40 protein-coding genes, 2 tRNA genes and 3 rRNA genes (1 of these 45 running past the window's edge) are annotated in these 57,671 nt (G+C 70.2%); 25 read left to right on the top strand and 20 right to left on the bottom strand.

Going from position 1 to position 57,671, the window contains the following annotated elements; translation table 11 throughout:
* The 3 genes from clcA to MRB58_RS24620 all read left to right on the top strand — a co-directional run.
* Window positions 1-397 carry the 3' portion of a H(+)/Cl(-) exchange transporter ClcA gene (clcA, locus tag MRB58_RS24630; RefSeq protein WP_244782359.1) on the top strand. 1,097 nt of this gene lie to the left of the window's left edge, so the window shows 397 of its 1,494 coding nt (coding positions 1,098-1,494); the start codon falls outside the window, past its left edge; it ends in the stop codon at window positions 395-397.
* Window positions 398-691: 294 nt separating this feature from the next.
* Window positions 692-1,342 carry a hypothetical protein gene (locus MRB58_RS24625; protein WP_244782358.1) on the top strand — a complete coding sequence of 217 codons (651 nt, stop codon included), beginning with the start codon at window positions 692-694 and terminating at the stop codon, window positions 1,340-1,342.
* On the top strand, window positions 1,339-3,945 hold the full coding sequence (locus tag MRB58_RS24620) for an HWE histidine kinase domain-containing protein (protein WP_244782357.1): 2,607 nt from the start codon (window positions 1,339-1,341) through the stop codon (window positions 3,943-3,945). The genes MRB58_RS24625 and MRB58_RS24620 overlap by 4 nt, the downstream gene beginning before the upstream one ends.
* A 90-nt stretch (window positions 3,946-4,035) precedes the next feature.
* Here MRB58_RS24620 and MRB58_RS24615 read toward each other — a convergent pair whose 3' ends face one another.
* Window positions 4,036-5,022 (bottom strand): GDP-L-fucose synthase, encoded by a 987-nt coding sequence (locus tag MRB58_RS24615; protein WP_305853233.1) that lies wholly within the window; start codon window positions 5,020-5,022, stop codon window positions 4,036-4,038.
* A 150-nt stretch (window positions 5,023-5,172) separates the two neighbouring features.
* A complete protein-coding gene (locus MRB58_RS24610) occupies window positions 5,173-5,904 on the bottom strand; it encodes a ZIP family metal transporter (RefSeq protein WP_244782356.1) in 732 nt (243 codons plus the stop codon).
* Between the two features lie 331 nt (window positions 5,905-6,235).
* Here MRB58_RS24610 and MRB58_RS24605 point away from each other — a divergent pair, with 331 nt between their 5' ends.
* Both MRB58_RS24605 and MRB58_RS24600 read left to right on the top strand, forming a co-directional pair.
* Window positions 6,236-7,939 carry a glycosyltransferase family 2 protein gene (locus MRB58_RS24605; RefSeq protein ID WP_244782355.1) on the top strand — a complete coding sequence of 568 codons (1,704 nt, stop codon included), beginning with the start codon at window positions 6,236-6,238 and terminating at the stop codon, window positions 7,937-7,939.
* Window positions 7,936-8,967 (top strand): hypothetical protein, encoded by a 1,032-nt coding sequence (locus MRB58_RS24600; RefSeq protein WP_244782427.1) that lies wholly within the window; start codon window positions 7,936-7,938, stop codon window positions 8,965-8,967. Before MRB58_RS24605 ends, MRB58_RS24600 begins: the two co-directional genes overlap by 4 nt.
* 48 nt (window positions 8,968-9,015) lie before the next feature.
* On the opposite strand, the gene repB is transcribed toward MRB58_RS24600, so the two are convergent.
* The 10 genes from repB to MRB58_RS24550 all read right to left on the bottom strand — a co-directional run bounded on the left by repB (window position 9,016) and on the right by MRB58_RS24550 (window position 18,144).
* A complete protein-coding gene (repB, locus tag MRB58_RS24595; RefSeq protein WP_244782426.1) occupies window positions 9,016-10,101 on the bottom strand; it encodes a plasmid partitioning protein RepB in 1,086 nt (361 codons plus the stop codon).
* A gap of 103 nt (window positions 10,102-10,204) precedes the next feature.
* Complete coding sequence (repA, locus tag MRB58_RS24590) at window positions 10,205-11,443, bottom strand: plasmid partitioning protein RepA (protein ID WP_371747328.1); 1,239 nt, start codon at window positions 11,441-11,443, stop codon at window positions 10,205-10,207.
* A 78-nt stretch (window positions 11,444-11,521) separates the two neighbouring features.
* Window positions 11,522-12,169, bottom strand: a complete 648-nt coding sequence (locus MRB58_RS24585; RefSeq protein WP_244782424.1) for a DNA polymerase III subunit epsilon — start codon at window positions 12,167-12,169, stop codon at window positions 11,522-11,524.
* Between the two features lie 11 nt (window positions 12,170-12,180).
* Entirely contained in the window at window positions 12,181-12,504 is a 324-nt protein-coding gene (locus MRB58_RS24580) for a Dabb family protein (RefSeq protein ID WP_244782423.1), read from the bottom strand.
* Between the two features lie 29 nt (window positions 12,505-12,533).
* A complete protein-coding gene (locus tag MRB58_RS24575) occupies window positions 12,534-13,508 on the bottom strand; it encodes an NAD(P)-dependent oxidoreductase (RefSeq protein ID WP_244782422.1) in 975 nt (324 codons plus the stop codon).
* 316 nt (window positions 13,509-13,824) lie between these two features.
* A complete protein-coding gene (locus tag MRB58_RS24570; RefSeq protein WP_244782421.1) occupies window positions 13,825-14,517 on the bottom strand; it encodes an HAD family hydrolase in 693 nt (230 codons plus the stop codon).
* Window positions 14,518-14,558: 41 nt separating this feature from the next.
* Window positions 14,559-15,497, bottom strand: coding sequence for a phosphoglycerate dehydrogenase (locus MRB58_RS24565; protein WP_244782420.1), 939 nt, complete (start codon window positions 15,495-15,497; stop codon window positions 14,559-14,561).
* Window positions 15,497-16,195: a cytidylyltransferase domain-containing protein gene (locus MRB58_RS24560; protein ID WP_244782419.1), complete on the bottom strand. Its 699-nt coding sequence runs from the start codon at window positions 16,193-16,195 to the stop codon at window positions 15,497-15,499. Before MRB58_RS24560 ends, MRB58_RS24565 begins: the two co-directional genes overlap by 1 nt.
* Window positions 16,195-16,986 (bottom strand): HpcH/HpaI aldolase/citrate lyase family protein, encoded by a 792-nt coding sequence (locus tag MRB58_RS24555; protein WP_244782418.1) that lies wholly within the window; start codon window positions 16,984-16,986, stop codon window positions 16,195-16,197. The genes MRB58_RS24560 and MRB58_RS24555 overlap by 1 nt, the downstream gene beginning before the upstream one ends.
* Window positions 16,987-17,403: 417 nt before the next feature.
* On the bottom strand, window positions 17,404-18,144 hold the full coding sequence (locus tag MRB58_RS24550; protein ID WP_244782417.1) for an aspartate/glutamate racemase family protein: 741 nt from the start codon (window positions 18,142-18,144) through the stop codon (window positions 17,404-17,406).
* Window positions 18,145-18,369: 225 nt separating this feature from the next.
* Between MRB58_RS24550 and MRB58_RS24545 the strand changes: the two genes are divergently transcribed.
* Both MRB58_RS24545 and MRB58_RS24540 read left to right on the top strand, forming a co-directional pair.
* The gene (locus MRB58_RS24545; RefSeq protein ID WP_244782416.1) at window positions 18,370-20,511 is read left to right on the top strand and encodes a malate synthase G; all 2,142 of its coding nucleotides are present in this window, start codon (window positions 18,370-18,372) and stop codon (window positions 20,509-20,511) included.
* Window positions 20,512-20,535: 24 nt separating this feature from the next.
* A complete protein-coding gene (locus MRB58_RS24540) occupies window positions 20,536-20,742 on the top strand; it encodes a hypothetical protein (protein WP_244782415.1) in 207 nt (68 codons plus the stop codon).
* A 57-nt stretch (window positions 20,743-20,799) separates the two neighbouring features.
* Here the strand turns inward: MRB58_RS24540 and MRB58_RS24535 are convergent, their stop codons facing one another.
* Window positions 20,800-21,846 carry an NAD-dependent epimerase gene (locus MRB58_RS24535; RefSeq protein WP_244782414.1) on the bottom strand — a complete coding sequence of 349 codons (1,047 nt, stop codon included), beginning with the start codon at window positions 21,844-21,846 and terminating at the stop codon, window positions 20,800-20,802.
* A 72-nt stretch (window positions 21,847-21,918) separates the two neighbouring features.
* Window positions 21,919-23,298: a UDP-glucose/GDP-mannose dehydrogenase family protein gene (locus MRB58_RS24530; RefSeq protein ID WP_244782413.1), complete on the bottom strand. Its 1,380-nt coding sequence runs from the start codon at window positions 23,296-23,298 to the stop codon at window positions 21,919-21,921.
* Window positions 23,299-23,571: 273 nt separating this feature from the next.
* Here MRB58_RS24530 and MRB58_RS24525 point away from each other — a divergent pair, with 273 nt between their 5' ends.
* The 16 genes from MRB58_RS24525 to rrf all read left to right on the top strand — a co-directional run bounded on the left by MRB58_RS24525 (window position 23,572) and on the right by rrf (window position 46,455).
* Window positions 23,572-24,591, top strand: a complete 1,020-nt coding sequence (locus MRB58_RS24525; protein WP_244782412.1) for a D-cysteine desulfhydrase — start codon at window positions 23,572-23,574, stop codon at window positions 24,589-24,591.
* A 192-nt stretch (window positions 24,592-24,783) separates the two neighbouring features.
* Complete coding sequence (locus MRB58_RS24520; protein ID WP_244782411.1) at window positions 24,784-26,067, top strand: nucleotide sugar dehydrogenase; 1,284 nt, start codon at window positions 24,784-24,786, stop codon at window positions 26,065-26,067.
* A gap of 659 nt (window positions 26,068-26,726) precedes the next feature.
* A complete protein-coding gene (locus MRB58_RS24515) occupies window positions 26,727-27,785 on the top strand; it encodes a replication initiator protein A (RefSeq protein WP_244782410.1) in 1,059 nt (352 codons plus the stop codon).
* A 31-nt stretch (window positions 27,786-27,816) separates the two neighbouring features.
* Window positions 27,817-28,842 carry a glycosyltransferase family 2 protein gene (locus tag MRB58_RS24510; protein WP_244782409.1) on the top strand — a complete coding sequence of 342 codons (1,026 nt, stop codon included), beginning with the start codon at window positions 27,817-27,819 and terminating at the stop codon, window positions 28,840-28,842.
* 232 nt (window positions 28,843-29,074) lie between these two features.
* Complete coding sequence (locus MRB58_RS24505; protein ID WP_244782408.1) at window positions 29,075-31,438, top strand: 6-hydroxymethylpterin diphosphokinase MptE-like protein; 2,364 nt, start codon at window positions 29,075-29,077, stop codon at window positions 31,436-31,438.
* Window positions 31,439-31,466: 28 nt separating this feature from the next.
* Window positions 31,467-33,575: a hypothetical protein gene (locus MRB58_RS24500; protein WP_244782407.1), complete on the top strand. Its 2,109-nt coding sequence runs from the start codon at window positions 31,467-31,469 to the stop codon at window positions 33,573-33,575.
* A gap of 78 nt (window positions 33,576-33,653) precedes the next feature.
* Entirely contained in the window at window positions 33,654-34,709 is a 1,056-nt protein-coding gene (rfbB, locus tag MRB58_RS24495; protein WP_244782406.1) for a dTDP-glucose 4,6-dehydratase, read from the top strand.
* 8 nt (window positions 34,710-34,717) lie between these two features.
* Window positions 34,718-37,381 (top strand): rhamnan synthesis F family protein, encoded by a 2,664-nt coding sequence (locus tag MRB58_RS24490; RefSeq protein ID WP_244782405.1) that lies wholly within the window; start codon window positions 34,718-34,720, stop codon window positions 37,379-37,381.
* On the top strand, window positions 37,381-38,478 hold the full coding sequence (locus MRB58_RS24485; protein ID WP_244782404.1) for a hypothetical protein: 1,098 nt from the start codon (window positions 37,381-37,383) through the stop codon (window positions 38,476-38,478). Before MRB58_RS24490 ends, MRB58_RS24485 begins: the two co-directional genes overlap by 1 nt.
* Window positions 38,465-39,436, top strand: a complete 972-nt coding sequence (locus MRB58_RS24480; RefSeq protein WP_244782403.1) for an NAD-dependent epimerase/dehydratase family protein — start codon at window positions 38,465-38,467, stop codon at window positions 39,434-39,436. The genes MRB58_RS24485 and MRB58_RS24480 overlap by 14 nt, the downstream gene beginning before the upstream one ends.
* Window positions 39,437-39,578: 142 nt before the next feature.
* Window positions 39,579-40,493 (top strand): PfkB family carbohydrate kinase, encoded by a 915-nt coding sequence (locus MRB58_RS24475; RefSeq protein WP_371747327.1) that lies wholly within the window; start codon window positions 39,579-39,581, stop codon window positions 40,491-40,493.
* A gap of 494 nt (window positions 40,494-40,987) precedes the next feature.
* Window positions 40,988-42,449: ribosomal RNA gene (locus MRB58_RS24470) — 16S ribosomal RNA — on the top strand.
* A gap of 271 nt (window positions 42,450-42,720) precedes the next feature.
* Window positions 42,721-42,797, top strand: a tRNA-Ile gene (locus tag MRB58_RS24465).
* Between the two features lie 189 nt (window positions 42,798-42,986).
* A tRNA-Ala gene (locus MRB58_RS24460) sits at window positions 42,987-43,062 on the top strand.
* Window positions 43,063-43,520: 458 nt separating this feature from the next.
* A 23S ribosomal RNA gene (locus tag MRB58_RS24455) occupies window positions 43,521-46,226 on the top strand.
* 114 nt (window positions 46,227-46,340) lie between these two features.
* Window positions 46,341-46,455 (top strand): 5S ribosomal RNA (rrf, locus tag MRB58_RS24450).
* Together the 16S, 23S and 5S rRNA genes with 2 tRNA genes alongside form the textbook arrangement of a ribosomal RNA operon.
* Window positions 46,456-46,728: 273 nt before the next feature.
* Here rrf and hspQ read toward each other — a convergent pair.
* The gene (hspQ, locus tag MRB58_RS24445) at window positions 46,729-47,043 is read right to left on the bottom strand and encodes a heat shock protein HspQ (RefSeq protein WP_244782402.1); all 315 of its coding nucleotides are present in this window, start codon (window positions 47,041-47,043) and stop codon (window positions 46,729-46,731) included.
* Window positions 47,044-47,439: 396 nt separating this feature from the next.
* Between hspQ and MRB58_RS24440 the strand changes: the two genes are divergently transcribed.
* Complete coding sequence (locus MRB58_RS24440) at window positions 47,440-48,585, top strand: glycosyl hydrolase family 8 (RefSeq protein WP_244782401.1); 1,146 nt, start codon at window positions 47,440-47,442, stop codon at window positions 48,583-48,585.
* A 12-nt stretch (window positions 48,586-48,597) separates the two neighbouring features.
* On the opposite strand, the gene MRB58_RS24435 is transcribed toward MRB58_RS24440, so the two are convergent.
* From MRB58_RS24435 to MRB58_RS24420, 4 genes are all read right to left on the bottom strand, one after another.
* Complete coding sequence (locus MRB58_RS24435; RefSeq protein ID WP_244782400.1) at window positions 48,598-49,347, bottom strand: glycosyltransferase family 2 protein; 750 nt, start codon at window positions 49,345-49,347, stop codon at window positions 48,598-48,600.
* 144 nt (window positions 49,348-49,491) lie between these two features.
* Window positions 49,492-50,727 (bottom strand): EAL domain-containing protein, encoded by a 1,236-nt coding sequence (locus MRB58_RS24430; protein ID WP_244782399.1) that lies wholly within the window; start codon window positions 50,725-50,727, stop codon window positions 49,492-49,494.
* Between the two features lie 214 nt (window positions 50,728-50,941).
* A complete protein-coding gene (locus MRB58_RS24425) occupies window positions 50,942-51,769 on the bottom strand; it encodes a response regulator transcription factor (RefSeq protein WP_256461752.1) in 828 nt (275 codons plus the stop codon).
* Window positions 51,770-51,858: 89 nt separating this feature from the next.
* On the bottom strand, window positions 51,859-53,115 hold the full coding sequence (locus tag MRB58_RS24420) for a glycosyl hydrolase family 8 (RefSeq protein ID WP_244782397.1): 1,257 nt from the start codon (window positions 53,113-53,115) through the stop codon (window positions 51,859-51,861).
* Between the two features lie 547 nt (window positions 53,116-53,662).
* Between MRB58_RS24420 and MRB58_RS24415 the strand changes: the two genes are divergently transcribed.
* A complete protein-coding gene (locus MRB58_RS24415; protein WP_244782396.1) occupies window positions 53,663-54,721 on the top strand; it encodes a GGDEF domain-containing protein in 1,059 nt (352 codons plus the stop codon).
* A gap of 13 nt (window positions 54,722-54,734) precedes the next feature.
* Here MRB58_RS24415 and MRB58_RS24410 read toward each other — a convergent pair whose 3' ends face one another.
* On the bottom strand, window positions 54,735-57,176 hold the full coding sequence (locus tag MRB58_RS24410) for a PAS domain S-box protein (RefSeq protein ID WP_244782395.1): 2,442 nt from the start codon (window positions 57,174-57,176) through the stop codon (window positions 54,735-54,737).
* Window positions 57,177-57,671: the final 495 nt, after the last annotated feature.

The following is a 57,671-nucleotide window of genomic DNA, read 5'->3' as shown; positions in this document are numbered from 1 at the left end:
TTACGCGACCGGGGCACCGGGGGGCATCTTCGCCCCCATCCTGGCGCTGGCGACGGCGATCGGGCTGCTCTACGGGCTGGTGCTCGACCTCGGCGTGACGCTGCCGCCGGGGGCGCTGCCGGCGTTCGCGGTGGCGGCGATGGGGGGGCTGTTCTCGGCGACGGTGCGCGCGCCGCTGGTCGGGGTGGTGCTGATCGCCGAGCTGACGGGCGACTATGGCGCCTTCGTGCCGGCGATCGTGACGTGCCTGTTCGCCAACCTCGTCGCCGACCGGCTCGGCGGGCGGCCGATCTACGAGGTGCTGCTGGAGCGCACCCTGCGCCTCGCCGGCGACGCGCCGGCGGCCGCGGCGGACGCCAGGAAGACGCGCCAGCTCGGCGGCTGGGACCAGCGCTGACCCGCCCGCAAGGGCGGTCCGCCGGGTCCCGGACGATCCGCGGCCGGGAAGCCATGCGGCGAGCGCGTGGTGGACCTGCGCCCGATCCGCGTGGCAGACCCGCAGGCGGACATGCGAGCGGGCACGCGGGCGGCCCCCGATGTGGACATGTGAAGGGAACGTGCGACGGGGACATGTGACGGGGGGACATGCGACGAGGACGCGCGAACCGCACCCCTTGATGACGCGAAGAGGTATCGTCTTCTATTCTCATGGTTCCCGCCGCACGAGTTCGGGCGGGTCGATAGGTCAGGCATGTTCCATCCCACCCTTCTCGCCCCCTGCTCCGCGCCCCGCCCCGCACCGGTCGACCCCGGAGCGTTGCGGCGCCGGCTGCGCGGCGCGACGGCCGAGGCGCACGGCACGCTCGACCAGCGCTTCGCCGCGCTCACCGACCCGGCCGAGCGGCAGGCCTACCGGGCCTTCCTGCGCATGAACGAGGCGTGCCACGCCGTCCTGGAGGGCTGGCTGGCCGGCGCCGGCGCGGGGGACGCCTCGCTCGTGCCGGCGGAGGTGGCGGCCCTGCGCCGACCGCTGGCGGCGGAGCTGGCGAGCGACGTGGCGGCGGCGGGGCTCGCGCGGCTGGCCCGCGAGCCGCTGGAGGCGTGCCTCGCGGGCCTCGGGCGAGGGCTTCCAGAGGCGACCGGGGTTGTCTATGTCCTAGACGGTTCGAGGCTCGGCGCCCGCATGATCCTGAAAGGATGGAGCCGGCGGCAGGATGGGAGCGAACCGGCCATCGCCTACTTGACGGCAGCTGCCGCGGCCTCCGGGCCTGTCTTTGCCGCGTTCGACGCCTTGAGCGCACGCCTCGACCCCTGCGACGTCGAGCGGACGGCGGCCGCGGCACACGCTGCCTTCAAGCTATTCGAAAGGGCAAGCGCACTGACCGACGGCCCCGCGCCATGACGAGCGACGCTCCGGACGGCGCCCCGAAGAACGACGCCCCGAAGAACGACGCAGAGGCCTTCTCCGTCGATCTGTCGAACTGCGACCGGGAGCCGATCCACCTGCTGGGGCGGATCCAGCCGTTCGGCTACCTCTTCGCCGTCTCCATGGACTGGCTGGTCCAGCACGTCTCGGCCAACATCGGCGAGATCGCCGGGCGCTCGGCGGACGACTGCCTCGGCCTGCCGCTCACCGAGCTGCTGCCCCCCTCCAGCGTGCACGACATCCGCGACCGCCTGCAGGGCCTCAGCCCCGGCGAGGGTTCGGAGCGCATCTTCGGCATCGACCTCTTCAACGACGGCCGCCGCTTCGACCTCGCGATCCACATCGTGCGCCACTCCATCGTGGTGGAGGCCGAGCCGTGCACGATGTCGGCGGCGAGCTCCGGCACGCTGGTCAAGACGATGATCGGGCGCATCGAGCGCTGCATCTCGCTGGAGGCGCTCACCACCGAGGCGGTGCGCCAGCTGCGCGCCGTCACCGGGTTCGACCGGGTAATGCTCTACCGCTTCGCCCCCGACGGCTCGGGCGCGGTCGTCGCCGAGGCGGCGCGGCGCGGCATCGAGCCCTTCCTCGGCCTCAACTATCCGGCGAGCGACATCCCCACCCAGGCGCGCCGGCTCTACGTCAAGAACCGCACCCGCATCATCGCCGACGTCGGCGGCGAGACGGTGCCGGTCGTGCCGGGGATCGACCCGGACGGGACGGTGCTGGACCTCTCGCTGTCGGTGACGCGGGCGGTGTCGCCGATCCACATCGAGTATCTCACCAACATGGGCGTCGGCGCCTCGTTCTCGATCTCGATCGTGATCGGCGGCGAATTGTGGGGCCTCTTCGCGCTGCACCACTACGCGCCGCGGCGGCTCTCGATGGAGCTGCGCTCGGTGCTGGAGCTCTTCGGGCAGATCGTCGCCCTCGTCATCGAGGGGCGCCTCGCCAAGGAGATGCGCCAGACCGAGGAGGCGGCGCGGGACCTGCACGACCGCGTGGTGGGGCGGCTGGTCTCGACCTCGCCCTCGCCCGACCAGCTCATCAACTTCGCCTCCGACTTTCGCGAGATGATCCCCTCGGACGGGTTCGCGGTGTGGTCGGAGGGGCGGGTGCGCACCGTCGGCACCTGCCCCTTCCCCGACGACATGCCGGGCCTGGCGCGCTTCCTCAACCGCGCGGCGGCGAGCCGGGTCTACGTCACGGACGAGCTGTCGGCGGTCTATCCCAAGGCGGCGGAGTTCGTCGACCGGGCGGCCGGGCTGATCGCGGTGCCGATCTCGCGCACGCCGCGGGACTACCTGATCTTCTTCCGCCGCGAGATCGCCCGCACCGTCACCTGGGCGGGCGACCCGTCGCACAAGGAGACCACGTTCGGGCCCAACGGGCCGCGCCTCTCGCCGCGCAAGAGCTTCGAGGCGTGGCAGGAGACGGTGCGCGGCAAGTCCGCGGCGTGGAGCGTGTCGGAGCAGAAGTCGGCCGAGGCGCTGCGCGTGGCGATCATGGAAGTGCTCTTGCGCTTCAACGAGGAGAACGAGCGGCTCAGGGAGGTCGCCTCGCAGCGCCAGGAGCTCCTGATCGCCGAGCTCAATCACCGGGTGCGCAACATCCTGGCGGTGATCCGCGCCGTGGTGCTGCAGAGCCGCGGCAGCGCCACCTCGGTGAACGACTTCGCGCAGATCATCGGCGGACGCATCCAGGCGCTGGCGCGCGCGCACGACCAGATCACCGACGCCTCGTTCGCGGCGCAGAGCCTGGAGGGCCTCGTGCGCACCGAGGCGGAGGCCTATGTCGGCGAGAAGGCCGGGCGGGTGGAGCTGTCGGGACCGCCGGTCCTCGTCAACGCCGAGGCCTTCTCCACGCTCGCCTTGGTGATGCACGAGATGGTCACGAACTCGGCCAAGTACGGTGCGCTGTCCGATTCCACCGGCGTCGTCCATGTCGACTGGGCGATCGACGAGCGCTCCTGCTGCGTCATCGACTGGCGCGAGAGCGGCGGGCCGCCGGTCCAGGCGCCGACGCGGCGCGGCTTCGGCTCGACCATCATCGAACGCTCGATCCCGCACGAGCTGGGCGGCGAGGCCAGCCTCAACTGGCGGCTGAAGGGGCTGGAGGCGCGCTTCGTGCTGCCGGGGAAGGTGATCTCGATGGGCACCTCGAACGCCGCGCCGGCGCCCGCGCCGCTGCCGGCGACGCCCGCGCCGGAGGGCCTCGCCGGGATGACCGCCCTCCTGGTGGAGGACAACATGATCATGGCGCTCGACGCCGAGCAGCTGCTCCTGGAGAGGGGGCTGGGCAACGTCTTCACCGCGATGAGCCTCGCCGACGCGATGCGCATCGTCGCCGAGGAGACGATCGACGTCGCGATGCTGGACGTGAACCTGGGCGGCGAGACGAGCTTCGCGCTGATCGACCCGCTCAACGCCAAGGGCGTGCCGTACGTGTTCGTGACGGGCTACGGCGAGACGCTGGACCTGCCGGCCGAGGCGCGGCCGGGCACGCTCTCGGTCAAGAAGCCCTACTCGGCCGAGGACGTGATCGAGGCGCTGTCGAAGGTGGCCGGGCGCCGCGGCTGACGCTGCGAGTTGTCAGCTGACAACTTCCCCGGCCCCATATCGACCGCCACGTCTCGACCGCCACTCGACCGCCGGCGGGCGCTTCGGGTCTCAGCGCGCCATTTCGGTGGTGCGCTGCGGCAGGGCGTCGGCGTTCTCCAGGAACCATCGATAGGTCGAGGCGAGGCCCTCGGCGAGGGAGATCTGCGGGGCCCAGCCGAGCGCGGCGATCCGGTCGCCCGACATCAGCTTGCGCGGGGTGCCGTCGGGCTTGGAGCGGTCGAAGGTGAGATCCTCGCCGCAGCCGACGACGCGGGCGATCTCCAGCGCCAGGTCCCTGATCGGCAGGTCCGTGCCGGAGCCGATGTTGACGTGCTCGAAGCCCTCGTAGTGCTCCAGCAGGAAGACGCAGCCGCGGGCGAGATCGTCGACGTGCAGGAACTCGCGCCGGGGGGTGCCCGAGCCCCACACCTCGAAGCCGGGCGCCCCGTCGACCTTGGCCTGGTGGGCCTTCCTCATCAGCGCCGGGATGACGTGGCTGGAGGAGAGGTCGAAGTTGTCGCCCGGTCCGTAAAGGTTGGTCGGCATCGCCGAGATGTACCGGCAGCCATACTGCTTCTGGTAGGCCTGGGCGAGCTTGATGCCGGCGATCTTGGCGATCGCGTACCACTCGTTGGTCGGCTCCAGCGGGCCGGTCAGCAGGCTGTCCTCGGTGATCGGCTGGTCGGCGAACTTGGGGTAGATGCAGGACGAGCCGAGGAACAGGAGCTTCTCGACCTTGGTGTCGAAGGCGGACTTGATGATGTTGGTCTGGATCAGCAGGTTGTCCTGCAGGAAATCGACCGGGTAGGTGTCGTTGGCGAGGATCCCGCCCACCTTGGCGGCGGCGATCACCACGGCGTCGGGCCGGTTGGCCTCCATCCAACGGGCGACGGCGGCGGCGTCGCGCAGGTCGCACTCGGTGCGCGAGGCGGTCAGCACGGCGACGTCGCGCTCCTGCAGCTGGCGCACGATCGCCCCGCCGACCATGCCGCGATGCCCGGCCACCCAGACGCGCTTTCCGGCCAGCGAATACTCGGGGCTTGTCGGTTGTGACACGCGGGGCTCCTCCACGAAAACGATGTGCACCAGCCCTAACATACTAGGCCGGCGGTGGTCAGATGGAATTCGGCCGCCCTCCGCGCGAGGGGTCGGGGCCAGGGCCGGGTCGGGGCCAGGGCCGGGTCGGGGGCAGGGTCAGGGCCGGGGTCAGGGGACGAGCGCGAAATCGACCGCCAGGCCCATGCCCGTCGCCGCGAGGCAGACCGGGGCGGCACGCCATCCGGACAGGCGAACCGCGTCGACCAGGAGGTCGGCGAGGGCCATCGCCACCATCGCCCCGGCGGCGAAGCCGAGGCCGAAGGGGAGCGCCTGGGCGAACGCCTCGACCGCCAGGAAGGCCGGCACCGCGAACAGCGGCTGCGGCAGGCTCGACACCACGGCCCACCCCGCCGCGCGCCCCACCGAGACCCCCGAGGGCACCAGGACGAGGGCGATGGCCAGCCCCTCCGGCACGTTCTGCAGCGCGATCGCGGCGGTGACGAAGAGACCCAGCGCCTCGCCGCCGCCATAGGCGACGCCGACGCCGATGCCCTCGGCGAAGGAGTGCGCCGTCATCACCCCGACGATGAGGACGGCGCGGCGCGCGTCGGCGCCGTGCAGCGCGCCGACCTCGAGATGATCGTGGCGGGCCAGAAGGCGCCGGGTGAGGAGGACGGCGAGGACGCCCGTGGCTGCGCCCGCCGCGGTGAAGCCGGCCCCGTGCGGGAAGCCCTCCAGGAGAAGGACCACGCTGGCGGCCAGCATCAGCCCCGCGGCGAGAGCGTCGGCCAGCCCCAGCCGGTGCCGGGCGATCCCGGTCACGAGCGCGAACGGCAGGGCGCCGAGCCCGGTCGCGAGGGCGGTCAGGAGCGCCAGGGCGAAGACGGTGGCGCCACTCATGCGAGCCGACCTCGAATATTTTAATTAGACCAATTCTTATATATGAGGCCGCGCGTCCCGGCCAAGAGCCGAGCGGCCGCACCGGTTGGTGCCCGGCGTGTCCCGATGCCCGGCGTGTCTCGATGTCCGTGGCGGATCCGAAGGACGCCCCGCGACGGCCCCCTCTGCGCGCCGGTCCGGAGGGACGCAGCACGAAAAGGGATGGGCGCGAGGAGGGATGGGGCGCTGGCCTTGGCGGATGCGACGGCCTACGACGTAGGCAAAAGGTGATTTATAAATCGCTCAAGCAATGTTCGCGGCCGGGGGGCGGCGGCGTTGATCGAGGGGGGCCATGAGTTTCACCATCATCACCGTCGCGCTGAACGCGGCGGACCTGCTGCCGGCGACTCTCGAGAGCGTCCTGCAGCAGGACTTCGCGGACGTCGAGACGATCGTCGTCGACGGTACCAGCTGGGACCGCACTCCCGAGGTCCTCGCCCGCTACGCCGGAGAGATCGACAAGGTCGCCACCACCTTCGACGCGGGCATCTTCTACGCCATGAACGAGGCCGCGCAGATGGCCTCCAACGAGTATGTGCTCTTCATGAATGCGGGCGACCGGTTCCACGCCCGCAGCACGCTGTCGACGATCTGGGCGCGGCGCGTCGGCGATCCGGACATCCTCTACGGCGACCACCTCTACGTCGACGGCGGGCGGCACACGCTGGCGCGCTCGGCCGACTATGCGGCGCTGCGCGAGACGCTGCGGCGCGGGGACGTCTGCGAGGCGTGGCTGGCGAAGATCCCCGGCCATCAGGCGACCTTCACGCGCGCCTCGCTGCTCGAGGCGCACGGCTACGACACCGCCTACGAGATCTGCGCCGACCACGCCTTCCTGCTGACCGCCTACGACCGCGGCGCGCGCATGCAATATATCGACGAGATCGTCTCGCTCTACGCCGGCGGCGGCATGTCGATCCGCCGCCATGCGCGCTGCCGGATGGAGTTCTGCGCCCTCTACCGGCGCCACTCGCAGGACCCGGACGCGATCGACGACCACTTCTATCCGGGCGGCGGGGCGCCGCCTTTCCCGTCCACCAGCCCGATGAACGGGGCGATCGTGGACGGTGTGCTGGCGCGCCCGCCTCGGCCGCCTCGCCCGCCGCACGCCAACGGCGCACCGGCCGCCGAGCCCCCGCTCGCCTGGTGCGCCGGCGAGGGCTTTCGCCTGGCGACGCCGAGCGGCGGGCGCGCGCACACCCTCGTCCTGGAGGGGCACAACGACCTCGCCGACCAGAGCCTGGAGCTGCGCGTCGCGGGCAAGGTGGTCGCGATGCAGGGGGTGCCGCGGGGGCCGTTCGCGCTGACGTTGACGCTGGCGCAGCCGCTGGCCCCGGGGACCGTGGTCGACTGCCTGCCGCGCCACGGCGAGGTGCGGTCCGTCGCGGTGCCGCCCGGTGAAGGCGGGGGGGCGGCCGCGGGAGCGAGCGCCGAGGCGGGGAGCCCGGCGGAGACGGTGCCGGCGGAGCGCTACGTCTCGCTCGCCCTGCGGCGCTTCCGCTTCGAGACGCTCGCCAAGCGCGAGCCGCCGCTGCTGGGGCCGGGCGAGACGCACTTCTCCAGCCGCAGCGCGGCCAGCGCCAAGCTCCTGGCGCACGGCTGGGCGGGCCTGGAGGAGACGCACGTGTGGTCGCTCTCGGAGCGGGCGGACATCGTCTTCCGGGCCGAAGGGCCGGCGGAGGCGCTCGTGCTGATGGTGCGCGAAAACCCGTTCCTGGACGAGACGCAGACGCTGACGATCGAGCTCAACGGCGCCGTCGTCGCCAGCGCGCCGCTGGTGCGGCGGGGCGAGGTGCGCGTGCCGGTCGCCGACGTGTGGCGGAGCGGCGACGTCAACGAGCTGGTGCTGGCGGTGTCGGCGCTGGCGCAGCCGCCGGGCGACCCGCGCATGCTGGGGCTGGGGCTGGAACGGCTGGTGGTGGTGGCGCCGGCCGGGGCCGGGGAGGAGGCTCGGGCGGGCCTCGCGGCCGCCACCACGACGGAGAGCGCGGCATGAAGATCCTGAGCGTGGAGCCGCTCGCCGGCACGGGCGACCGCAACGTGCTCGCCGAGGTTCTGGAAGAGATGGGCGAGGTGACGCGGGTCGCCGTGGACCCGGCCGCGCCGCTCGCCGAGGCGCTGCGGCTGGGGCTGGCGGAGCCGGCCGACCTCGCCCTCTTCTGGCGCACCGAGGCGGTCGCCGCGGGGTTGCTGGCCATCGGCCTGCGGCGGGCGGTGATCGTACCCTCGATGGCGCCGCGCGCGGGGACCTACTGGCAGCAGTTCGCCGGAGCGGCGCGGTTCGTGTCGTTCTCCCGGCGGCAGCACGAGGCGCTGCAGGCGCACGAGTGCCGCTCGGCCTACTTCGACCACTGGCCGCAGCCGGCCGGCGCCGTGCCGGCCCGCGACTTCGCTCCCGAGGCCTGGCGCGCGGTCTTCGTCGACGCCGAACCGGGCCGAGGCGCGACGCACGGGCCCCGGGCCGGGATGCCGACGCGGGGGATCGTCGCCCAGCAGTGCCGCCACCTGGCGATTCCGGACCTGACGATCCCGAACCTGGCGATCGCCGATCCGGCGGCGCTGCCGGCGCCCCCCCGGACCGCGGCCTCCGAGGGCGGCAACGAGGGCGAGGGCGAGAGCCCGGCCGAGATCGAAGCCGAGGCGCACTTCGTGTTCGCCTCGCCCGCCTTTGGGCTGGCGCCGGGGATCGACCACGCGACCCGCCGCGCCATGGGGCGGGGACAGATCGTGGTGGCGCCTGACGTGGCGCCGGCGAACGAGACGATCGGGCACCTGGCGAGCGGCATCCTGTTCGACCCGAAGCGGCCGACGGACCTTCCGGCCCTCACCGCGCAGACCGCCGAGCGCCTGTCGCAGGGCGCGCGGGCGCGGGCCGAGATCGGGCACCGGATGTGGCTGGAGGACCGGCCACGTCTGATCTCGGTGCTGAAGGACGACGGACAGCGCTGGGTCGGGAGCGATCCGTCCGCCCACCTCGGCAACGCGATCCAGCAGGCGCTGCATCGCCGCGCGGGCGGCGCATGACGGATGGCGCATGACGGGCGGCTGTGCAGGAGGCCGGCGACCCCGGCCTCACCTTTTGCCGTCGCAGAACTCCCGGTAGAGCGCCGCGAGGCGCTCCTCGACATAGGCGGCGAAGTCCGGCGCCTTGCGGCTGTCGATCGTGATGACGGTGCGGCCGGGGCCCCGCGCGACCGTCATCGGCGCGCCCTCGGGCTGCGGCGGCGGGGGCGGCGTCTCCAGCGCGCGGGCGGCATTGCGGCGCATGGTGAGCGCGTCGAAGACGGTCTTGAAGCGGTCGTCGGTCGGCAGCGGCGCGGCGGCGGCGGCGGCGGTGAAGGCGGCGTCGTCTCCCTCGCTGCGGCACAGCTCGACGAGACGCAACCAGCGCGGCCGCCCCGCCTTGGGCGCGCGGCCGATCAGCGGCGCGAGGCCCTCGGGCAGGCCGTTGGCGACGGCGAGCAAGCGGGCGAGCTCGGACTTGTCCACCCCGATCGCCTTGCCGACGGTCGGACGGGCCATGCCGCGGGCGACGAGGGCGGCGGCGAACTGCGCCCGCTCGATGAAGGTGAGGTCGCGCCGGGCGTTGTTCTCGCGGCCCTGGGCGAGCACCAGCGCCTCGTCGTCGAGCCTGCGCACGATCGCGCGCACCGGGCGGCCCAGCGCCTTGCAGGCGAGCCAGCGGCGGTGGCCGTAGGCGATCTGGTAACGGCCGTCGATCGCGGGGTGCGGGCGCACCAGGATCGGCACCGCCTGCCCGCCTTCGGCGATGCTCTGGGCGAGGGCGGCAAGGCCGGTCGGGTCGAGATCGGCGGGGTCCTCGGCGCCTTCGGGCTCGGCCTCGTCGAGCCGGTCGCGCACGAAGGACGGGTCGAGCAGCGCGGTGTCGAGCTCGATGACGGCCTCGCGCGTCGCGGCGGGGTCGGTGATGCGGTCGAGCGCGAGACCCATGGTGCGCACCGCGCCCGAGCGGGTGGGGGGTGCGGGGCGGGATCTCGCCTCGCCGCCGCCGGGCGCGGCCTTCGTGCCGGCGGGCGCGCCCGGATCGCCCCCCGGGTTCACGCCGCCCGAATTCGCACCGGGATTGCCGCCGCCCGGGTTGGCCGCGATCGGCTCCACGCTGAGAAGCCGCTCCATCGCCGCGCGCCGCTTGGTCATCGCCTCACTCCCCCTTGTCGCCCGCCTCACCTGTCCCGGCGGCCCGAGTTGACAGCTGACAACTCTGCACCGAGGCGGCCCCGGTCGTCAGCCGTCGACGCCCTCACTCGGCCGCCTGCGCCGGTACGCTCCTGGCATCCCACACCGCGCGGATCAGCGCCTCGATCTCGCCGTTGACGGCGTCGAGGCTCTCGAGCGCCCGGTCGTAGGTGGAGCGCGTCATCCCCTCGCGGCCGACCTCGTAGAGGGTCTGCTTGGACAGGCCGGCGTCGGCGAGCGCGGTCGACTTCACCATGGCGTTGGTCAGCACCCGCTCGCCGAACAGCGAGCGCAGGAAGCCGGCGACCTGCGCCTGCGGCCCGTCCTTGGGCTCGTAGCGGGTCAGGACGTAACGGAAGAAGTCGAGCTCGACGTCGGCGCCGGCGCGGCGCACCACGTCCATCAGGTCGGCCGTCATGTTGAGGAACTGGCTCATCGAGGCGATGTCCAGCATCTGCGGATGCACCGTGACGAGGACGCCGGTGGCCGCGCACAGGGCGCCCAGCGTCAGGAAGCCGAGCTGGGGCGGGCAGTCGATGACGACGATGTCGTAGCGCATCGAGACCGCGGCCAGCGCCGTCGCGACGCGGCTGTAGAACGGGGCCTGGCGGGCGCCGCGCTCCATCAGCGCGCGGGGCGTCTCGTGCTCGAACTCGTGGAGCTCCAGGTTGCCGGGCACCAGGTCGAGGTTCGGGAAGTAGGTGGGACGGATGACCTCGGTGATGGGCCGCGGGTCGTCGTAGCGGATGGCACCGTAGAGAGTCTCGCCGGAGGAGACGTCCGCCTCCGGCTGGTAGCCGAAGAGGCTCGACAGGGACGCCTGCGGGTCGAGGTCGACGGCGAGCACCTTGAAGCCGCGCATGGCGAGGTGCTGGGCGAGGTGCACGGTCGTCGTGGTCTTGCCCGAGCCGCCCTTGAAGTTGGCGACGGCGATCACCTGCGCGCTCTCGTGCGGCGGCCGATTGGGGGTGACGACACGCGCCTTGGGGCCGCCTTTGCGGGCGAGCAGGGAGCGCAGCTCGTCGATCTGGGCGAGGCTGTAGGCGTGGCGGTTGCCGGACTGGCGGGCCGGCTCCGGTCCTTCGCCGGCCCGCGCCAGGTGGCGCAGGTAGGAATCCGTGACGCCGAGCAGCTTGGCCGCCTCCGCGCTGGTGAAGGGGCGCAGCGTCTTGACCATCTCCGGCTCGAAGATCTGCGCCCGCAGGCGGGTGATCTGCGCACTCAAGGTGGCGGCGTCGCCGGCGATGGTGTCGTAGCCGACGGGGTCGTTCGTTCCGATGGGTGTCACGCCGGTCTCACTCATTGCGGGTGAAGCTCCCCGTTCACAGCGATCCGCGCCATCGCGTCGCGACGGCGTGACCCCACCTTTCGCGCGTGAGGGCTAAGGCGGGGTTAAGACCGGACCGGAGCGGCGCAATGCGAGGACGTGGGCGAGAACGCTGGCGTAGCCCCTCGCGTCGTCGAGGGCGTCGTGGGTGTGGGGGACGTCGCCGAACCACTCTTCGGGGATCCGGCCGCGGTGACAGGCGTCGAAGGGGCGGCCGGTGACGCCCATGATCAGCGACGGCAGGTCGAGCCCGGTGCGCTGGAACAGCGAGGTGCGGTGCACCGCGAGGCCGAAGAGGCGCACGTCGGTGTAGAGCTCGAGATAATGGTCGACCCACGAGCCGTCGAAGATGACGGGGTGGGCGACGAAGATCCGCGGCCCCGGCAGGCTTTCCACGAAGGCGACGAAGCGGGCCATCGCCTCGCCGGCGGGGACGGGGTCGCGGGTGATGGCGGCCCAGGCCTCGGGGGCGTCCTCGGCGAACCAGGCGAGGGTCTTGGGGTTGGTGGTGCGGCCTTCGCGCGGGGCGAGGTTGACGGTGAAGGCGCCGACCTCGCGCAGCGTGGCCGCCGAGACGGCGGCGGCGGCCAGGCACAGCATCGAGTTGCGGTGCGGGTCGGGCCCGTCCGCCTCGATGTCGACGACGACGTAGGTGCCCTCACCGGCTTCGCGCCCGGCTTGGCTCACGGGCGGAAGGCTCACGGGCGGAAGGCTCACGGGCGGGGGAGCGGCTTGAGGACCTGGTGCACGACGCGGCCGTCGAACATCTCCAGAAGGCCCTTGGTCTTCTCCAGCGAGCGCTGGCGCTCGGGCGAGGCGAGGGCGGCGGCGAGGGCGGCCTCGTCGTCGAACTGGAAGACGGTGACGAGGGGGTAGGCGGTGCCGAGCTCCGGCGATTCGCCGGTCAGCACCTGGAGGCTGCGCAGGCCCGGGAAGGCCTGCCACACGGCGAGCATCTCCTCCCAGACGTAGGCGTAGAAGGCGCTCTCCTGGCCGGGCCTGATGGTGCCGTCGAAGAGGCCGATGCGGGTGATCATGGGTGTGTCCTCGGGTTGGCGGCGCGTCGTCAGGACGTGCCGTCGCGGCTCTTGCCGGAGCCGGGCAGGTAGGTGGGCTCCTGCGGGTGGGCAGCGTCCCAGGCCTCCTGGATGCAGTCGTAGAGGCCTTGGCCGATGTCGATATATTCGGTCGGCACCAGCTTCTTGGACAGACGCGGCGCGAACGAATAGGGGGTCAGCATGTAGTGCCCCTCCGGCTCGCCGTCCTTGAAGTCGAGGGCGATGGGGCCGGGGACGATTTCGGCGATCATCCGGGCGATGTCCTTCACCCGCACGCGCTCCTGGCCGGTGATGAGGAGGTGGGCGTCGGCATATTCGGGGGCGAGGGTGCGCACGGTGAGGGTGGCGGCGTCGCGGGCGTGGATGACGTCGCGCAGCGCCTCGCCGGAGCCGGGATAGGCGATCGCCTTGTCGCGGATGGCGGACGTCACCATGGAATGGATGCGGTTGGTGCCGCCGGAACGGCGGCCGTAGAGGGTGCCGTAGCGCAGGATGGTGAAGGGAAGGCCGCGCTCCTGCGAGAAGGTCTCGACGAAGGCCTCGCAGGCCTGCTTGGAGGCCCGGTAGAAGCCGCCCATGTCGGAATAGACGTAGACGGTCGAGGCGAAGAGGTAGCGCTTCACCCCGGCGCGCACGGCCGCCTCCAGCGTGTTGACGGTGCCGACGAGGTTGACGTGAGCGGTCCGCACCGGGTCGACGTTGGCGGCGCCGATGTCGGCGATGCCGGCGAAATGGGCGACGACGTCGGCGCCCTCGAACGCCGCGGCGAGGGCGTCCACGTCGGCGAGGTCGCCGGTCGTCATGGTCTGGCCCGCCCCGAGGTGGGGCGAGGGCCGCACGTCGTAGACGCCGACGGCGTAGCCGGCGGCGGAGAAGGCGTCGGCGACGTGGCTGCCGAGAAAGCCCGACCCGCCGGTGACGACGGCTTTGCGCATCCCCCCCGTCGTCCCCCCCGTCGGCCCCCCCGTCATCTCCTTCGTCATCCCCGCCCCCCCGCCGGCCCGTCTCTCTTCTCTCTCTCCCCCCACGCCGCGCTCACCCTGCGAGGCTCTCTCCCCGCACGGCGGGGCGCGGCCCTGGGGGCACCGCGGCACGGCGGTGCCTCAGCCTGTTCCTCGGAGCCGTCCGTCGCTGAAGCCCGGTCGGAGGCGGACGTGGGCGGGGTGCAAGGCCGAAGAGCGAAGCGTGCCTTGCGCCCCGCCCGCGTCCGCCTCAGGGCTTCATTCAGCGACGGACGGGTCCGAGGAACAGGCGCCCGCCCTGTTCCTTGGTGAGTCCCGAGCGATGCGGCGGTCCCGTTCACGCCGCGCTCTGCGAAACGATCGCCGGCAGGTCCGTCAGATCGGCGACGCGGGGCGTTCCGGCCGGGAAGGGGCCGGGCCCCGCGGCGACGACGCCGAGAAACCGCGTCCCCACGGCGGCGGCGGCGGCATGGTCGGCGGTGGCGTCGCCGATCATCAGCACTTCGTCCGGCGCGAGGCCTTCGGCCAGGCGCATGCGCAACGCGTCGACCTTGGTGGTCGGGATGCCGTGGACGCTGCGAAAATAGCCCGTCAGCCCGCGCGCGGCGACGATCTCGTGCAGCTCCACCTCCGGCGTCGCGGAGGCGACGTGGAGCGGCAGGCGGGCCGACAATGCGGCGAGGGCGGCTTCGGCGCCGGCGATCTGGGGCGCGGCGATGACCTTCTCCTTCACCATGGCGCCGAAGCGGGCGCCGAGGCCGGTGATCGTCGCCGCGTCGTCGGGGCCGTCCACCAGCGTGCGCTGCCAGTGGCGCAGCTTGTCGGCGCGGGGCATGCCGCCGTGGGCGAGGTGATAGGCGCGCACCGCGTCCATGACCTTTTCGCCGTAGGGCGCGTAGAGGGCGACGAAGGCCTCGGTCTTGACGTCGACGCTGTCGACGACGACGCCGTCGAAATCGAACACGACCGCCCGGATTCCGTCGAAGCGGACCGGCGCGTTGACAGCTGACAACTCTCCCGGCGCGGTCATGTCGTCACTCCTCATGTCGCGAGGGGTCGTGTCGCGGGAGGTCATGGCGCGACGGCCCCGATGCGCACGAGGTCGGCGAGAAGGTTGTCCAGCGCCTCGCGCTCCTGCAGCGAGCGGCTCTCGGCCGCGTAAGACCCCATGTGGGCCGTCATCGTCACGCCGGGAAGCGCGGCGAGGGGGCCGGCATAGGGCTCCTCGGCGAAGACGTCGAGCGCGGCGCCGGCGAGCCGTCCGGCCTGGAGGGCGGCGAGCAGCGCACCTTCGTCGACGAGGTCGCCGCGGGCGGTGTTGACGAGGATGGCGCCCGCCCGGCAGCGCGCCAGCTCCTCGGCGCCGAGGCGCACGGTGCCGGGCGCGGCGTGGAGGGTGACGACGTCGGCCTCGGCCAGCAGCGTGTCGAGGGCGACGAGCTCGACGCCCTTGTTGGCGGCGGCCTTGGCCTCGGCGAAGGGGTCGGCGGCGATCAGCCGGCCGCCGAACGGGGTGACGAGCTCGGCGACGCGCTGGCCGATGCGCCCGAAGCCGACGATCCCCACGGTGCGCGCGCCCAGGAGCCCGCCGGACAGCGCCGTCCAGTTGCCTTCGCGGATCAGCCGGTCGGCCTCGGCGATGCGCCTGAGCGCCCCCAGGATGTGGCCGACGGCCAGCTCGGCGACCGCCAGCGCCGGCGCGCCGGGCGTGTTGGAGACGACGATGCCGCGCGCCCGGGCGGCCTCGAGGTCGACCGAATCGAGCCCCGTGCCGCAGCGGGCGATCGCCTTGAGCGAGGGCGCGGCGGCCATCACCCGGTCGGTCAGCGGCTCGACGCCGGCGACGATGCCGATCGGGTCGTGCTCGGCGAAGAGGGCGACGGCGTCGTCCTCGCCGAGGCGGCGGCCGAGCGGGCTGAAGAGGATCCGGTGCCCGGCCGCGGCGAGACGGCGGGTGGTCTCGTTGTCGCGTTCCTTGAACGACGAGGTGGTGGTGAGGATCGTCGCCATCAGGCGCTCACCTCGCCGCGGGCGATGGCCCGCTCGAGCAGCGCCTCGGCGAGGTCGAAGTGCTGGATCTCGTCGATATCGACGGCCTCGATATATTCCATCTCGTACATCTTCGGGGCGGTGCCGATGCGGTGGCCGCGCTTGTCGAAGCTCTCGCGGGTGAAGACGTAGAGGTTGGAGTTCTCCTCGTAGAGCGGCGGCAGGTCCTGGGTCGGCAGGAGTTCGTCGGGGTTGTGGTTCACCGGCCGGCCGTCGGCCCAGAAGAAGCGCGTCTGCCAGCGCGTCACCGCAAAGAGGCTGTCGTGGTCGCCCGGCGCCAGGTAGCGCGCCAGCGCCGCGGCCACGGTCGCGGATTTCAGAAGCGGGTTGGTCGAGTGCGACTGCAGGAAGACCGCCCCCGTATCGAGCCGGGCCTCGAGCTGGCGCATCGCGTCGTCGAGGACGGCGTTCATCGGGACGTCGTCGCCGTGGAGGTGCACCGGCCGGCGCAGCACCTCGATCTGGGGGAAGCTGGCGGCGACGTCCGCCTCGATCTCGTCGGCATCGGTCTCGATCACCACGCGGTCGACGCCGTCCGCGGCCAGCAGCGTCCTAGTGATCCAGTGATAGAGCGGGCGCCCGCACATCGGCTTCAGGTTCTTCTTCGGCACCCGCGCCGAGTGCCCCTTCATGGGCACGATCGCGATGACGGGAGCCATCAGGCGGCCGGGTCCTGCGCGCGCAATTCGGCGAAGTGGTCCGTCGTCTCGGCGACGGCTCTGGCGAAGAGCAGCATGTCGGTCCCGTAGGCGATGAAGCGGTAGCCTTCCGCGACGCGTTTCTTCAGGTTCTCGCGGTCCGGGTGGACGACGTGGAGCCCGGAGGGCTTGTCGTGCTCCTTGACGATCGAGCCGATGCGGCTGAGCGCGGCGGCGACGTCCGGATCGTCGAACTTGCCGGGCTTGCCGAACGAGGCGGAGAGGTCGTAGGGGCCGACCAGGAAGCCGTCGACCCCGTCGACGTCGAGGATCTTCTCGAGGTTTTCCGCGCCGCGCCAGTGCTCGATCTGGACGATCAGCACCAGCTCGTCGTCGCTGGCGTCGCGGTAGCCGTCGAAGTCGAGGCCGAAGCCTTGCGCGCGGGCGAGGCCGACGCCACGGCTGCCGCGCGGCGCGTAGTAGACGCTGTCGCGCGCCCGCTCGGCCTGCTCGACGGTCTCGACCATGGGACAGATGATGCCGTCGGCGCCCGCGTCCAGCGCGCGCTTGGCGTAGAGCGGGTCATGGCCGGAGACGCGCACCAGGACGGGCTGGCCGGCGAGCTGGCTGATCTGGATCGAGTTGAGCAGCTCGTGCGTGCCGATGGAGGTGTGCTCCATGTCGATGGCACAGAAGTCGAAGGCGGCGCGGGCCTGGATCTCGGTCGTCTGCGGATAGCCGAGCTGGTTCCAGGAGCCGAACAAGAGATCCTTGGCGGCGAGGCGTCGTTTGAGGGAGCGGGAGTGTGGCACGTCTCACCTTGGGTTCCGCGGGGGGCGGCGCCGGGACGGGCGCGGCCGAGGGTCTGGCACGCCCTCCCGGCCGCGGGATCCGGGCCACGGGGACGCCAGCGGTTTGGACCGCGTTCGGTGGAAGGCGTCAAGTGTGGGAGGCGGGCGCGGAACCCTTCCCCGGCCCGCGCCGGCCTTCCACTTCGCTCGCCGCACTTCGCGCGACGCAGGTTCGCCGGCGCCCGGCGAAGCGGCCCCGAGCCTTTCCCGCCCCGTCCTCTCGCGTCTTCTCCCGCCCTCGCCTCGGCGATCGGCAGCGCGCCCTGCGCCGTGGCGCGCTGCCCCCCGCGGCGGTGACGGACGCGGTGCCGCGCCGGATCGAGGCGCTGCCCGCCGCCGATGCGGCCGCGGCGGCGGGCGCCTCGAGGTGACGGACCGTCATGCCGGGAGCGGCCGCGGCGCCAGGGCGAAGCGCACCGCCGCGACGGCGAGCACGTCGAGCGTGTCGATGACCGGGACCGTCGCGGCGAGGCCGCGCGACAGCAGCGAGAACTCGCTGCAGCCGACGATCAGCACCGCGGCCCCGGCGCCCGCGAGTTCGGCGGCGGCCGCCTCGAGCACCGGGCGCGCCCGCTCCCCCTGCCCGGCCTTCACCGCCCGGATCGCCCCCAGCATCGCCGCCTCGTCGGCCGGATGGATCACCTCCCGGCCCCGCGCCGCGAACGCCGCGGCGAAGATCCCGGTGATCCGCGTCGCCGGCGAGGCCAGGATGCCGGCCGGTCCGGCAGGAAGCGGCGCGGCGGCGTCGGCCGTCAGCGCCACCATGTCGAGGAAGGGGAGGCGCACCGCCTCGCGGATGGCACCGGCATAGGCGTGGGCGGTGTTGCAGGGCATCGCCAGCGCGGCGGCGCCGGCCGCCTCGAGCCGCCGGGCCATGGCGGCGAGGGTGGGGCCGGGGTCCTCGCCGGTGCCCTCGACGAGGTGGCGGATGCGCGAGGGCACCTGGGTGTTGTTGTCGACCAGCAGCGGCAGGTGGTCGGCATCGTCGCGCGGCCGTCCGGCGGGTGCCGGCGTCGCCTCGAGGATCCGCTGCATCAGGAGGATGGTCGCCTCCGGCCCCATCCCGCCGAGGACCCCGAGGATCCTCGGCCCGCCGTCGCCCTCGCCCTCGCTCGCCATGCCGCTGTCCTTTCCTGCGTTCGCCGCCCACCCAGCCCAGCACAGTCGCCCGCGCACGACCACACGCGACGGCGCTCCCGCCCACCGAGGCTCGAGCCCACGGCTCCTCCCCTAGGCCTCGGCCTCGGCGCCGGTATTTCACGTCCTTACCGTTCTATTCTAAGAACGCCTCACGCAACGCCGCGCCGCAGTCGGCGGACGACGACAAGAGATTGGGAGACGAGGATGAGCGAGACCGTCGAGCGCCATGGTCTGACCGTGGCCGAGCCGCTGGCCCGGCTGATCGAGGACGAGGTCCTGACCGGGGTCACGGCGGACGCCTTCTGGTCCGGCTATGCCGCACTCTTGAAGGATCTCGCCCCCCGGAACCGGTCGCTGCTGGCCGAGCGCGACCGTCTCCAGGCCGAGATCGACGCCTGGAACGAGACGCAGAAGGGCAAGCCCTACGACACCGCGGCCCAGATCGCCTTCCTGACCGAGATCGGCTACCTGAAGCCCGCCCCCGCCCCCTTCGAGGTCACCACCCGCAACGTCGACCCCGAGATCGCCGAGATCGCCGGGCCGCAGCTGGTGGTGCCGGTCTCCAACGCGCGCTTCGCCCTCAACGCCGCCAACGCGCGCTGGGGCAGCCTGTACGACGCGCTCTACGGCACCGACGCCATTCCGGGCGCGGCGGCCGGCTCGCGCTACGATTCCGAGCGCGGCGCCAAGGTGGTCGCGTGGGCGGCGAAGTTCCTCGACGAGCGGCTGCCGCTGGCGGCGGGCTCGCACGCCGAGGTCACGCACTACCGGGCCGACCGGCGCGAGCTCCTCGCCGAGGTCGGCGGCACGCCGGTGCCGTTCGCCGCGGGGGTCGAGTATGTCGGCGCGATCGGCGAGGGCGAGGCGGTGCGCTATGTGCTGAGGCACAACGGGCTGCACGTGATCCTCGCCGTCGACCCCTCGACCGAGGTCGGCGCCTCGCACCCGGCCGGGCTGTCGGACGTGATCATGGAATCGGCGATGACCGCCATCCAGGACTGCGAGGACTCGGTCGCCGCGGTCGACGCCGAGGACAAGGTGCTGGTCTATCGCAACTGGCTCGGCCTGATGAAGGGCGACCTCGCCGAGACCTTCCAGAAGGGCGGGCAGACGATGACGCGCCGCCTCAACCCGGATCTCGAGGTGCGCACGCCGTCGGGCGAGACGGTGACGCTGCCCGGCCGCGCCCTCCTGCTGGTGCGCAATGTCGGCCACCTGATGACCACCGACGCCGTCATGCTGGACGGCGAGGAGACGCCCGAGGGCATGCTCGACGCCGCCGTGACCGTCGCCTGCGCGATGCACGACCTCGCCAAGACCGAGGGGCTTCGCAACTCGCGCGCCGGCTCGGTCTACGTGGTGAAGCCGAAGATGCACGGCCCGGACGAGGTCGCCTTCGCACGCGACCTCTATGCCCGGGTCGAGACGATCCTGGGCCTGCCGGAGAACACCGTGAAGCTCGGCGTGATGGACGAGGAGCGGCGCACCTCGGCCAACCTCCTGGCCGCTATGGCCGAGGTGAAGGACCGCCTGGTGTTCATCAACACCGGCTTCCTCGACCGCACCGGCGACGAGATCCACACCGCCATGAAGGCGGGCCCGGTGATCCCCAAGGACGAGATGAAGTCGGCCCCCTGGCTCCTCACCTACGAGGACAACAACGTCGACGCCGGCCTGACCGCGGGGCTGCCGGGGCATGGGCAGATCGGCAAGGGCATGTGGGCCAAGCCGGACAAGATGGCGGAGATGCTGGAGGCCAAGATCGGCCACCCGACGGCCGGCGCCAACACCGCATGGGTGCCTTCGCCGACGGCGGCGACGCTGCACGCCACGCACTACCACGCGGTCGACGTGGGCGCGCGCCAGGCCGAGATCGCCGGCCGGGCGCCGGCCTCGCAGGAGACGCTGCTGACGCCGCCGCTGCTGGCCGGGCGCAATCTCGACCCGGAGACGGTCGCGCGCGCGCTCGACGACAGCTGCCAGTCGATGCTGGGCTACGTGGTGCGCTGGGTGGACCAGGGGATCGGCTGCTCCAAGGTGCCCGACATCAACGACGTCGGCCTGATGGAAGACCGCGCCACCCTGCGCATCTCCGCCCAGCTCCTCGCCAACTGGCTGATGCACGGGCTGATCACCGAGGAGGAGGTCGAGGCCTCGCTGAGGCGCATGGCCGAGAAGGTCGACGCGCAGAACGCGGGCGACGCCAACTACACGCCGATGGCCCCGTCCTTCGACGGCACCGCCTTCCGCGCCACGCGGGCGCTGATCCTGGAGGGTGCGGCGCAGCCGTCGGGCTACACCGAGCCGATCCTGCACCGCTACCGCCGCGAGGCGAAGGCGGCCTGAGGGGGCGCGCCGGCGGGGACGGCCATGGACCTGTGGTGGCTGCGGATGGTGATGTGGGCGCGGCGCCGGCCGTCGCGCCGGCTCCTATTCGCCCTGGTGGGCGTCGCCGTCCTGGTGGTGGTCGTCGTCGGCCTGGAGAGGGCCGGCTGGTGGCCCGACTGGGCGAGCGCCGACCGCATCGGCCGCCGCGGCCCCGGCATCCACGCGACGCCCCTGACGCCCAGCGAGTAGACCCCGGCGCGTGGCCGCGCCGGCCCCGGTCGCCGCCCCCCGCGTCCCGTGACGCGGCTACACGCCGTAGTAGGACCGGTACCACTCCACGAAGCGCGCCACGCCCTCCTTCACCGGGGTGGACGGACGGTAGCCGATGGCGGCCTCCAGCGCCGAGACGTCGGCGAAGGTGTCCGGCACGTCGCCGGGCTGTAACGGCAGCAGCTCGCGCTCGGCCGTCACCCCCAGCGCCTCTTCCAGGGCGTCGATATAGGCCGACAGCTTCACCGGCTGGTTGTTGCCGATGTTGAAGATCCGGAACGGCGCCGAGGAGCGTGACGGATCCGGCCGCGCCGCGTCGAAGCCGAGGTCGGGCGTGGCGACGTCGTCCGAGGCGCGGATCACGCCTTCGGCGATGTCGTCGACGTAGGTGAAATCGCGCGTGTGGTTGCCGTGGTTGAAGACCGGGATCGGCTCGCCCGCCAGCATCGCCCGCGTGAACAGGAAGAGCGCCATGTCCGGCCGCCCCCACGGGCCGTAGACGGTGAAGAAGCGCAGGCCCGTCGTCGGCAGCGCGAAGAGGTGGCTGTAGGCGTGCGCCATCAGCTCGTTCGCCCGCTTGGTGGCGGCATAGAACTGCAGCGGGTGGTCGACCCCGTCGCTCTCGCGGAACGGCATCGACGTGTTGCCGCCGTAGACCGAGGAGGTCGAGGCGTAGGTGAGGTGGGCCGTCCCGGCGTGGCGGCACGCTTCCAGCACGTTGGTGAAGCCCACCAGGTTGGAGTGCACGTAGGCGTGCGGGTGGGTCAGGCTGTGGCGCACCCCGGCCTGGGCGGCGAGGTGGATCACCCGGTCGAAGCCGCCGTCCGCGAACGCCCGGTTCACGGCCGCCTGATCGGCGAGGTCGGCCCGCACGAAGCGGAACCCGCCCCCCGCCGCCGCCGCGGACGAGGCGGCGCTCTCCAGCTCACGCAGCCGCGCCTCTTTCAGCCTCACGTCGTAATAGTCGTTGACGACGTCGAACCCGGTCACCCGGTCGCCGCGTGCCACCAGCCGGCGCGCCACGTGATAGCCGATGAACCCGGCCGTCCCGGTGACGAGAACCTTCCTGCCTCCCTGGTCCAAGACGTGCCTCCCAACACGCGCCGCGGGCCCGTGGCCGGCGGCTCTGTTCATGGGGGCCGAAGGTGGCCCCTGCTACCGCGCCGCGCCGCGCCCGTCCCTCTCCCTGGCGAGGTCGGACACCTTCGCCCCGAGGGATGCGCCGCTGCCCGCGTCCGGCCGGCCGACCGACACGTAGGTCAGGCCGGCCCGCTCGGCCTCGTCGCGGGTATAGATGTTGCGCAGGTCCACCAAAAGGCGGTCTTTCAGACCCTCCGCCATCGTCTTCAGGTCGAAGGCGCGGAACTGGTCCCACTCGGTCAGGATCACCGCGAGATCCGCCCCCTCCAGGCAGGCCGGCGCGCTGGGCGCGAAGGTCACGTCGGCGATGTGCTTCTTGGCCTCGTCCATGCCTTCCGGGTCGAACGCCGTCACGCGCGCCCCCGCCTTCACCAGCGCCGGCACCACGACGAGGCTCGGCGCCTCGCGCATGTCGTCGGTGTTGGGCTTGAAGGTGAGGCCGAGCACCGCGATCGTCTTGCCGGCGACCGAGCCGCCCGCGGCGCGCACCACCACGTCCGCCATCGCCGCCTTGCGCTTGTCGTTGGAGGCGATCACCGAGTCGACGATCGTCACGGGGCTCGCGACCTGGTGCGCGGTGCGCGACAGGGCGAGCGTGTCCTTGGGGAAGCAGGAGCCGCCATAGCCGGGGCCGGCGTTGAGGAACTTGCCGCCGATGCGCTTGTCGAGGCCGATACCCTTGGCGACCTGCTGCACGTTGGCGCCCACCACGTCGCACAGATCGGCGATCTCGTTGATGAAGGCGATCTTGGTCGCGAGGAAGGCGTTGGCGGCGTACTTCGTCAGCTCGGCGGTGCGCCGGTTCACCGCGACCACGGGCGTCTCGTTGAGGAAGAGCGGGCGGTAGAGGTCGCGCAGGACGGCGAGCGCGCGCTCGGTCTCGGCGCCGACCACCACGCGGTCCGGCCGCTTGAAGTCCTCGATCGCCGCGCCCTCGCGCAGGAACTCCGGGTTGGAAGCGACGTCGAATTCGGCCTCCGGCGCCACGCCGCGGATGATCGCCTCGACCTCGTCGCCGGTCCCCACCGGTACCGTCGACTTGGTCACGATCACCGTATAGCCGGTGATCAGCCGGCCGATCTCCTCGGCCGCGGCGTAGACGTAGGTGAGGTCGGCGTGGCCGTCGCCGCGCCGCGTCGGCGTGCCGACCGCGAGGAAGACCACGTCGGCCTCCTTCACCGCATCCGGCTCGGTCGAGAAGGAGAGCCGCCCCGCCTTCACGTTCTGCTCGACGAGGACGTCGAGGCCGGGCTCGTAGATCGGCATCACGCCTTTCTCGAGCGAGGCGATCTTGCCGGCATCCTTGTCGATGCAGGTGACCTCGTGGCCGAAGTCGGCAAAGCAGGCGCCGGACACCAGCCCGACATATCCCGTCCCGATCATGACGACACGCATGACATTCCCCGAGATTGTCCGCGGGACACCGCCCGCTCGATTCACGCTTGGCAATGGAGGACCGGGACCATTCGCGCAAGGTGCCGCCGCTCCGCCGGCGTCCCTTTATCGGCTATCGCGGCAACGCGGTGACGTCGCGGCTCCGCGCGGGAGGGGCCCACCTCATTGCCCCGCCACACCGTCCCGTCACACCGCCTCGCTTCGCCGGCTTGCCCCGCGGGCGGCTTTCCCGGACCATGGCGCCTCCTCGATCGGACGCCTCACGGACCCTCCATGCACCTCGCCCGCTTCCCGCGCCACCACCTCGCCCACCTGCCGACGCCGCTGGAGCCGATGGAACGGCTTTCCAAGGAGCTCGGCGGCCCGCGCCTCTTCATCAAGCGGGACGACTGCACCGGCATGTCGACCGGCGGCAACAAGACCCGCAAGCTGGAGTTCCTGATGGGCGAGGCGAGCGCGCAAGGGGCCGACGTCGTCGTCACCCAGGGCGCCACGCAGTCCAACCACGTGCGCCAGACCGCGGCCTTCGCGGCGCGCCTCGGGGTCGACTGCCACGCCCTCCTGGAAGACCGCACCGGCTCGACCGACCCCGACTATACCCAGAACGGCAACGTCCTCCTCGACCGCCTGCACGCAGCCACCCTGGAGCACGTGCCGGGCGGGACCGACATGGTCGCCGCCTGCGAGGCGGCCGCGGCGCGCTTGCGCGCCGAGGGGCGGCGTCCCTACGTGATCCCCGGCGGCGGCTCCAACCCGACCGGCGCGCTCGGCTACGTCAACTGCGCGCTGGAGCTGGTGCACCAGGCGAACGAGCGCTCCCTCGCCGTCTCGCGCATCGTCCACGCGACGGGGAGCGCGGGCACCCAGGCCGGCCTCGTCACCGGCCTCCACGCGATCAACGCGCACATCCCGCTCCTGGGGATCGGCGTGCGTGCGCCGCGGCCCAAGCAGGAGGAGAACGTCTTCGCCCTCGCCACCAAGACCGCCGAGAAGATCGGCGCCCCGCCGGTGCCGCGCGAGCTGGTGGTCGCCAACACCGATTATGTCGGCGAGGGCTACGGCATCCCCAACGCGGGCACGATCGAGGCGATCGAGATGTTCGCCCAGCTCGAAGGCATCCTCCTCGACCCGGTCTATTCGGGGAAGGGCGCGGCGGGGCTGATCGACCTCGTCCGCCGCGGCGACATCGGCGCGGACGAGACGGTCGTCTTCCTGCACACCGGCGGCTCGGCCGGGCTCTTCGGCTACCGGCAGACGTTCGCGGGTGCGCACACGCCGGCGCTCGCCGCCTGAGGGCCGCCGCGACTGCGGCATGTGCTGCGGCGGGCCCGTTTCAAAGCCTGCCGCGGATGGGTTAAGAGCGCACCTCGGTCGCGCCGGGTTCGGGTCGGCGGCGTCCGCCCGAGATCGAGAGCACCCGAGGCACGAGGAGCGGCATGCGCAACGGTTCGACGGGTGGTCCGGCCCCTCATGCACCGGCCCCCGATGCATAAGACGCGCTTCGACGGGCCGATCGCCGTCATCGGCCTGGGCTATGTGGGTCTGCCGCTCGCCGTCGCCTTCGCCCGCACCCGCCCGGTCATCGGCTTCGACGTCGACGCCGCCCGCGTCGCCGCCCTGAACGCCGGTCGCGACGCCACCCAGGAGGTGCCCGCCGCCGACCTCGAGGCCGCGACCCACCTGACCCTGACGGCCGACCCGGCGGCGCTCGCCGCGGCCGAGGTCTTCATCGTCGCCGTCCCGACCCCGGTCGACGCCGCCAAGCGCCCGGACCTGACCCTCCTCGAGGCCGCCTCGCGCACTGTCGGCGCAGCGATGCGCCCCGGATCTGCGGTGATCTACGAATCCACCGTCTTCCCCGGCTGCACCCGCTCGGTGTGCGTGCCGATCCTGGAAGCGGCCTCGGGGCTGAGCGTCGACGTCGACTTCGTCGTCGGCTACAGCCCCGAGCGGGTGAACCCCGGCGACCGGGCGCACCGCCTGGAGACGATCGTCAAGGTCACCTCCGGCTCCACGCCCGAGGCCGCCGACGCGATCGACGCGCTCTACGCCGGGATCGTCACCGCCGGCACCCACAAGGCCGCCTCGATCGAGGTCGCCGAGGCCGCCAAGGTGATCGAGAACACCCAGCGCGATCTCAACATCGCGCTGATGAACGAGCTGGCGATCCTCTTCCACCGGCTCGGCCTCGATTCGAAGGACGTCTTCGACGCGGCCCGCACCAAGTGGAACTTTCTTCCCTTCCGCCCCGGCCTGGTGGGCGGTCACTGCATCGGCGTCGACCCCTACTACCTGACCTTCCGGGCGCAGGAGGTCGGTTACCACCCGGACGTGATCCTCGCCGGGCGGCGCATCAACGACGGCATGGGGGCGCATGTCGCCGGCCGCGTCATGCGCCTCATGCTGGGGCGGCGGCTGCCCGTGGTGGGGAGCCGCATCCTGGTTCTGGGGCTCGCCTTCAAGGAGAACTGCCCCGATCTGCGCAACACCCGCGTGATCGACGTCGTCACCGAGCTGACCGCGGTGTCGGCCGAGGTGGACGTGTGGGATCCGTGGGTGGATCCGGCCGAGGCGAAGCGTGCCTACGGCCTCGACGTGATGACCGACGCGCCCGAACGCGGCGTCTACGACGCGCTCGTCCTCGCCGTCGCGCACGACGACTTCGTCGATCTGGGACCGGCGCGGATCCGCGATTTCGGCACACCGGGTGCCGTGCTCTTCGACGTCAAGAGCGTCTTCGAGCGTGCGGACAGCGACGATCGGCTCTGACGGATCGCCTCGGCCGTCCCAATGGGGGACCGCATCACCGAGGCCGGACCGTCATCGCGGTGGCTTTTGCTTAGCCCGATTCGGCTCTGAATCAAATCCCGAGCCTTTCCCAAGCCTTTCCGAGATGCCGACAAGTTTAAGCATCTCGATTTGAAGATTCATCGATGAATCCGACTCGCGAATTGATTCGTCGTCGAATCGGCCGGGAATCGGTTTCTGACGACGACTTGTCCTCGATTCGCGGCTGCGAAATCCAGGCCCGATCTAGTGTTATGAGAGTTAGATTCTAAGTTAGAGAGTGTTACGGCGCTCCGGCCGACTCGCCAACACCCTGATTCCAAACCGAAAAAGATGGTTAATTTTCGCGTCTCGGTTCCCAGACGGGCGAATCCCGGTTCCCAGACGGGCGAATCCGCGGTTCCCGAAGGGGCGAATCCCGGTTCCCAAAGGGGCGAATCCGAATCAGAGCTGGGGATCACCCCCTCGAACCTCGCCCGGCAGGCCGCTCGCACATTGCCCGAAACCTTGCCGTGATGATGAATGAAGGGCTCGCGGGTTCCCTGATCGACGAGCCGGCTGGTTCCTAAATCGACGAAGCCCGGTTCCTGGATCGACGAATGTTGGTTCCCCGACCGACGAATCGTGGTACCTCTTCGGCCATGGGACAGCTCCTGCCGGATCGGCACCCCAACCGCGATTTCTTCATCCTGGATGTGGCCGACGCCGCGCCCAAGGACGACATGGCGTCCATGGAGCACCCGGTCTTCTCGCTGTCGGTGAAGCCCGACATGCGCGAACTGACCTACGAGCACGGCGACTCGAGGCTGCGCGTCGTTCCCTCGGGCCGGGGCCTCGCCACCATCATGGACAAGGACATCCTGCTCTACTGCATCTCCAAGCTGGTGCACGAGCTGAACGCGGGCGGGGAGATCACCCCCTGGGTCGAGCTGACCGCGCACGAGGTGATGGTCGCCACCAACTGGCGCACCAACCGCGAGAGCTACCAGCGCTTCGAGGACGCGCTGGTGCGCCTCAAGGGCACCGTCATCCTGACCGACATCAAGACCGGCGACCACGTCCAGACCCGCGGCTTCGGCCTCATCGAAGAGTTCGAGATCGATCGCAAGGGGCGCGACGGCAAGACGAGCCCGTTCGGACGCATGACCAAGGTGCGCATCCGCGTCTCGGACTGGACCTTCCGCGCCGTCAAGGGGATGGAAGTCCTCACCATCAACCCGCAATATTTCCGCCTGCGCCGGCCGCTGGAGCGGCGCATCTATGAGCTGGCCCGCAAGCACGCCGGCGAGCCGCGCCGCGGCAAGGCGGGGGCGGGCTCCTTCCGCATCGGCATCGGCAAATTGCAGCAGAAGGTCGGCTCCAACGCGCCACCCAAGAAGTTCCGCTTCTTCCTCAAGGAGATGATCCGGGACGGGCACATCCCCGACTACAAGATCCGCCTGGAGGACGACCTCGCCGTCTTCGAGACCGCCAAGCCGCTCCCCTTCGAGGGCCGCATCCCGCTGAAGCCGGCGACGCTCGACAAGGCGCAGGCGATCGCCGCCGAGAAGGGCATCCCGCTCGCCGAGCTGGAGGCGGAATGGAACGACTGGGTGCGCTCCACCGGCCGCGTGCCCGACCGGCCGGACGGCGCCTTCATCGGCTTCTGCCGCCAGAAGCCCTCCGCCCGCCAGACCCAGCTCTTCGACGACTGGCACTGACCGGCGGGACGGCGTCCGGAGGGTCCGCGCCATGACGCCCACCGATCCGCCGCGCGTGGCGCTGCTCGCGGTCGCCGCCGACGAGGCGGCCTACCTGCCGCACTACCTCTTCCATCACCTGCGCTGCGGCTTCGCGCCCATCGTCGTCGCGGTCAACAACACCGCCGACAACTCGCGCGCCGTCCTCGCCGCGATCGCCGCCGCGGGGCACGACGTCCGCGTCCTGGAAGGCGACGATCTCGTCGCCGACCCGGCGGCGTTCCCGCCCGGCGCGCGCTCGCGGCAGGAGGCGCTCTATCACCACGCCCTCGCCGCCGTCGAGGCGCGGTCCGGCTCGCCCGACCACGTCGGGCCCGCCTACGCGATGGCGCTCGACGTCGACGAGTTCTGGCTGGAGCCCGGCGGCGCACCGATCGGCGCCTACCTCGCCCGCCACCCCGAGGCCCACTCGGTGAGCTTCAACTGGTTCGTGCCGGACGACGACGACGGCGCGTTCGCCCCGCCGTTCGCGAGCGACCGGCTGCGCGGCCAGTGGCACGGGGCGGTGAAGTCGGTCTGGCGGGTGGGGTCGGGCTTCGCCGCCCTTCGGGCGCACAACGTGCGCTATCCGCCGGGACTGGCGCGCGTGCAGATCGTCGCCGGCGGGGCGGCGCTGCGTCCCGACCTCGGCACCACGCAGACCCTGCCGACGGCGCCCGACGCGCCCTTCGTCTATCACCGCATGTACCGCAGCCTCCCCGAATACCTCGCCATCCTGGTGCGCGGGCGGCTCGATCACGACGACCCGATCAAGTCCAACCGGCAGGGCTACCGCGTCTATCGCCGGCGCCGGCCGGAGACGATCCGCGACTACCCGTTCGACCCGGCCTACGGCGCGGCCTGGCAGGCGGACTACGCCGCGTTCGTCGCGGACTGCGGTCTGGCGCCGCTGATCGCCGAAGCCCGCGCCGCGGTCGGCGCGCGCGCGGCGCGGGCGTGGCCGCTCTACCGGTCGCTGAGCGCGTCGCAGCAGGCCGCGGTGCGGCACGTCTTCGCCGGCACCGGCCTTCCGGCGTAGCGGCGAGGCGAGACGGCGGCGCCGCCGGGCCACGCGGGGGAGGTGCGCCCCGAGGACGGGGCAGGCATGCTTCGGCGGCGGGGAGGGCCGGACCGGGCGCGGCGGGGGACGAACCGCCGCGAACGGCGCGGCGGCGTGCGACTGCTCGGTTTCGGTAAAGCAGCCTTTATCTCACCCTGCTTGTCTTAAAGCAGCGATCCTGCGATCCCATCCGAAAGGATCGGACACAGCGATGATGAGCCACCAGATCAATACCTATGCGCGCTTGGTCGGGCTCGACCTGTCGCGGGCGTCGCGCGCCGAGCTGGAGGCCGTCTACGCCGAGGCGCTGACGCTGCTGCCGATGAGCGCGCCGATCTACGTCGGCACCGAGAAGCTCTCCCTGGAGGCGCGCATCGCCGGCACGCTGAAGACCTTCGAGATCTACCAGTGGCGGCTGAACCGCACCTACCGGCCGCGCCTCAGGGCGCTGCGGGAAATGTTCCGCGGGCGCGAGCGCTGCTTCGTCATCGGCAACGGCCCCAGCCTCAACCGCACCGACCTCGCGATGCTGAAGGACGAGGTCACCTTCGCGGTGAACTCCTTCTTCCTCAAGGCCGCCGACCTCGACTGGCTGCCGACCTTCTTCGTCGTCGAGGACCACCTCGTCGCCGAGGACCGGGCGGACTGGATCCACGCCCTCGAGGGCCCCACCAAGCTCTTCCCGGCGTATCTGCGCTACTGCCTCGACGAGGCGCCGGACACGATCTTCTTCAATCACCGCCCGCGCGTCTCCTATCCGCACGGCTTCGACTTCTCGACCGATGCGGCCGACGTCACCTACACCGGCTGCACCGTCACCTTCACGGTGCTGCAACTCGCCCATTATCTGGGCTTCACCAAGATCCATCTCCTCGGCGTCGACGCCGACTACGTGCTCCCCAAGGACGTCGCCGAGACGAGCGACTACGGGGTCGGCGTGCTCGACATGAAGTCGAACGACCCCAACCACTTCCACCCCGATTATTTCGGCAAGGGCTTCCGCTGGCACGACCCGCAGGTCGACAAGATGGTCGAGGCCTACCGCGAGGCCGAGCGGGTCACCCGCGCGCTCGGCCGGCCGATCGTCAACTCCGGCGTCGGCGGCAAGCTGGACGTCTTCGCGCGCGAGCCCTTCGCCGAGGTCTTCCCGGCCGCCCGCGGCCCGGAGGCGGTGGAGAAGGCCAACCACGAGGCCGCCGGCCGCCGCCCCGAAGGCGGGGGCATGATCGCGCCGCAGGCGCTGACGCGGCTCTGCCGCGAGCAGCTCGCCCGCAAGAACCGCGCCGGGCGCGCCCTCGGCGCCGGTTGGGGCGGCGCGGTGGACACCGGCTTCCCGCGCCTCCTGGTGGTGGACTTCACGCCGATCGGCGGCGGCGCGGCGACCAGCGAGATCAAGGACGCGCTGCTGGGCCACTGGCCGCGCTCGGAGCTGATGGAGATCTCCGCGCTCGGCGAGACGATGACCGCCCGCGGCGGCGTGCTCGGCGTTCCGATCGAGACCCCGCGCGACCGCCGCGCCGACCGCATCCTCGCCGCTGCCACCGGCTTCGCGCCCGACGTGATCCTCTACCGTCCGGTCGCCAACCGGCCGGACCTGCAGCGGCTGACGGCCGAGATCCTCAGCCTCCACCCGGTCCCGGTGCTGACCTCCTTCATGGACGACTGGATGCTGCGCCTGTTCGGCCAGTCGCGGCCCGGCTTCGACGCCTTCGATCAGAGCGTGCGCATCCTCCTGGAGGACGCCCCCGTCTGCCTCGCCATCTCCGAGCCGATGGCGGACCTCCTGGAGGCGCGCTACGGCGTCCCGGCGCTGGCGCTCGCCAACGGCATCGAGCCGGAAGTGTTCGCCGCGGTGCGCGCCGCCGCCGCGCCCGAGCGCGAGGGCCGGACGGGCCTGAAGATCCGCTACGCCGGGGGCCTGGCGCCCGACATGGGCCTCGCCTCGCTGAAGCGCCTCGCCGAGGCGGTCGCGGCGCGCGGCGATCCGGACGTCGCGCTGGAGATCAAGACCAGCCCCTTCTGGATGCACACGCAAGGGGCCGCCTTCGCCGACTTCGCCGCCGTGACGGTCTTCGCCGAGGAGATGACGCGCCAGGATTATCATGCCTGGCTCGCCGCGGCGGACGTCACCGTCATCGCCTACAACTTCGACGCCGCCTCGCTCGCCTACGTGCGCCACTCGCTGGCCAACAAGCTGCCGGAGTGCCTCGCCTCGGGGGCGGCCCTCCTGGCGATCGGCCCGGCCGAGTGCGCCACCCTCGCCCGCCTCGCCGAGGCGGACTGCGCCGTCACCGTCACCGAGGAAGGCGCCGAGCCGATCGCCGCGGCGCTGGCGCGGCTGTCGGACCCGGCCGCGCGGGCCGGGATCGTCGCCCGCCAGGTGGCGGTCGCGGAGGCCGAGTTCGCGCTGCTGCCGCGGCGCGAGATGCTGCGCCGGCTGCTCGTCGAAACCGCGCGCGGCGAGGCCGACCCCACCCTGGCGCGCCGCCTGAGCGACGCTTTCATTGCCGCCGCGGGGCGCTGGCAGGACCTGCCGGCCGCCGCCCCCGCCTTCCTGCCCGCGCTCGCGGGCTGACCCGCCCCGATGATGACGAAAGCCGCCGATGTTTGAAGTCGCCCAGATCGTCCGCGTCGACCCCGGCCCCGGCTCTCGGGGCGGGGGCGAGAGCGCCGTCGTCATCGCCGGCCGCGTCCTGGTGGACGCGGCCCGGCCGGGCCTCGCCATGCACTCCGCCGCCCGCAGCCTCGAGGCGCTGATGCCCTGGGCGGGCGAGCACATGGACCCGGAGGAGAGCGCGCGCCACTGGCTGGTGCTGTCCGCGCTCGACCGCCCCGCCCCGGCCGCCATGCTGGAGGGGCTGGCCGAAGAGCCGGCGGGCCTGCGCCTGCTGGTGGACGGGCCGGGCGAAGCGGCGGACACCGGCGACCTCGCCGCGGCGATGCGGGCCGGCGCGGTGCCGCTGCCGCACGTGGCGATCCGCCTCTACGACCTCGTCGGCCTCGCCGCCGCCGAGGACCCGGCGAGCGCCCCCATGGGCTGCCGCATCGCCGCCGACTGGATCGCCTCGGGCCGCGCGGTGCGGCTCGTCGCGGCGGACGGGGCCGGGCTTTGCGGCACCGCGGCGCTCGAGGGCGCGGTCCTGGCGCTGCGCCCGGTCGTCGGCCACGTGCCGCTTCCGCTGCTGCAGCGGCTCGGCGCGCTCGCCGGCCCCTCCACCGGTCTCTCCACCGGCGGGGGCGGCCTGAAGGCCCTGCGCGCCCGTCACGCCCGCCTCAACGGCGACGTCCTGGCGAGGATCGCGGCCGATCCCGAGACCGCGCGCGCCTTCCGCGCCGCCGGCTGCGGCCTGACGCGCCCGGTGCGCAAGGTCGACGGGCCGGGGCCCTGGGGCGAGGAGACCTTCGCCACCGAGCTCGGCCGCTACGGCGTCGAGCGGGCCTGGCTGGGGGCGCAGATCACCCGCTCGCGCCGCACCTTCGAGACCTTGAAGGCGCTGCGCACGCGCGAGACCTGCCTCATCGTCGGCAACGGCGGCTCGCTCGCCGAGGCGGACCCGGCGCTCTTCGAAGAGCACGACGTCATCTGCTCGAACTTCGCCTTCAACTCGCCGCTTCTGGCCAGACACGCCAAGATTCTGACGGTGACGAACGCCCTCGTCGCCGAGCAGGGGGCGGCCGGCTTCAACGCCTCGCCGATCCCGATCAAGGTCGCGCCGATGTGGCTGGCGCACGTCCTCCACGAGGAGGCCGGCTTCGCCTTCGTCAACGCGACGGGCGAGAACGCCTTCTTCGGCCAGGACCCGGCCGAGAAGATCTCGTGGGCCTCGACGGTCTCGTTCTTCAACCTGCAGCTCGCCTACGGGCTCGGCTACCGCCGGGCGCTCCTGGTGGGGTTCGACCATTCCTACGTGCAGCCCGACGAGAGCCGGCTCGGCGACGTGCTGGAGCAGACCGAGGACGATCCCAACCACTTCGACGCGCTCTACTTCAAGAAGCGTCGCTGGCAGGCGGCCGACACCGCGGCGATGGAGGCCGTCTACCGTCTCGCCCGCGAGGCCTACGCGGCCGACGAGCGCGACGTCCTCAACCTCTCGCCCACCTCCAAGCTCGACGTCTTCGACCGCCACCCGCCCGAGGCGCCGCTGCCGCCGCTCTTGTCGCACAGTGTGGTCGACGCCGCGCCCTCGATCGCCTTCGACCTCCTCGCCGACGAGGACGAGGCGGCGCTCGAGGCGCGCGAGGCGATGGCGGCGGCCGGCTTCTCGTGCGGCGAGGCGAAGATCAGCGACACGCTGGATTCGGGCAACTACAAGCACGTCGTCTGCGCGCTGACCGACGTCACCGCCAAGCGGCGCAACTGGGCCTACATCTATCTGAAGCTGCAGAGCTTCAACGGCGAGATCTACCTGGAATTCCGCCAGGGCGACTTCGTGCCGTCCGGCTTCACCCCCTGGCCGATCCCCGACGCCGACACCTGGGGCTCGTTCCTGCGCGTGCCGCTCGACGGGGCCGAGCGGGCGGCGCGCTCGCTGGAGAACTTCGCCGGGGGGCTGGGCGTGGAGGACCGCGACGCCTTCACCCGCCTCGTCGGCGCGCTGCCGACGCTGCTGCGCTCGGCCTTCGCCAAATCGGGCGCCGACGGCGCGGCGTGGGAGAGCGGGCTCGCCGCGCTGGAGGCCTCGCGCAAGGTCGAGGCGACGGCGTCGACCTGAGGCGGCTCCTTGACGATCCCAGCGCCGCCCTGTTGATGACGCCCACAAAGGACACCTTTCGATGAAGAGCGTGGCGCGATGAAGATTCTGGTCACCGGCGGCGCCGGGTTCATCGGCTCGGCCGTGTGCCGCCATCTCGTCGCCGCGACCGACCACGCGGTCGTCAACCTCGACAAGCTGACCTACGCGGCGAACCTCTCCTCGCTGGCGCCGATCGCGGACGACCCGCGCTACCGCTTCGTCGAGGGCGACATCTGCGACCGGGCGATGGTCGCGGGCCTCATGGAAGCGGAGGGGATCGACGCGGTCATGCACCTCGCCGCCGAGAGCCACGTCGACCGCTCGATCGACGGGCCGGGCGAATTCGTTCGCACCAACGTCACCGGCACGTTCGAGCTTTTGGAGGCCGCGCGCGGCCACTGGGAGCGGCTGCCGGGCGCCAAAAAGGACGCCTTCCGCTTCCACCACATCTCGACCGACGAGGTGTTCGGCGATCTCCCCCTCTCCGGCGGCCTCTTCACCGAGGAAACGCCCTACGAGCCCTCCTCGCCCTATTCGGCCTCCAAGGCGGCGTCGGACCATCTCGTCATGGCCTGGCACCGCACCTACGGGCTGCCGGTCGTCCTGTCCAACTGCTCCAACAACTACGGGCCCTACCACTTCCCCGAGAAGCTGATCCCGCTGATGATCCTCAACGCGCTGCACGGCGAGGCGCTGCCGGTCTACGGCCGCGGCGAGAACGTGCGCGACTGGCTCTACGTCGACGATCACGCGCGGGCGCTGACGACGATCCTCACCCGCGGCGCGCCGGGGCGGTCCTACAATGTCGGCGGGCGCAACGAGCGCTCCAACCTCGAGGTGGTCCACGCGATCTGCGACACGATCGACCGGCTCGCCCCCGCGGCGACCTCGCGGCGCGACCTCGTCCGCTTCGTCACCGACCGGCCGGGGCACGACCTCCGGTACGCCATCGACGCGACGCGGCTCGAGACCGAGCTGGGCTGGCGCGCCGAGGAGACGTTCGAGACCGGGCTCGAGAAGACCGCGCGCTGGTATCTCGCCAACGAGGCGTGGTGGCGGCCGATCCGCGAGCGGCGCTACGCCGGCGAGCGCCTCGGCGCCCTCGCGGGCTGAGCCGGCGCGTGCCCGACGCCGCATCGCCGGACCTGACCGCCCTCTGGCGGGAGTTCGCCGCGCTGGACCGGCACGGCCGCCTCGCCCGCCGGCCGGACTTCCGCTTCGACCCGGACTTCTACGGCGGCCGCAACCCCGATATCGCCGGCGAGAAGGACCCCGCCGCCCGCGCCCGCCACTATGCGGACGTCGGCGCCGCCAAGGGCCGCCACCCGACGCTCTACCACGAGACCCGCGCCGAGGCGCAGGGCGTCGACCGGGCGGTCGCCTTCCTGGTGCGCGAGCCGCGGCTGAAGGCGGCCGTCGAGGCCAAGGTGCCCGGCGCGGCCGAGCTCGCCTTCGAGCTGATGGCGCTGGGCGATCCGGTCGACAAGGCGGTCGCCGACTTCTCGGTCCACCACTACCGCACGGTCTCCTCGGACCTGCCGGCGGCCTCCGACATCGCCCTCTTCCTGCACTACATGAAGGCCGGGTACCGCGAGGGGCGGCCGGTGCTCGCCACCCTGCGCCGCAACGTCCACCCCGGCGCCCGCGCGTTCGACCCGGCGCGCCGCACCGTGATCGTCGCGACGCACGAGTTCTCGGCGACCGGCGCGCCGCTGGTGGCGCTCGACCTCGCCACCGGCGCGGCCGAGCGCTGCAACGTCGTCGTCATGGGGCTCAGGGCCAAGAGCGGGGCGCTGATCGCCCGCTTCGCCGAGGTGGCGGTGAGCGTGATCGTCACCGAGCGGCCCTTCGAGGAGTGGCCCTTCTTCGACCCCTGTCCGCTGGATGCGGCGGACGTCGCCATCCTCAACTCGGTCGAGTGCTTCCCCTTCGTGAAGGCGCTGGTGGCGCGGCGGATCCCGTTCGTGTCCTACGTGCACGAGTTCACCAACTACACGCTCCCCGCCTACAAGGCGGTCGTCACCGCGCTCTATGCCGAGCGGGTGCTGTTCTCGTCCGAGACGGTGCGACGCTCGTGGGCGGGCGTCCTCGCCGACGCGGACTTCGACGTCGCGGCCGACAGCGCCATCGTCCCCCAGGCCGAGCTGGTCCCCGGCGCGGTGCCGGCGGCCGACTACCGGGCCGCGCGGGCCCGCCTCTCGGCGTTGCTGGGGACCGAGGTCGGCGATCGCCGCGTCGTCTACGGCGCCGGCGAGGTGCACTGGCGCAAGGGCACCGACATCTTCGCGATGCTGGCCGCGCAAGGGCGGCGGACCGATCCGGACACGCTCTTCGTGTGGATCGGCGACGGGCTCGACCACGAGGACTTCCACATCGGCGTGTGGGTGGAGAAGCACCTTTCGGACGGCGCGGTGAACGATCCGGCGGGCAATCTCTTCCACCTGCCGGCGGGGCCCTATTATCGCGACGTGTGCCGGGCGGCGGACGTCCTCTTCCTCGCCTCGCGGCTCGATCCGCTCCCCAACGTGGTGTTCGACGCGGTCGCGCTCGGCTGTGCGGTGGTGCTGTTCGAGGGCGCCTCGGGGTTCGACGACGCGCGTTACCGCGGCGAGCCGGCGATGTGGCGCGTCCCCTTCGGCGACCTCGCCGCGGCGGGCGAGGCGGTGGCGCGGAGCCCGGCGAAGACCCTCCGGGACGGCGCCTTCGCGGTGCGTCCCGAAGCCGCGGCGCGGTGCGAGGCCGCGGCTTCGACCGCTGCCGCGCCTGGCGTCCCGGACCTCTTCGCCCGCGTCGTCGAGCCGTCGCCGCCCGCCGCGGCCGAGGAGGACGAGGGCGCGGCCGCGGGCGACTACGACGTCGGCATCCTCTACGGTCCGGGCGATCCGCCGGCGCTGCGGGCGCGCGAGCGGCGGGCGATCTGGCGCCATGGCCGCCGCGCGATCTGGCCGAGCCGGGCGGCGGCGGAGCGCGCCGTCGCGGCGTCCGACAACTGGGTGCACCGCACGCTGCGCCTCGCCCCCTACGGCGAGACGGACGCCGAGGACGACCCGCCGCCCTACAGCGTCCACGTCCACGCCCACTACACCGACGGCTTCGCCGAGGACCTCGCCGGTTTCGCCGCCTGGCGCCACGCCGCGCGGGTGGTGGCGACGACCGACACCGAGGCGAAGGCGGCCGAGATCGCCGCCGCCGGCCGGAACGGGGGGGTGGCGATCGAGACGCGGGTGGTGGCCAACCGCGGGCGGGACGTGCTGCCCTTCCTCGAACTCTTCGACGGGTCGGAGGACGACAACGCGCTGTGGTGCCACGTGCACCTGAAGAAGTCGGTCGGGTTGGGGCCGACGTCGCCCGGCGCGGTGTGGCGCGCCTTCCTGATGCGCATCCTGCTGGGCGGCCCGGAGCGGCTGTCGACGGCGCTCGCGCTGATCCGGGCGCCGGAGGCCGGCCTCGTCGGCGCGTTCGACCCCTACGTCATGGGCTGGACCGGCTCGCGCCGGCTGCTGGCGCCGCTGCAGGCCCGGCTCGACGGATGGGAGGCGGACGGGGGCCGGAGGCCGCTCCCCGACCATCCGCTGCTCTTTCCCGTCGGTGACATGTTCTGGGTGAAGGCGGGGGTGGTGAACGCGATGCGCCGGCTCTTCGGCGCCGACTATCCCTGGCCGGGCGAGCCGCTGCCGGGCGACGGCACGGTCTACCACCTCATCGAGCGGCTGTGGCCGACGGCGGCGGCGCTGGCGGGACGCGACAGCGTCTTCGTCGACAAGCCGGACGAGCGGCGGGTCTGATGGCGCGGATCGTCTTCCACGTCGGCATGGGCAAGACCGGGACGACCTCGCTGCAGCGCGCGCTGGGGGGCGCGGGGGCGGCGCTCGGCGAGCAGAAGGCGCGCTATCTCGGCATGTGGTTCGAGCGCCTGGGGGCGGGCTACGAGGGCTTTGCCGGCCTGCGGGCGCTCGCCCGGGCGGATGCGGCCGAGCAGCAGGCGCTCGCCGAGCGCTTCGCGGCGGGGCTGCTGGCGGAGGCGGCCGCGAGCGGAGTGGAGACCTTCGTCCACTCCAACGAATCCATCTTCGAGCGGGCGGCGGCGCTCACCCCCTTCTTCGAGCGGCTCGCCGCGCGGATGCCGGTCGGCGTCGTCGCCTACCTGCGGCCGCCGCGCGAGTGGCTGCCCTCGGCGTTCGCGCAGTGGGGCGTGTGGCACAAGACGCAGCCCGGCCCGGTGCCGGACTTCGCCACCCTCGCCGGCAAGCTGATCCGCACCTACGACGCGATCACCGTGTGGCCGCAGGTGGCGGGGGTGGAGCTGGTGGTGCGCCGCTTCGGGCGCGACACCGAGATCGTCGCCGACTTCGGCGCCGCGGCCGGCCTGGCGCTGCCGGCCGAGCCGACACGCCACCAGACCCGCGCCGAGCCGGCCGAGATGGTGCTGCGCGGCCTCTACAACGACCGCTTCCAGGGGCCGGTGATGCCCGGCCAGTTCAACGCCACGGTGCTGAAGGCGGTGCGCACGCCGGTGCCCTCGGTGGCACGGATGGCGGCGCTGACCGAGGACCGGGAGGGGCTGGAGGCGATCGTTGCGCGCAAGCGCGACACCTTCGCCTTCATCGAGGCTCGCTTCGGCATCGACATGCTGGGCGAACCGCCGCCGGCGCCCGATCCCGTTCCGGATCCCGAGGCCGCCGGGCCGGCGGACGGCGGGGACAGGGACGAAAGCGGGCCCAGGGACGAAAGCGGGGACAGGGACGCGCGCCTGATCGACTTCCTGGTCGAGCTGACGCTCGCCCAGTCGATCCGCATCACGCGGCTGGAGCGGACCGTGGAGGGCCTTTCCCAGGCGCTGGCGGAGCGGGACGCCGGGGAGGCGGGCGATGGCGAGCACTGACGTCCTGGTCCTGGGCGGCACCGGCTTCGTCGGCCAGGCGCTGCTGCGGGCGCTGCGGGAGGACCCGGCGGCGCGGCTCTCGTGGGTGGCGCGCATCGGCTCGGCCCTGCCGGCCGACGCCGGGCACCTGCCGCCGCCGATCCTGATCGACGACCTGGAGGCGCTCGACCTGGAGGCGGCGCTGCGGGCGGACGTGATCGTCGACCTCGTCTCGCGCGGGCGGGGGCGGCTGGCGACCCGGCGCGACATCCTGGGCCGCATCCGCGCGCACGCCCGGCTGGTCGACGAGCTCGCCAACCGTCGCTGGCGGGGCCACTACGTCTACCTCTCCTCGGGCGGGACGATCTACGGCGTCGATCCGCCGCGGGTGTGCGTGGAGACGATGCCGGTGCGCCCGTTCAGCGACTATGCGCTGGAGAAGGCGTTCGTCGAGATGCACCTCGCCTCGGTCGCCGGGGCACCGGGGGCGGCGGGCGGCGAGACGGGCATGGCGCTGACGGTCCTGCGCGTGGCCAACGCCTACGGCGAGGGGCAGGCCGCCAAGCCCGGCTTCGGGGTGATCCCGGCGATCGTCTCGGCGCTGGCGACGGGGGTGCCGTTCAAGCTCTACGGCGACGGGTCGAGCCGGCGCGACTACGTCCATGTCGACGATATCGTCACGGCGATCCAGGCGGCGACCACGGGCGCGGGTGCCGGGGCGGGGACGGGGGCGGGCGCGGGGACCCTCAACATCGGCTCCGGCGTCGGCACCTCGGTGCGCGAGCTGATCGGGCTGGCCGAAGCGGCGGCGGGGCGCGCGGTGCCGATGGAGGAGGTGGCGATGTTCGCCGCCGAGCCGGCCTCGGTGGTGCTGGACGCCGGCCGGGCGCGCGAGCGGCTCGGCTGGCGGGCGCGCATCGGCATCGCCGAGGGGATGCACCGGGTCCTCGCCCACCACGGCCTCGCCGCGTCCGGTTAGAGCTCTTCCGCCTCGGTTCGGGTCCATCGGGCGACCCGAACCGGGGCGGAAGGGCTCGAGGCCTGCCGCGGCCAGGCCGCCACGGGTGCCTTGCCCCCGCACCCGTCCCGGCCGAGCTTGAGGATGGGCGCCGGAGCCCGGATTGGACAGGAAGAGGACGGCGATGACGCTGTGGTGTCTCGGCTCGATCAATCTCGATCGGTTCTACCATGTGCCGCACATTCCGGCGCCGGGGGAGACGCTGGCGGCGCGCCGGCTGACGACGGGAATCGGCGGCAAGGGCGCCAACATGGCGGTCGCGGCGGCGCGGGCGGGGGCGCGCGTGGTGCTGATCGGCGCCGTCGGCAGCGACGGCGCGTGGGCGCGCGACCGGCTCAGCGAGTGGGGCGTCGACACGCGCTACGTGGCGAGCGTGGAGGGGCCGACGGGGCACGCCGTCATCGTCCTCGCCGAGGACGGCGAGAACACGATCGTCATCCATGCCGGCGCCAACGCGATGCTGAGCGAGGCGCCGCTCGGCGCCGCCTTCGCGGAGGCCGCGGCGGGGGATTGGTGCCTGATCCAGAACGAGACGACGCTGCAGAGCGAAGGGGCGCGCCGGGCGCGGGCGGCGGGGCTGAGCGTCGCCTATGCGGCGGCGCCCTTCACCGCGGAGGCGGCGATGACGATGGCGCCGCTGTGCGACCTGATGATCCTCAACCGGGTCGAGATGGAGCAGCTGGCGGCGGCGACCGGGCGCGGGCCCGCCGCGCAGGGCGTGGCGCGCGTGGTGGTGACCGAGGGGGCCGACGGGGCGGTGCTCTACGCGGCGGACGCGCCGCAGGGGGTCCGCGTCGCCGCGCTCGAGGTCGAGGCGGTGGACACCACGGGGGCGGGCGACACGTTCACCGGCTACCTGCTGGCCGGGCTGGCGGCAGGCCTCGCCGCGTCCGAGGCGATGACGTGGGCGGCCAAGGCCGGGGCGCTGATGGTGACACGGCACGGGACGGCCGACGCGATTCCGACGATCGACGAGGTCGCGAGAAAATTTGGCGGCGAAGGAAATTTAGGTGGTTGACCCCTCCGCCGGGCCCCCGTATAGACCCGTCCACCGCAGCGGCGGGGCGGCCTTCGGGTCCCACGGCACTGCGGTCCGGCCTCGGAAATTCCTTGAAAAAGGGCGTTGACAAGACCGGCGGGGATCGCTAAATCCCCACTCCACCGACGGGGCGGCGCCGACTTCGAAAAGCGCCGCGTTTTCCTGTCGGCTCCACGGAAAGCGAAGCCTGGATGGCCTGAGAGATCGGGACAGGGGCGGCTTTTCGCTTCTTTCGGGGGACATTGTCCTCCACGGCGCCACTGGGCACCGGGTTCTTTGACAAGTGAATGCGAAGAAAGAGAAACGTGGGCGGCGTTGTCCCTGCGGATCCCTTCGGGGGTCAACAAGACAACGGCGGACACGTCTCTAGATGACGGACCGCTCCGCAGTGATGCGGAGAGTGTGTCCTCGTCAGCGTCCGGTCGCTTCGGTGGCTGGACATGAGAATGTGATTCTTGCTGGATTAAATGTCTCAACTTGAGAGTTTGATCCTGGCTCAGAACGAACGCTGGCGGCAGGCTTAACACATGCAAGTCGAACGCACCCTTCGGGGTGAGTGGCAGACGGGTGAGTAACGCGTGGGAACCTACCTATCGGTTCGGAATAACGTTCGGAAACGGACGCTAATACCGGATACGTCCTTCGGGAGAAAGATTTATCGCCGATTGATGGGCCCGCGTTGGATTAGCTAGTTGGTGTGGTAACGGCGCACCAAGGCGACGATCCATAGCTGGTCTAAGAGGATGATCAGCCACACTGGGACTGAGACACGGCCCAGACTCCTACGGGAGGCAGCAGTGGGGAATATTGGACAATGGGCGCAAGCCTGATCCAGCCATGCCGCGTGAGTGATGACGGCCTTAGGGTTGTAAAGCTCTTTCGCTAGGGATGATAATGACAGTACCTAGTAAAGAAGCCCCGGCTAACTTCGTGCCAGCAGCCGCGGTAATACGAAGGGGGCTAGCGTTGTTCGGAATTACTGGGCGTAAAGCGCGCGTAGGCGGATCATTAAGTCAGGGGTGAAATCCCGGGGCTCAACCTCGGAATTGCCTCTGATACTGGTGGTCTTGAGTCCGTGAGAGGTGAGTGGAACTCCGAGTGTAGAGGTGAAATTCGTAGATATTCGGAAGAACACCAGTGGCGAAGGCGGCTCACTGGCACGGTACTGACGCTGAGGTGCGAAAGCGTGGGGAGCAAACAGGATTAGATACCCTGGTAGTCCACGCCGTAAACGATGATAGCTAGCCGTCGGGGTGCATGCATTTCGGTGGCGCAGTTAACGCATTAAGCTATCCGCCTGGGGAGTACGGTCGCAAGATTAAAACTCAAAGGAATTGACGGGGGCCTGCACAAGCGGTGGAGCATGTGGTTTAATTCGAAGCAACGCGCAGAACCTTACCAGCTCTTGACATGCCTTGCTACCAGCGGAGACGTTGGGTTCCCTTCGGGGACAAGGACACAGGTGCTGCATGGCTGTCGTCAGCTCGTGTCGTGAGATGTTGGGTTAAGTCCCGCAACGAGCGCAACCCTCGCCTCTAGTTGCCAGCATTTGGTTGGGCACTCTAGAGGGACTGCCGGTGATAAGCCGAGAGGAAGGTGGGGATGACGTCAAGTCCTCATGGCCCTTACGGGCTGGGCTACACACGTGCTACAATGGCAGTGACAATGGGTGAATCCCAAAAAGCTGTCTCAGTTCGGATTGTTCTCTGCAACTCGAGAGCATGAAGTTGGAATCGCTAGTAATCGTGGAACAGCATGCCACGGTGAATACGTTCCCAGGCCTTGTACACACCGCCCGTCACACCATGGGAGTTGGTTCTACCCGAAGACGCTGTGTTAACCGTAAGGGGACAGGCGGCCACGGTAGGGTCAGCGACTGGGGTGAAGTCGTAACAAGGTAGCCGTAGGGGAACCTGCGGCTGGATCACCTCCTTTCTAAGGAAGACGAAGATCAAGGCTTGCCTTTCTTTGTCTCTTGGAAACACGCCGGCATTCAAAGCCGGCATTTGGCGGGATGGCGCCGCCTTCGTTTCTCTTTCTTCATCAGAACGGTTTTGGTGGTTGGATCCACCGGTCTTCGGACCGGTTGTGTTTCGATCCTCGGCCGCGTATCAGGCCGTCTTGAGCTTTGCGGTTCGCCGCAGCGTTCCCGATGCGCACCCACCTCGTGCTCGAGCAGCGCGAAGCGCGGTAGCACATCAAACGAGGGCATGTAGCTCAGGTGGTTAGAGCGTACGCCTGATAAGCGTAAGGTCGATGGTTCGAGTCCATCCATGCCCACCATATTTTCCGCGCGAAGCGCGGGGCGCTGTCGGCCTACTCGAGCGCGATGCGGCTGCCTCCAACGGGCGCCCTGCTCGCCGCGCGAAACGAAGGGTCGAGCCAGACCGACGACACGAAGGTTCATCTGAGGTGCCGGCCGGCTCGAGGGTCGTTCGGCTCCGAGCGTGCTCGAGGAGCGCGAGAGAAAGAGGGGCCTTAGCTCAGCTGGGAGAGCACCTGCTTTGCAAGCAGGGGGTCGTCGGTTCGATCCCGACAGGCTCCACCATCTTCGCCGCGCGAAGCGAACGCCGTTCTGATTGAAAGAAACCCGTTTCCCGGCCTCCACGGAGGTTCGGGCCGGCCGTGAGCCTCGTCTCCGGCCACCGCATCACTGACATCGTAAAGAGAAGATTTGTTCGCCCACTGGGCTGGACGCACGGATCCCGAGCGGAGCTCGCGAGACGTGCATCATGTCCGGACCGGTGCGATGGTGAGGGATTACGTTATCTCCGACATCCAGCACGACCCGCCGGGTCCTTCGGGATCCGGTCACGTGCTGATGCCCCCTCACCTGCCGTGATTGCCGCCGACGTCGGATGACGAAGGCGGGATGGCTCCTGACCGGGCCGATCGTGGCGCTGCGGACAGATCTCGTGAAACTGGTCTTTCCTTATCAGTCCATCCGTCCTCCTCCGGGAGGCGCGCTCCCGCAGGGGCGTTCGGGTGGGCATTGATAATGAGAGTGATCAAGTGCCTTAAGAGCATTCGGTGGATGCCTTGGCATCGAGAGGCGATGAAGGACGTGGTACGCTGCGAAAAGTCACGGGGAGGTGCGAACAACCTTTGATCCGTGAATGTCCGAATGGGGAAACCCACCCGTTAAGGGTACCCGCAAGGGAGCGAACCAGGGGAAGTGAAACATCTCAGTACCCTGAGGAAAAGAAATCAACCGAGATTCCGTTAGTAGTGGCGAGCGAACGCGGACCAGGCCGTGCAGTGACACAAGCAGAACCAACTGGAACGTTGGGCCATAGAGGGTGACAGCCCCGTATGTGTAAGATGATCTGCCGTTCGAGTAGGGCGGGACACGTGAAATCCTGTCTGAACATGGGGGGACCACCCTCCAAGCCTAAATACTCCTCGATGACCGATAGTGAACCAGTACCGTGAGGGAAAGGTGAAAAGAACCCCGACAAGGGGAGTGAAAGAGTCCCTGAAACCGGATGCTTACAAACAGTAGGAGGGCGAAAGCCTGACTGCGTACCTTTTGTATAATGGGTCAGCGACTTAGTCTGACGAGCAAGCTTAAGCCGATAGGTGTAGGCGTAGCGAAAGCGAGTCTGAACAGGGCGTTCAGTTCGTCGGATTAGACCCGAAACCGAGTGATCTAGCCATGAGCAGGTTGAAGGTTGGGTAACACCAACTGGAGGACCGAACCGTTGAATGTTGCAAAATTCTCGGATGACTTGTGGTTAGGGGTGAAAGGCCAATCAAACTCGGTGATAGCTGGTTCTCCGCGAAAACTATTTAGGTAGTGCGTCGGACGTATCCCTCGGGGGGTAGAGCACTGGATGAGGAATGGGGGCTTACCGCCTTACTGACTTCAACCAAACTCCGAATACCCGAGAGGACTATCCGGCAGACACACGGCAGGTGCTAACGTCTGTCGTGGAGAGGGAAACAACCCTGATCACCAGCTAAGGCCCCCAAATCGTGGCTAAGTGTGAAAGGATGTAGAGACCCCAAAACAACCAGGATGTTGGCTTAGAAGCAGCCATCATTTAAAGAAAGCGTAACAGCTCACTGGTCTAAATAAGGGTCTCCGCGCCGAAAATGTAGCGGGGCTAAAGCCACGTGCCGAAGCTGTGGGCTTGTCTTTGACAAGCGGTAGCGGAGCGTTCCGTAAGCCTGCGAAGGGTGACCCGTGAGGGCACCTGGAGGTATCGGAAGTGCGAATGCTGACATGAGTAACGTAAGGGGTGTGAGAGACACCCCCGCCGAAATTCCAAGGGTTCCTGCGTAAAGCTAATCTGCGCAGGGTTAGTCGGCCCCTAAGGCGAACCCGAAAGGGGTAGTCGATGGGAACACGGTTAATATTCCGTGACCAGGGATGAGTGACGAATGACGAAAGTTGTCTGGCCTTATTGGATTGGTCGGGCAGCCTGGTTGTTCCAGGAAATAGCTCCCCAAATGACCGTACCCGAAACCGACTCTGGTGGAATGGTAGAGAATACCGAGGCGCTTGAGAGAACGATGCTGAAGGAACTCGGCAAATTACCTCCGTAACTTCGGGAGAAGGAGGCCTCTGATTCGGGCAACCGGGTTGGAGGGGCACAGACCAGGGGGTAGCGACTGTTTATCAAAAACACAGGGCTCTGCGAAGTCGCAAGACGACGTATAGGGTCTGACGCCTGCCCGGTGCCGGAAGGTTAAAAGGAGGTGTGCAAGCACCGAATTGAAGCCCCGGTAAACGGCGGCCGTAACTATAACGGTCCTAAGGTAGCGAAATTCCTTGTCGGGTAAGTTCCGACCTGCACGAATGGCGTAACGACTTCCCCGCTGTCTCCAGCATCGACTCAGTGAAATTGAATTCCTCGTGAAGATGCGAGGTTCCTGCGGTCAGACGGAAAGACCCCGTGCACCTTTACTATAGCTTTACACTGGCATTCGTGACGACATGTGTAGGATAGGTGGTAGGCTTTGAAGCGTGGGCGCCAGCCTGCGTGGAGCCACCCTTGAAATACCACCCTTGTTTTCATGGATGTCTAACCGCGACCTACGTCCGGGACAGTGTATGGTGGGTAGTTTGACTGGGGCGGTCGCCTCCCAAAGAGTAACGGAGGCGTGCGAAGGTGGGCTCAGAGCGGTCGGAAATCGCTCGTTGAGTGCAATGGCATAAGCCTGCCTGACTGCGAGACTGACAAGTCGAGCAGAGACGAAAGTCGGCCATAGTGATCCGGTGGTCCCGCGTGGAAGGGCCATCGCTCAACGGATAAAAGGTACGCCGGGGATAACAGGCTGATGACTCCCAAGCGTCCATAGCGACGGAGTTGTTTGGCACCTCGATGTCGGCTCATCGCATCCTGGGGCTGGAGCAGGTCCCAAGGGTTTGGCTGTTCGCCAATTAAAGCGGTACGTGAGCTGGGTTCAGAACGTCGTGAGACAGTTTGGTCCCTATCTGCCGTGGGTGTCGGAGAATTGACAGGATCTGCCCCTAGTACGAGAGGACCGGGGTGGACGTACCTCTTGTGGACCTGTTGTGGCGCCAGCCGCATTGCAGGGTAGCTACGTACGGACGGGATAACCGCTGAAAGCATCTAAGCGGGAAACCCACCTGGAAACGAGTTCTCCCTTGAGAGCCGTTGTAGACGACGACGTTGATAGGCACGATGTGGAAGCGCAGCAATGTGTGGAGCTTACGTGTACTAATCGCTCGATTGGCTTGATCGCTCTCATTACCCAATGCCCATCCGCCATAGGCGGATCTCGATACACGGAAAGACCGGCCATCGCGCCGGATGAGCCTACGCTCACCAGTTTCACGAACAACGCGTGCTTCGCCGGCCTGGTGGCCTTTGCGAGGAGCCCCCACCCGATCCCATTCCGAACTCGGCCGTTAAACTCCTCAGCGCCGATGGTACTCTGGCTCAAGCCACGGGAGAGTAGGTCGCCGCCAGGCCTGCCGAGCACGCGTTCCCCCTTCTCTTTACACCCCCAACATCCCGAGGCCCAAAAGCCTCCCCCAACCCGCCCACACTCGGCCCCAAAGCCGCGTGTCGTGCGGGCTATCCGCGTTCCTCCGCCACCCAACCCCTGCCCCGGACACCCGGGGGCCGGGGAATGGAGGGACAACGTCGCCACGTCCGAAATCGGACGCGGCCGGGCAGGTCGGGGCCGCCGAGCGCGCCCCCGAAGAGGGCGCCCGGCAAGCCGGATCCGGGCAACGCCGGGGTCAGTGGAGGCCGACGGAGGCCTCGCCCGGGGCCAGCTGGGCGAGAAACTCGCGCGCCGGCGTGTCCAGCCCGAACGCGTCGCACACCAGGTTCTGCTCGGACACGTAGGCGACCGACTCCACCCCCTCGTAGTCGACCCGCACGCGGTAGAAGGGCTGGTCGCGATTGGGGCGGTTCTCGGCCGGGATCGCCTGGTACCAGGCGTCCGTCTCGCCGAAGACGGCATCGATGTCGACGATCACGCCGGCATAGTCGAACACGCGGTGACGGACAGCCTGGCCGATGTTGAACTTCGCCACTTTGATGATCGCCATTGATACTCACTCACTTCTTCGGGCCGTCATGGCCGCGACGCAACAGGAAGTCCGGATGCGGCGAAGGCCGGGATGAACCCAGGCGCCGGCCGCATCGCTCAGGACCACAACCCCCCGATCCGCCGGTTGGTTCGCGCCGCGGCGGCGAATTCTCCAGCCCTGTGCAAGATTGTCATGCCTGTGCGCCAAACGGCGCGTGACCTATCCCAAAGACCAGGGGCGCGCGCCCAATGGTGAAGATGATCGGTGAAAAAGGCAGGCCCCTATAGAGAATATCCGGCGATGTCGGTCCGGATAGTCTTGAAGGCAAAGGTGTTATACTGAGACACGCCGGCTCGATCCCGGATCTGACGCGTTCCTTCCCCGTCCCACCACGGGTTGAAGGTTTCGCGTTTCATGAGTGCCCCGTCCGGCCTGTTCTCAAGACTGTTCGCGCTCGTCGTGTTGGCGGCGAGTCTCGGTGCCGCCGAGGCCGCGCACGCGTTCGGCTTCTCCTTCGACACGCTGGTCGCGACCACGCTCGCGCCGGCGGAATGGGCGGCCTATCGCCGGCGCTTCATCCGCACGGACGGCCGCGTCGTCGACATCGAGAAAGGCGGCCACACCCACTCCGAGGGTCAGGGCTACGGCCTGCTGCTGGCCATGCGCGCCGACGACCGCCCCACCTTCGAGCGGATCGCCGACTTCACCTTCCGGCGCATGCGCGGGCGCACCGACGGCCTGGTCTCCTGGCTCTACCACCCCCACTCGACCCCCCGCATCCGCGACCCCAACAACGCCTCCGACGGCGACATCCTGATCGCCTACGCGCTGATCTCGGCGGGGCTGAAGTGGAACGAGCCGCGCTTCATCGCCCGCGCGCTGCCGATGGTGGACGCCATCGGCCGCCTGCTCCTGGAGCGGCGCGGCGCTTACGTGCGCCTCAAGCCCGGCGCCTACGGGTTCGACCCCGGCCAGACCGACGGCGGGGCCGTGGTCAATCTGTCGTATTATATCTACGGCGCCTTCCTGATGTTCGAGCGGGTCGACACGCGCCACCCCTGGCGCGAGGCGTGGCAGAGCGGGCTGATGCTGACCGAGGCCTCGCTCGCCGGCGCGGAGCGGCTGACGCCGGACTGGATCGCCCTGCAGGCCGACGCGACGCTCGCCCTCCCCCGCGGCTATGCCGCACGCTCCAGCTACGACGCGGTGCGCGTGCCGCTCTACATGGCGCTCGGCGGGCGGGTGCCGGCGCGCTACTTCGCCCCGTTCGACCGCTCCTGGAACCTCAACGGCCGCGGCCTGCCGAAGGACTACGACATCGGCACCGGCGAGGTGGTGGGGGACATGAACGAGCCCGGCTACCGGGCGATCGCCGGGGTGGCGGCATGCGTGACGCGCAACGTGCCGCTGCCGCGCGCGGCGCAGCGCTTCGAGGTGCGCACCTACTTCTCCTCGACGCTGCACCTCCTCGCCTTGTCGGCGGTGCGGGCCCACTACACCCACTGCGCGACACCCGTCGCGGTCGCCTCGCTCGCCGCCGCGCCGGCTGCGATCCCCTGAGCCGCCGGGGCGCTATCCGCGGACGAAGAACTGGCCGACCTTGCGCAGCGGCTTGGCGACGAGCGCGCGGTCGATCGGCCCGCCGCCCAGCCAGCGGCGCCGCGCCCGCAGCGCTTCGATATTGTGCTTCAGGTGCGCGCCGATCGAGGCCGTGCTCGCCCCGCCGCGCATCATGTCGATGACGACGCCGCGCGCCTTGGCCAGCCGGAACGGGTGCAGCTCGACCGCGCGCAGCATGTAGTCGTAGTCCGAGGCGGTCTTCAGCGAGAGATCGAAGAGGCCGACCGCATCGGCAACCTGCCGGCGCACGTAGAAGGTCGGGTGCGCCGGCATCCAGCCGGAGCGGAAGCCGCCGGCCGCCCGCGGCGCCACGCGCCAGCGCCGCACCACCTCCTTGGCGTGGTGGTCGAGCACGAAGTCGAGGTCGCCGTGGACGATGTCGGCATGCTGCAGCGCCTCGACGATGCGCGAGAGCGCGGTGGCGTCGTGGTAGGTGTCGTCGGCATTGAGGACGCCGAAGGCGTCGCCCTGGTAGCGCGCCAGACCCTTGTTGAGGGCGTCGTACATCCCCCGGTCCGGCTCGGAGACGACGCTGATGCGCGGATCGGCGAAGCCTCGGGCGACCGCCGCGGTCTGGTCGGTCGAGGCGCCGTCGAGGACCAGGAGCTCGAAGTCGCCGTGGTCCTGGGCGAGCACGCTCTCGATGGTGTGGGCGAGCGTCGCCTCGGCGTTGCGGCAGGCGGTCAAGATGCTGATCTTCATGTCCCACCCTCGTCGATCCGGTCCCGCCGCCTCTCGGCGTCACCTCGGCGTCACCGGAGGGCCGCGCACAGGCTTGCCACATCTGCGGCCGCGGGACGACGGCCGAGCGACGGGTCGGGGCGGGGGACGCCCCGCGGCCGGCCGTTATTGCTGATATTCCATGCAGTAGGCCGGGCGGGCGGGGTCGGCGCTGGCGGCGTCGCCGGGGTCGGGCGCGTACTGCATCTCGAGAAGCTCGGCCTTGACCGGCCGGCACAGGCCGAAGCCCTGCAGGTGCGAGCAGCCGCACTCGATCGCCTGGCACATCACCTCGTAGGTCTCCACCCCTTCGGCGCACACGCTCATGCCCAGCGAGCGGGCGAGGCCGACGGTGGAGGTCAGGATGTTGCGGGCCTCGGCGTCCTGGTCGACGCGGGTGACGAACGAGCGGTCGATCTTGATCTGGTCGAACAGCCCCCCCTGCAGCCGCTTCAGCGAGGAGTAGCCGACGCCGAAGTCGTCCACGCTGATCGAGTAGCCGCGCATCTTGAGGCGCATCAGCACGGCCTTGTCGTCGAGGATGGAGGAGAACTCCTCCTCCTCTGTCAGCTCCAGCACGATCTGCGCCGGCTCGATGCCGTGGCCCTGCAGCACGTCGTCGATGCGCCGCGGCAGGTCGCGATCGGCCAGCAGCAGCGGGGGAATGTTGATGGCGACGCGCGGCGCGAAGCCGAGCGCGTTCCAGGCCGCCGCCTGGCCGCACACCAGGCCCAGCATCTCGTAGGTGAGGCGCTCCCAGGTCTCGGACGAGGAGATCTGCGGCAGGAAGTCCCCCGGCGTCAGCAGCCCCGCCGTCGGATGCTCCCAGCGCACCAGCGCCTCGACGCTGGAGAGCGACACGCGCCGGCGCCCGCTGTCGGGGAATTCCGACACCGCGAAGATCGGCTGGTAGTGGGCCCGCAGCTCGCCTTGGCGCAGCGCGTCCTCGACGTCGTGGTTGGAGCTGGATTGGGTGTCGGCCTTCTGGGCGACATGCTCCAGGATGCAGGCCTCGAGCAGCGAGAACTCGGTCGGCTTGCCGAACTCGCCCAGCACTTCGACGCCGAACTCGCGGGCGAGGTTGCGGGCCGAGTGGCGCGTGCGCGCGTCCTGCCCGCTGACGAGGATGAGGGCCGGGCGCTCCTCCAGCTGCGACAGCTTGGCGAAGAACTCGACGCCGTCGCAGTCGGGCATCAGGAGGTCGCACACGACGATGTCGACCGGGGAGGTCTTCAGGTGCTCGATCAGCTCCAGCCCGTTGGCCCAGACCGAGGTGACGAGGCCGGCCTCCGACAGGATCATCGACGTCAGCGTGCGGATGTCCGCCTCATCGTCGAGAATGGCGACACGCTGCGCTGTCATGGCCCGTCTTCCTTCCATGGACGCACCCCCTCCCCGCGCCGGCGAGATCGGGCGATGGTTCCGGCTTGCGGCCCCGACCCTGGCCGGGACCTTTCGTCGACGCGCACGCCCCGACCGTGCCGGTCCGCGGCCGCGGCGCGCTAGAGCACGTCCCGTTCGACCTCATTCAAGCTGAACGGGACAAGCGTGCTCGCTCCTCAGTCTGGCGAGCGCGCTAGTCGATGACGTAACCGACCCGGTGCACCGTGCGGATGACCGGCTCGTTGTCCGAGCGCAGCTTACGGCGAATGCTCGAAACGTGCACGTCGACGCGTCGGTCGAGCGGGTCGCGTTCGCCGGAGCCCACGACGAAGGTGTAGATGTCGTCGCGCGACAGGACCTGCCCGCGCCGCTCCAACAGCACCTGCAGGGTACGAAATTCCGGCTCGGAGAGGTAGGGGGAGGCCTTGTCGGCCTGCCGCGTGACGGAGCGGCCGAGGATGTCGACCGTCCAGCCGGCGACCTCGTAGGCCGACGGCGCCTCGACCACGGAGGCCATCAGGCTGCCGATGCGCCGCGCGTGGCGCTTGACGCGGGCGACGAACTCGCGCGCCTCGAAGGGTTTGACGATGTAGTCGTCGGCGCCCAGTTCGATGCCGACGACGCGGTCCATCGAGCTGCCGCGGCCGGACACCACGATGACCGCCGTCGCCGGGCTGTCGGCCAGCATGCGCACGAAGTCGAGACCGTCGCCGTCGCTCAGGCGCAGGTCGACCAGGGCCACCGTGAAGCTCTGACGTTCGATGAGGGCGTGCGCTTCGGACAGGTTGCCGGCGCAGGAGACCTCGAATCCTTCCTCCTCGAGCAACGTGGAGATGATCTCCCGAATGCTCGGATCGTCTTCGAGGACTAGGACTGTTGTCGGCACTTTAGCACTGGAAGGGTATCGATCTTGGCGTGTCGCTCGGTCCAGGCTCGACGCGTCCGCAGAATACACGCTCCCACCTCCATGGAAGATCTGAGGACGAGGGGATGCCGTCGTCAGACCACATAACACCCCCATAAATAGCATTTTTCAACCGAAATCGTCAATGTCGTTAATGTTCGGTGAACGGAATTTTCGCAAAGGTATGACACATGTAGGCTCGGCCCCTACCGCACGCCCGCCGTGCGCGAGCCGATGACCACCGGGTCGAGCCGGTCGGTGCAGGCGCCGGCCTGGCGCGCGGCCACCAGGCCGAGAAGATGCAGGCTGGAGGCGAAGTAGGTCGTCGTGCGGTAGCGCAGGAGCGGCTGCGGGATCGTCGCGCCGCGGGCGGCACAGGCCGAGAGCGCTGCGATCATGCGGTAACCCGGGTCGCCGAGCTCGCCGTGGGCGACGTCGGAGAGGAGGTCGCGGTCGCGCGGGACGCCGCCGCCGCGGTGGTTCCAGGCGATGTCGTGGGCCGACAGGTCGAACCCGGAGAGGTCGGCATAGGCCATGTAGAGCGGGATGCGGACCGCGTCGTAGGAGGCGCGGCGGGGGAAGCCGCTCGCCATCTCCACCCGGCCGCTGCGCGCCAGGGCGACCCAGTTGGGCACCAGATTGCGCGCGCCGGTGCGGGCGGCCTCGGTCAGCGCCTTGCCCTCGCGGGCGAGCTCGGCCCAGGGATAGGCCGGCTGCACCACCTCGAAGAGCGCGAAGGCGGCGTAGAAGTAGTAGGACAGGTTCACCACCGGGCCGTCGTTGCCGGGCATGCGGTCGAAGCCGAAGGCGGCCGGCTTCAGGAAGGGACGGCCGCCGGCGGTGCCGATCAGCTCGCGGCCGATGGCGGCGACCATGCGGTCGGCGGCCTCGGCATAGCGCGGCTCGCCCCAGAGCACCGCGGCCCGCAGCAGCGCGTAGGCGACGAGGACGTCGCCGTCGGTGGCATTGTTGCGGTCGGCGACGTGGGGGGTCTGGGCCGGGTTGTAGCGCCAGGCCAGCAGCGCGTCCTTGCGGATCTGCAGCCGCTCGCGGGTGAAGCGCCACATGCGCTCGAAGGCCTCGCGGTCGCCGGCGTGCATGGCGAGAAGCATGCCGTAGCCCTGCCCCTCGGAGTGGCTGATGCCGCCGTTCTCACGGTCGACGATGCGCCCGTCGGGGGCGAGGAAGGCGCGCTTGTAGTCGGCCCACTCGTGGGGGGCGATCAGCGTGCCCGCCGGCAGGGCCGCGGCGGTCGGTCGGACCGGCCGGGGGACGGACCGCAGGGCGGACCGGGGGGCGGCGGGCAAGATCAGCGAGCGGGCCGCCGGCCGGGGCGCGGCGCGGGCCACCTGCGCCTGATGCCGGCGGGCCGCGGCGACGTCGTCGGCGGAGACGCGGAACCAGTCGGCCCGGGCCGTCGTGGGGGCGAGGGGGGCCCCCACCAGAAGGAGTGCGAGACACACGGCGGGCTTGAAAAGAATTCGCCGCGCACATCGAACAATCATGGTGCCAATCCGAGGTCATCTGCTTACAAGTTCAGACTTCCTGGAAAGTACGTGCCGTTCAGTTCTTTTAAGATCTGAAGAGTATTGAAATTATGCAGCCTGTCTGAGAGTCATGCCGAAATATAGCGGACATGCGGACGGTGTAGTGCGGTCATGAATTCTGTCCGCTCGGTGTGGCGCTCGTGCGGAGAATGTCGGTGGTTGTGCCGTTTCTGATCGGAATGTGCGCAAGTTGTAAAATGTTGTGCGGCTCGATCCGGCCGCCGCGAGCCCGGGCCGGGCCGGGGATGCGCCGCCGGGTGTCCGGGAGGCCGCGTGCCGGCGCCGGTATGGGGCGCGGACGGGGCACGGGTGCCGGGGCCGTGGCGTTTTACAAAAACCGCGATGAACCCGGACAACATCAACCACTTGCCGATAAACACCGCGCAATCGCCGTGCCTGTGTAGGGGATGCAAGGCCTCCGCCCGCCCCGGCACAGGCCCCCCCGCTTCGAGGGACGACCCCCATGTCAGATGGATCGCACGTGGTGCGCGCCATGAGCACGCCCTATCCCGCCGTCCTCACCGGCCTCGAGCTCGGCACCTATCGCCACGTCGCCGCGCTGGCGCAGCGCCTGTTCGACGTGCCGCTGGCCGCCGTGGTGCTGAGCGACGGGCAGCGCTGGAGCGCCGCCCGCGCCGGCCTCGCGCCCGGCTGGGGCGCGCACGCCCTCGCCGCCTGCCGCGCCTGTTGCACCGCCGGCGAGACCCTCCGCCTCGCCGACGCGGCGGCCGATGCGCGCTTCGCCGTGGCGGCGGCCGACCCCGCCGACCCCGCCGATCCCGTCGGCGAGGGCCCCGTGCGCGGCTGCCTCGCCACGCCGATCCGCCTCTCCGACGGCGCCCCGGCCGGCATGCTCTGTGCTCTCGACGCCCGCCCGCGCGGCTTCGACGCGGCCGACCTCGCCGCCCTCGAGGACCTCGCCCGGTGCGTCGGCCGGGAGCTGGAGCTGCGGCTCCTCTGCGCCACCGATCCGCTGACCGGCGTGCTGACGCGCGACGCCTTCCTGCAGGCGCTCGAGCGCGGCATCGCCGAGGAGAGCGCGGTCGCGCTGGCGGTCATGGATCTCGATTCCTTCAAGGCGATCAACGACACCTTCGGCCACCTCGGCGGCGACAAGGTGCTCGCCGGCACCGGCACCCTGATGCGCCGCGAGCTGTGCGGCGTGCCGGTGCAGCTGGGCCGCCTGGGCGGGGAGGAGTTCGGCTTCCTGTTCGCCGACATGACGATCGGCGAGGTGATCGGCGAGCTGCACTCGCTGCGCCAGTCGCTATCGGGCTACGCGTTCGAGGGGATCGGCGGGGTGCGCATCACCGCCAGCTTCGGGCTGACGGCGATCGAGCCGGCGAAGGCGCGTCACGAGCACCTGCAGCTGGCCGATCTGGCGCTCTACAAGGCCAAGCACCTGGGCCGCAACCGCCTGGAGCAGGCCTCGCCGCAGGACGTCGGCGGCGCCTCGATCCACCTGCTGGCCCGCCGCCATCGCGACGGGGCCGGCCGCGTCGGCACCTCCGTCGACCGCTGAGGCGCGCCGCCGGTCAGCCCACCTCGCTCGACTGCACCGCCGGCTCCGGGCCCACCGAGGCGGCCAGCCCGCGCGACAGCTCGGCCAGCGTGTAGGGCTTGCTCAGCATCTTGCCCTTGGCGAGCAGGGCGTGGTCGTCCAGCGAGCCGTGCGTGTAGCCCGAACAGAACAGGATCGGCAGCTGCGGCCAGCGCTTGTGCGCGGTCGTGGCGAGGTCGAAGCCGGACATGCCGCCCGGCAGCACGATGTCGGTGAAGAGGAGGTCGAAGGTGCCGCCGTGCGATTCCAGGATGCGCACCGCGTCGATCGCGGTCGCGACCGTCACCGGGCGGTGGCCGAGCGCCTCCAGCATCGCCACCGTGTTGTCCTGCACCCGCGGGTCGTCCTCGACGACGAGGATGTCGAGCGGGCGCGAGGGGCTCATCTCCTCGGGCGGCATCAGGTCTTCGTCGGAGACGTCGTAGGAGCGCGGCAGATAGAGGCGCACGGTCGTGCCGGTGCCCTCCTCGGAGTAGATCTGCAGGCTGCCGCCCGACTGCTTGACGAAGCCGTAGGCCATGGAGAGGCCGAGCCCCGCGCCGGTCCGCCCCTCGATCGCCTTGGTGCTGTAGAAGGGCTCGATCGCCCGGCGCACCACCTCCGGCGACATGCCGCAGCCGTTGTCCGACACCGACAGGACGATGAACTCGCCCTGCAGTCCGTCGGTCTGCGAGGCGATGTAGGAATCGTCCAGCGTCGCCTTGCGCACGTCGACGACGATCCGCCCCGTCCCCGGCTGGCACGCGTCGCGCGCATTGATGCACAGGTTCATGAGCGCGCTGTCGAGCTTGGCCGGATCCACCTCCGCCAGCCACAGGTTCGGCTCGATGTCGATCGATAGGCTGTACTGCTCGCCGATGGCCCGCTCCAGGAGCGGCTTGGCGTCGTTGATGAGGGCGACGACGTCGGTCGCGGTCGGGTCCAGCGTCTGGCGCCGGGCGAAGGCGAGGAGCTGGCCGACGAGGTCGCGCCCGCGCTCGGCCGCGCCGCGGTTCATGTCGACGAGCTTCAGCATCGGCTCGTTGTCTTTGAGGCGCACCTTCAGGAGATCCGCCGAGCCCATGATCACGGTGAGGAGGTTGTTGAAGTCGTGAGCGATGCCGCCGGTGAGCTGGCCGATCGCGTCGAGGCGCGTGGCGGCCTGCATCTTCTCGCTGAGCACCATGCGCTCGGAGATGTCCTGGTAGACGACGAGCACGCCGTCCTTCATCCGCCCCTTGCCGACGATCAGCACCTTGTGGGCGAGGACGGTGACGTTGAGCCCCGAGCGGCTCTTGTAGACGGCGCGGCCCGACCAGGAGCCGCTGCGCAGCATGCGGTCGTTGCGCATCGCATGGTCGTCCTCCTCGATCTGCAGGAGGTCGACGATGTTGGAGCCGAGCGCCTCGTCGCGGCTCCAGCCGAAGGTGCGCTCGGCCTGGCGGTTCCAGAACACCACCTTGTCGTCCGAATCGTAGACCACGAACGCCTCGCGCGCGTGCGACAGGATCTCCAGCACCCATTCGAGCGCCGCCTCGCGGTCGCGCTGCACGGTGAGATCCTGGATGACGCCGGCGATGCGGATCGGCCGGCCGTCCTCGATCTCGGCGTCGCCGGCGACGCTGACACGCCGCACGTTGCCGTCGCGCCGCACGATGTCCGCCTCGAAGGCGTAGGGCTGGCCGCTCTCCATGGCGCGACCGACGGCCCGTTCCACCACCGGTCGGTCGTACTCGGCGTAGAAGCCGATCGCCTCCTCCAGCACCGGCGGCTGCTCGCGCGACTGGCCGTGGATTTCGTAGACCCGGTCCGACCAGGAAAGCTCGCCGCTCTTCAGGTCGTAGGACCAGGCGCCGATGTGGCTGAGCCGCTCGATCTGCTGGCCGAGCGTCTCGCGCCGCACCCGCTCGCGCGCCAGGCGCTCCTCGACCATGGTGGTGAGCCGCTCCGCGGCCGCCGCCTTCAGGATGCCGGAGGCGATCGCCGCCAGCCGCTCGAGGTCCTCGCGCAAGGCCGGGTCGTCCGCGCGCGGGGTCTCCCCCATGACGCAGAGGCTGCCGATGTCGTGCTGTCCGTCGATGGAGATCGGGTGGGAGGCGTAGAAGCGGACCCCGCGCGCGCACCAGACGTCCTTCGCCGGATGCGCGCTCGCCGCCAGGTCCTCGACGACGATCGGCGCGCCGAGGGCGATGGTGTCGTTGCAGAGGGTATCTTCCCGCGCGATTTCGCGCCACGGCACACCCACCGAAGACACCCAGTATTGCGTATATTTGTCGATCAGCGTGATGCCGACGCGGGACAGATCCGTGAGGCGGGCGGCGAGGGCCGTCACATGGTCGAGGCTGCCGAAATTGTCCTGAAAGAGCAGTCCGCTCGCTTGAATGGCGGCCAGCCTGCCATCTTCGTTGGCAGGTCTCGGGTAAGGCCTGAACGACATGAGGTCATCTTATTCGCGGTGAACGAAAATCTGCGGATGTTCACCTAAAATGAAAATTACCCTTATGTCCAGAGAAATTGAACCTAGCGATGCTGCGATCTGCCTTTGAACTGACGCATTATGTTTCAGGATTCCTTGCGCCCTCCCCGGCCGACGTCGCGCCCGCCCCCGGGCCCTCCATGGCGGCCCCGCCTCTATAGCGTGAGGAACACTCGTATAGGGTGAATATTTTCTCTATCGAGGCGCTACCGCGCTTCGCGCTGCTCGAGCGCGCGGGGGCGCTACCGCACTTCGCGCTGCTCGAGCGCGGGGGCAGACAAGGTCACCCGAACCCAATCCGGGTCGGGTGTGCTCAAGCAGCGAAGCGATAGCACGGACGAAGGTCACCCGAACCGGTACGGGTCGGGTGTGCTCGAGCAGCGAAGCGATAGCACGGACGAAGATCACCCGAACCGGTACGGGTCGGGTGTGCTCGAGCAGCGAAGCGATAGCACG

It is taken from the genome of Acuticoccus sp. I52.16.1 (genome assembly GCF_022865125.1).
Classification (GTDB): Bacteria; Pseudomonadota; Alphaproteobacteria; order Rhizobiales; family Amorphaceae; genus Acuticoccus.
This window is presented reverse-complemented; position numbering and strand designations above follow the sequence as displayed.

Coding starts and splice junctions, on each gene's coding strand:
- MRB58_RS24625 (WP_244782358.1), top strand. CDS start 692: ATGTTCCATCCCACCCTTCTCGCCCCCTGCTCCGCGCCCCGCCCCGCA.
- MRB58_RS24620 (WP_244782357.1), top strand. CDS start 1,339: ATGACGAGCGACGCTCCGGACGGCGCCCCGAAGAACGACGCCCCGAAG.
- MRB58_RS24610 (WP_244782356.1), bottom strand. CDS start 5,904: ATGAGTGGCGCCACCGTCTTCGCCCTGGCGCTCCTGACCGCCCTCGCG.
- MRB58_RS24605 (WP_244782355.1), top strand. CDS start 6,236: ATGAGTTTCACCATCATCACCGTCGCGCTGAACGCGGCGGACCTGCTG.
- MRB58_RS24600 (WP_244782427.1), top strand. CDS start 7,936: ATGAAGATCCTGAGCGTGGAGCCGCTCGCCGGCACGGGCGACCGCAAC.
- repB (WP_244782426.1), bottom strand. CDS start 10,101: ATGACCAAGCGGCGCGCGGCGATGGAGCGGCTTCTCAGCGTGGAGCCG.
- repA (WP_371747328.1), bottom strand. CDS start 11,443: ATGAGTGAGACCGGCGTGACACCCATCGGAACGAACGACCCCGTCGGC.
- MRB58_RS24580 (WP_244782423.1), bottom strand. CDS start 12,504: ATGATCACCCGCATCGGCCTCTTCGACGGCACCATCAGGCCCGGCCAG.
- MRB58_RS24575 (WP_244782422.1), bottom strand. CDS start 13,508: ATGACGAAGGAGATGACGGGGGGGCCGACGGGGGGGACGACGGGGGGG.
- MRB58_RS24570 (WP_244782421.1), bottom strand. CDS start 14,517: ATGACCGCGCCGGGAGAGTTGTCAGCTGTCAACGCGCCGGTCCGCTTC.
- MRB58_RS24565 (WP_244782420.1), bottom strand. CDS start 15,497: ATGGCGACGATCCTCACCACCACCTCGTCGTTCAAGGAACGCGACAAC.
- MRB58_RS24560 (WP_244782419.1), bottom strand. CDS start 16,195: ATGGCTCCCGTCATCGCGATCGTGCCCATGAAGGGGCACTCGGCGCGG.
- MRB58_RS24550 (WP_244782417.1), bottom strand. CDS start 18,144: ATGGCGAGCGAGGGCGAGGGCGACGGCGGGCCGAGGATCCTCGGGGTC.
- MRB58_RS24545 (WP_244782416.1), top strand. CDS start 18,370: ATGAGCGAGACCGTCGAGCGCCATGGTCTGACCGTGGCCGAGCCGCTG.
- MRB58_RS24540 (WP_244782415.1), top strand. CDS start 20,536: ATGGACCTGTGGTGGCTGCGGATGGTGATGTGGGCGCGGCGCCGGCCG.
- MRB58_RS24530 (WP_244782413.1), bottom strand. CDS start 23,298: ATGCGTGTCGTCATGATCGGGACGGGATATGTCGGGCTGGTGTCCGGC.
- MRB58_RS24525 (WP_244782412.1), top strand. CDS start 23,572: ATGCACCTCGCCCGCTTCCCGCGCCACCACCTCGCCCACCTGCCGACG.
- MRB58_RS24520 (WP_244782411.1), top strand. CDS start 24,784: ATGCATAAGACGCGCTTCGACGGGCCGATCGCCGTCATCGGCCTGGGC.
- MRB58_RS24515 (WP_244782410.1), top strand. CDS start 26,727: ATGGGACAGCTCCTGCCGGATCGGCACCCCAACCGCGATTTCTTCATC.
- MRB58_RS24510 (WP_244782409.1), top strand. CDS start 27,817: ATGACGCCCACCGATCCGCCGCGCGTGGCGCTGCTCGCGGTCGCCGCC.
- MRB58_RS24505 (WP_244782408.1), top strand. CDS start 29,075: ATGATGAGCCACCAGATCAATACCTATGCGCGCTTGGTCGGGCTCGAC.
- MRB58_RS24500 (WP_244782407.1), top strand. CDS start 31,467: ATGTTTGAAGTCGCCCAGATCGTCCGCGTCGACCCCGGCCCCGGCTCT.
- rfbB (WP_244782406.1), top strand. CDS start 33,654: ATGAAGATTCTGGTCACCGGCGGCGCCGGGTTCATCGGCTCGGCCGTG.
- MRB58_RS24485 (WP_244782404.1), top strand. CDS start 37,381: ATGGCGCGGATCGTCTTCCACGTCGGCATGGGCAAGACCGGGACGACC.
- MRB58_RS24480 (WP_244782403.1), top strand. CDS start 38,465: ATGGCGAGCACTGACGTCCTGGTCCTGGGCGGCACCGGCTTCGTCGGC.
- hspQ (WP_244782402.1), bottom strand. CDS start 47,043: ATGGCGATCATCAAAGTGGCGAAGTTCAACATCGGCCAGGCTGTCCGT.
- MRB58_RS24440 (WP_244782401.1), top strand. CDS start 47,440: ATGAGTGCCCCGTCCGGCCTGTTCTCAAGACTGTTCGCGCTCGTCGTG.
- MRB58_RS24435 (WP_244782400.1), bottom strand. CDS start 49,347: ATGAAGATCAGCATCTTGACCGCCTGCCGCAACGCCGAGGCGACGCTC.
- MRB58_RS24430 (WP_244782399.1), bottom strand. CDS start 50,727: ATGACAGCGCAGCGTGTCGCCATTCTCGACGATGAGGCGGACATCCGC.
- MRB58_RS24425 (WP_256461752.1), bottom strand. CDS start 51,769: ATGGGGGTGTTATGTGGTCTGACGACGGCATCCCCTCGTCCTCAGATC.
- MRB58_RS24415 (WP_244782396.1), top strand. CDS start 53,663: ATGTCAGATGGATCGCACGTGGTGCGCGCCATGAGCACGCCCTATCCC.
- MRB58_RS24410 (WP_244782395.1), bottom strand. CDS start 57,176: ATGTCGTTCAGGCCTTACCCGAGACCTGCCAACGAAGATGGCAGGCTG.